We start from the raw sequence: 57671 nt of genomic DNA, 5'->3' as shown, positions 1-57671 counted from the left end.
TTTCTCGCGAATACTTCGTTAAGGATGTGTCAGGTCGCCCCAGCATCAAGGAAGTGCTGAGAGAAGGTCAGGAAGTCATCGTTCAGGTCGACAAAGAAGAACGTGGCAATAAAGGCGCTGCGCTGACCACCTTTATCAGCCTGGCTGGCCGCTTTCTGGTATTGATGCCTAATAACCCACGTGCGGGCGGTATTTCCCGACGCATTGAAGGGGAAGAGCGCAGTCAGCTGAAAGAAGCCATGAACCAGATGACAGTGCCCAACAAGATGGGGCTGATCGTCCGCACTGCAGGGATTGGCCGCTCCCCTGAAGAGCTGCAATGGGATCTCGATTATCTGGTGCAGGTGTGGGAATCCATCACCTCGGAAGCTGCCAAGCGCCCGGCTCCCTTCCTGATCTACCGGGAATCCAACGTCATTATCCGCGCAATGCGCGATTACCTGCGCCAGGATATTGGCGAAGTCCTGATTGATAGCCCTGACATCTATAATGATGCGCTTAACTTCATTCGTCAGGTCATGCCTTCGTACCAGCAGAAAATCAAACTGTACGAAGATGAAGTACCGCTGTTTTCACGCTTCCAGATCGAATCCCAGATCGAGACGGCCTATCAGCGGGAAGTCAAACTGCCCTCCGGCGGTTCCATTGTGATTGATCACACTGAAGCGCTGGTATCCATCGATATCAACTCGGCCCGCGCCACCCGCGGCAGCGATATCGAAGAGACCGCCCTGCAGACCAACTCGGAAGCTGCCGATGAAATTGCCCGTCAGCTGCGCCTGCGCGATATTGGCGGCCTGGTAGTTATTGACTTTATCGATATGGGGCCGGCACGCAACCAGCGTGAAGTTGAAAACCGCATGCGCGATGCCTTGAAACTTGACCGCGCACGGGTGCAGATCGGGCGTATTTCGCGCTTTGGCCTGATGGAGATGTCGCGCCAACGCCTGCGCCCTTCTCTTGGCGAGACCAGCGGCGTGGTCTGCCCGCGCTGTAACGGTCAGGGCACCATTCGCGATGTTCGCTCGCTATCGCTTTCCATCATGCGCCTGATCGAAGAAGAGGCCATGAAGGAGCGCAGCGCCCAGATCCGCGCCATTCTACCGGTACCTGTCGCTACGTATCTGCTCAACGAAAAGCGCAGCGTACTGGCGGATATTGAAACTCGCCAGGAAGTGAGGGTCGTCCTGCTGCCTAATCCGGAAATGGATACACCGCATTACGATGTTCAGCGCCTGCGTGATGATCATCTTGATGAAGAAGATTTCCAGTCAGTTTCCAGCTTTGAAATTTCGACTGATAGCGATATCGGCAAAGAGCCCGAGCACAGCTTCAAGCCACCTGCCCAGCGCGCTGAAGCAGCGGTCAAGAGCGTTGTCCACAACGCCCCGGCACCTGCATCGCTGCAGAATGATAGCCAGTCTGACCCCTTGGCAACGGCGCCCGCCTCTTCGACCCTGGTGGGTCGTTTGATCCGCAGTGTGGCTAAACTGCTTGGCGGTGAAGACGAGCAGCCTGCCGAGACCAGCGCAACACGCCCAGCGGCTGCGCGTAAGCCCGTCAGCCAGCGTTCGAGTAACAATGCCAAGCCGTCAGCGCGCAGCAATGCCGCTAAAGATACGGGTGGCAAAGACAGCAGCGTCAAGAAGGGTGCAAGTCGCGATAGTGCGAATAAAGAAAGCGCAAATAGAGATATCTCAACCAGAGATAGCGCAAACAAGGACAGCGGCAACAAGGAAAACCGCGCTCAGCAGGACAAGAGCAACGCCGCGAAATCTCGCCGCCAGGAAAACAGCCCCCAGCGTGACGTAGCGCCCGCCAAGGATGACAGCAGCAAGGACGATAACGCCGAGAAGCGCAGCGGCCCCAGCCGTACGCGCAACCGCCGCAAGCACCCTCAGCAGGATAAGAACGGCGGCCAGGGTCGTCAGCAAAACGCAGCTGACAAGCCAGCAGAAGCCAGCACTTACGCTGACACAGGCGCCAAATCGCCTGCCAAGGAAGCTGCCAAGCAGGCTCCCCAGGAGAGTAAGGCAACGCCGGAGACGGCTCAGGATGACGGCAAGCCCAAGCGCACCCGCAATAATCCGCGACAGCGTTCACGCCAGCATGCGTTGAGACCAGACGCGCTGGCCGAGCAGGAAAAACTGCAAAAAGAAGCCGAGGAAACTGCGGCAGAAAGGCAGGCAGCGCTTGCTGAAGCGCCCGCGGCCGATGCGTCAGACAATGATACTGCGGCTGTTGAAAAACCCGCTGCGGATCAAAACGCTGCTAACACAGCTGACAATCACCAGCCGACAGCTGAAGAAAGCTCAGAGGTTGAAAAACCAGTTGCTGACCAAACGTCTGACGCTGACAGTGACACAGCTGAACAATCAGTATCTGAACAAGCGGCTGCTGAGCAAGCAACCACTGAACAGCCAGTGCCTGAACAGGCTGATACTGATCAGCACATGCCCAGCGAGCCAAACGCTGAAACGGCCACTGCTGAGCCTGAGATGACTCAAGCTGATGCTGCTACCACTGAGGAATCGGCGCCATTTACGCCTGAAACAGTGCCAGCAACTGACGTTGAATTAAAGCAGGAAGCGGCTGAGGAAAAAGCCCCTGAAACAGAGGCCACAACTGATGTCGAAATAGCGCAGGAAGCGGCTGAAGTGCCCGAGGAAAAAGCGCCTGAAACAGCGCCAGCAACTGACGTTGACGCTGAATCAGACACTCAGCCAGACACAGATGAAGCAGCTTCTGAGCAGCTAACGTCAGTTGACAACGCTTCTGTTGACGCAGCGACAGCGACTCCTGCAGCGGCAAATGAAGAATCTGAGGTTACTGATTCACAGCCGACCGTCACCGATGAAGCGTCCAAGCCTGATGAAACGGCTTCTACATCTGATGATCAAGTGTCTAAGGCTAATGAGGCAGAGTCCACAGCAGCTGCTGATGTGTCGCCGGATGATAACCACCAGGCGTCAGCGGATACGGATAGCGCTGAGCAAGCTGAGCAGGCTCAGGAACCTCGCGCCCCACGGCGTCGCCGCCGCGCTCACAACGACCCCCGCGAGCTGCGCAAACGCCAGCAGCAGGACGCTAGCGGCGAGTAACTGCAAACCGTCATATCGCTGCTCAAGGATGAGCGGCTGGCATGAACCAAAAGCCCGAGGCGTTTGCCTCGGGCTTTTTATATCTGGCACTCACACTCACTAAAGGGTCAGAGCAGACGCGGCTCAATCTCCAGTAACACGCCAAAACGCGCCTTTACTTCAGCGGCTATCTGCTCGGCGGCGGCCAGCAGTTCTGGCCTGTTACCGCCGCCAAAGTGTACCAGCACCAATGCCTGACGGTGATGCACACCAAAGGCACCAAAACGGGCGCCTTTCAGGCCACATTGATCGATCAGCCATCCAGCCGCCAGCTTGACGGTACCGTTTTGCTGAGCGAAATGCGGCATGGCCGGATATGCTTCCAGCAACGTCTTGGCCTGTTCAGCGCTAACCAGGGGTTTTTTGAAAAAACTGCCCGCGTTGGCCAGCTGGGCTGGGTCCGGGAGTTTTTCACTGCGCACCTGACACACTGCGTCCGCAACGTCCAGGCTGCTCGGATTTTCTCCCAGCCGCTGAGCCAGATCGCCATAGCCAAGTACTGGTGCAGCATGACGTTTAAGGCGCAACACAAGCCGAGTAATCACCACTTTACCCAGCAGTTCAGCCTTGAAAATACTCTCACGGTAGCCAAAGGCGCACTCTTTAGCGGTGAGCCAGGCCAGATGACCATCCGCAAGGTGCATCACCTGTACGGCTTCGAGTACGTCAGCCAGTTCAACCCCATAGGCGCCGATATTCTGCACTGGCGCTGCACCGCAATCGCCGGGAATCAAGGCCAGATTTTCAATGCCCCATAGACCTTTCTCCACCGTCGCCATCACCAGAGAGTGCCAGTTTACCCCGGCGCCTACATGGGCCAGCAGAGTATCGCCCTGATCTTCCAGCCACCACTGTTTCAGCGCCGGATGCACGACCAGCCCCTCCAGATACTCAGGCAGCAACACATTACTGCCTCCACCCAAAAGCTGAATTGCCAGCGCTTCCTGATGCGCCTGGCGAAGACAGTCCTGCAGTGAGTTAAGAGTGGCAGGCGCGCAAAAGTATGCCGCCCGAGCAGGCAGTTGCAGAGTATTTGCAAGGCTCAAGTCCACCTCGGACAGCCAATCACAAGGCTTCATAGGGATAGCCGCAGATGCTGCACCAGGCCGTTTGAGGCAACTTCAATCATATCCAGAACGTTTTCAAAGCCTTGCTCGCCCCCATAGTAGGGGTCAGGCACGGCGCTATCCGGCTGGCCTGCAAAACTCAAAAATAGACAGCTCATGCCCTGATAACCTTCAGGCTGCATAGCGTGAATGGCGTTCAGGTTGTCGTGATCCATCGCCACAATGACATCAAACACGGCAAAATCGTCTTCACTCAGCTGACGGGCACGCAGGCCGCTGATATCAATGCCCCTGCGCTGCGCGGCCTGTTGAGCGCGTGGGTCCGGCGCCTTACCTATATGCCAGTCGCCAATACCGCAGGAATCCACCTCTACCCTGTCCTGCAAGCCCTGAGCTTCCAGCACCTTTCTGAACACGCCTTCTGCGCTGGGTGAGCGGCAGATATTGCCCAGACAGACAAATAGTACCTTCATTTTTCCTCCTGATCGTCAGCGCTTATCAACTGACGCACCCGCTCCAGATCCTCAGCCGTATCAACCCCAGGTGGATTGACCGCGCAGGCAAGCGCCACCTGAATCACATGGCCCTGCTGCAGCGCGCGCAGCTGTTCAAGTTGCTCCAGCTGCTCCAGCATCGCCGGTGGATAATCACGGTAATCCTTCAGAAAGCCTGCACGGTAAGCATAGATTCCAATATGCCTGAGCCAGGCATCGGTCTCCAGCAGCTCAGGGCGGCTAGCAAAATGCTCACGATCCCAGGGAATTGGCGCTCGGGAAAAGTACAGCGCCCGACCTTGCAGGCTGCGCACGACCTTGACCACATTAGGATTGAACAAAGCCTCAATATCGGTGATGGATTCTGCCAACGTGGCGATAGATGCTTCGGGGTCATCCGCCAGCCGCTGGGCAACCTGATTGATCAAGGCCGGTGGGATCAAGGGCTCATCCCCCTGCACATTGACGACCAGGGCATCATCGCCAAGCGCCAGCGTATCAGCGACTTCGGCCAGGCGATCAGTACCGGACGGGTGCTCGGCCGCGGTCATGACCACCTCGGCGCCATAGGGCAATAGCGCTTCACGGATACGCGTATCGTCAGTGGCGACCACGACCCGATTGGCCTGACTTTGACAGGCGCGACGCCAGACGTGAACCACCATGGGTTCCCCGGCAATCTCCAGCAGCGGTTTACCCGGCAAGCGACTGGAACCAAAACGGGCGGGCACGACGGCAATAAATTCAGGCATGGAAGCGATGTCCTCAGCCGCCGATGCCGTTGCTTGTGAGCCGGCCATTCAGATTTCCCCGGTTCGGCCAGGAGAAGTCGGCAGCTTTTCGTCGGCGTCCATTGCCCGGGCTTCTTCGGGTAGCATCACCGGAATATCGTCCTTGATCGGGTAGGCCAGGCCATCATAAAGGCACTGCAGCTCCCCGGATTCACGTACATACTTGAGCTTACCCTTGCATAGCGGGCAAACCAGCATCGCTAACAGTTGCTTATCCATCAGTACGTCTCCTCGCAGAAAGCGTGGCCAGCCGCTCGGCCAACCAGCGCTCGAATTCAGGTGGAAGTCTGGCTTCCACATCCAGGGCCCAGCTGTCAGGCGGGGCAATATGTCGACATTTAACGGCGTCTTTTGCCGTCATCAATAACGGACGAGCGGCTTCTTGGCCAGTGAACTGCAGTGATGACGCCTCAAAAGGATAGTGATCATCAAAAGGATACCAGCATCCGTTAACCCCCAAGGAGCCAAGCGTCTCAAAAAAACGCTCAGGCCGCCCAATGCCGGCAATGGCGTTGACAGGCAAGTTGAACGGCAACGGCGTCAGTGGCTTCTGTTCGCCACTGACCAGGTGACGCCAGGCAGTGGGCACCAGTTGCATGAGCGTGGCGTTTTCCGGCGTCTGGTGTGACGGCGCCCCATTCACCAGAACGGCATCCACCTGCTCCAGACGGCTGGCCGGTTCACGCAGTGGCCCGGCTGGCAGACAGCGCCGATTGCCCAGCCCCCAGTGGCCATCCACCAGAGCCAGTTCAATATCCCGCCCCAGGGCCAGGTGCTGCAGGCCATCGTCGCTGACAATAACATCACAGCCGAGCGCTATCAGCTGCCTCGCCCCTCTGGCCCGTTGCGGGTCGGCAACTACGGTAACGCCTGTCTGTTGGGCCAGCATCAAGGGTTCATCGCCGCTTTGGGTGACGTCGGTATCTGCATTCACAATGAGCGGATACTGCGCAGCCTCTCCCCCATAGCCACGGGCCACAATCCCGGGCGTATAGCCTTGGTCTTTCAGCCAGCGCACCAGCCAGGCCACCAGGGGGATTTGCCCGTACCACCTAGGGTGATATTACCCACCACAATAACGGGCACCGGCGCTTGCCATACGTCACGCTTACCGCCCGCGTAGGCCTGATAGCGGCGCTTCATCACCCAGCCATACAGGGCGCCCAGCGGACGTAGCGGCGTCAGCCAAAGGCTGCCTTGATAAGCGGCTTGCAGCCAGCGCTGTGAAAGGCTCATTAAACCACGTTCCCTGTTGGCGGTTCGCCACCCGCGTCCTGAAACTGCAGGCGATAAAGTGCCGAATAGGCGCCTTTCTGTGCCAGCAGTTCAAGGTGCGTGCCTTCTTCGATGATCCGGCCCTGTTCCATCACCACAATCCGGTCAGCCCGCTCAATGGTAGACAGGCGATGGGCAATTACCAGGGTGGTTCTGCCCTGGCAGACGTGCTCCAGCGCCTGCTGGATATAGCGCTCGGACTCGGTATCCAGCGCCGAAGTAGCTTCATCCAGAATCAGTATGGGTGCGTCCTTGTAAATCGCCCGGGCAATCGCCAGGCGCTGGCGTTGGCCACCTGACAGCATGACGCCGTTATCTCCCACCCGGGTTTGGTAGCCCTCAGGGAGCTGTTCGATAAACTCATGGGCATGGGCCGCTTTTGCAGCGGCTTCAATGGCCGCAGGGTCGGCATTATCCACGCCGTAGGCAATATTATCGGCAATACTGGTATTGAACAGGGTGATCTGCTGGGACACGATAGCGATATTATGGCGCAACGGGCTCAGTTGATAATCACCAATATCAACGCCGTCAATGGCAATCCGCCCGCCGGTAGGGGTGTAAAAACGCGGCAGCAGGTTGACCAGCGTCGACTTGCCGCTGCCTGAACGCCCGACCAGAGCCACCAGTTCCCCAGGGGCAATATGCAGGTCAATGCCATACAGTACCTCGGGCTGTTCAGGCGCATAGCGAAAACGCACCCCTTCAAGAGCTAGCTCGCCACGCAAGCGCTTCGGCAGCAATTTGCCTTCGTCCACTTCGGCCGGCTCATCGAGCAGAGCAAACAGCTCGCTGGCTGCTGCTATACCTTTCTGTATCTCGCCGTTGATTTCCGTCAATTGCCTGACCGGCTTGACCATCAGCGCCGCAGCGGTAATAAAAGCGACAAACTCGCCCGGCGTCATGTTGTCGAGCAGTGCTGGCGCCATGGCCAACCAGACCAGCAAGGCCATCGAAATGGCCACCAGCATCAGGATCACCGGTGAACTGGCGGCCTTGGTCATGGCTTCTTTCATGCTCTGGCGACGGTTCTCTTCACTGACCCGGGTAAAACGCTGCTTCTCATAGTTTTCAGCACCGTGGGTGCGCACCACTCGGTGCCCGGAGATGGCCTCAGAGGCCACATGAGTAACATCGCCCATAGAATGCTGGATGCGCCTGGAGATACGCCTGAAGCGCTTGCTGACATAATTGACCACCACGCCAATCAGCGGCGTCACCGCCATAAACAGCAGGGTCAACAGCCAGTTGGTCCATAACAGGTAGCCCAGAAGCCCAATCACAAAGAGCCCTTCACGCAGCAGAATGGTGACTGATTTAGTGGCCGCCCCTGCCACCTGCTCAACGTGATAGGTGACCCGCGACACCAGGTGACCGCTTGAATGATGATCAAAGAAAACGCCGGGCAGGTGCAGCATGTGAGCAAACACATCACAACGCAGGGTATGGATGATATAGCGCCCCACATACGCCATGAAATAGGTGCTCAGAAAGGTGCCCAGACCACGGGCCGAAAACATGATGATCACAAACATGGGCAGAAAAAGGCGAAAGGCGGCATCCGGGTTCTGAATCCCGTCAATCAGGCGTTTCATCAACTCAGCCAGTGCCGTGCTTGATGCGGCATAGATGACAAAACCGACGATGGCCAGGCTGAAGGCTCGCCAATGCGGTTTTACATAGCTTAGCAAGCGTTTATAGATGGATAACCCAGATTCAGTCACATGCTCTCCTGACCGTTATATATAGCGAAATTCTACCTGATCCGGGCGGACTTCAACACCGCTGGCGTTTGCCACTCAACGCGCGCTGGGGTGTGACCTTAAGCGTTTCACCCGGGATCAACCAAAAGTGAGAGCACCGTCATGAGCGGTATTCCACAGACAGCTACCCGTACGGCGAAAACGCCTGACCACCGCCTGAGTAGGATGCCCAAAGGCGTTATCCCGACCGGCGCTGAACACCACATGACGCGGCCGAGTGCGGCGCACAAACTGCTCACCGGAGCTGGTATTACTACCATGATGACCCGCCACCAGCACCGAAACGGGAGTATCCAGTAGCGTCAGCAGGCGCCGTTCGACGTCAACCCCCACATCGCCGGTCAGCAACAGTGAATGCTCCCCCACGGTAACACGCAGCACACAGGAGCGGTCGTTGGCAGACAGCTCATTCTTGCCTGGTGGCGGCCAGAGATAATCATAGCCGATGCCATCCATCGACCATCCCCGCCCGGTATGACAGGTTCGGGGGCAGGCATGCCCGACACATCCGGTGCTTCTCCCTGAGGCAGCCACCAGGCCATTACCTTATGCCCATCGAGCAGTGCGCTAATGCCGCCTGCATGATCGTTGTCAGCATGGCTAATCACTACCTGATCAAAGCGCTGGCCATCAGGCCATAGGGTATCCAACGGCATAAAGCCGGAGCGAAACCGCGGGCCAGTATCATACAGCATGCGCTGGTGTTGACTGCGTAATTCCACCAGCTGACCCTGGCCGACGTCCATTACTCTGACTCTTAGCCCGCCTTCTGGCCAGCTTCCTTCATGCGGCCATACTGCCAGCAGGCTGACGGACACTACAGCGAAGGCGCGCAGCGTCCAGGAAGTGGCTGGCAACCCCCAACACAGCGCCAACCATATAAACCCTACCCCCAGGGTTTTATAATGGCTGGGGAAGGCTCCCACAGCGGCAGATACGCCACGTTGAGCGTTAGTAGCCCATGAAACAGATTCAGAGCTTGCTCAAACACCCACCAACTCAACTCGGCCAAGGGGGCAACCGGCATCAGCAACCAACCCAGCATGGCGCTAGGCACCATCACCAAGCTCACCCAGGGAACCGCCAGCAGATTGATCAAGGGGGCAAGCGGCGCCAGGCGGCCAAAAGCAAGCAAAACCGCTCCCGCCGTCAGGGGAGCCAACAGAAGCTGGGTACGCACCAACCCCACGTGCAATCCTGAAATCACCACCAGATGAGTCGTACCGCTATGGTTGAGCAGATCCCAGTCCTGACGTTCCAGCTGATCGCTATCCCCCAGCGTCAGCGCCGCCAGCCAGCGTCGAGAGCGCTCCGCTAAAGGTTTTTCGGCCAGGTAGTCAAGCCCCAGACGGCGCAGCGAAAACGTCGATTCAGCCAGCCTGATGGCAGATGGTAACTGACGCACATAGCCGGTGGCATGCAAACGCTCACGCCACAGCCAGGCCTGATAATCAAAGGTATCGGGATTGCTGAAACCTCGCGGTGGACGCAACCGCAGGGTCATCTCCCAGCGCTCGCCAGGCTGAAAGTGGGTATCCTGATAAGCACTGACGCGCACTTTGCCAAGCGCCTTACAGCTTGGCTGCCCCGGCGGCGAAACACAGTGAAGTAGCCGCAGGGTCAGGCGCGCCACACCGTTATCATTACTCACGTTGAGCACCCGGGCCTCGACGCTTAGGTCACTGCCGCTCAGGCCAGCCGGTAAGGCACGGCCTTGCTCAATCGTCAACAGGGCGACCAGGATGCCCCAGAGCAGCCAAAACAGGAGGCCTGAAAAGTACCGGTTGGCGATCCACAGCCCTGCGAGCAGATACACCGCCAGGAAGAGCCCTGGAAATTGCTGCACGAGCCCGGATGAAACACTTAGCACGCCCCCTAGCAGGGCCAGTGCCGCTGGAAGCGCTATGCCTGTGCGCATGTCGCCCTCCCTGGCGAGCCTTAGCCAACACCTTCAATGTATTGATATTTCTTTGCGTTTATCTAACCTACTGCGTTTACATAGCCGAAGGCTGATACTATATGGATAATAGCCTTTTACCTGGCAAGAGTATCAACTATGCCGCGTCGGTTTTTACATCGCTATATACCAAAACCCGACACCCTTCGGCGGCAGCGTTCCTTACGGCTGGTGGCCCCTTTACTGGCTGATACTCGGCTATGGCTACTGACCCGCCGCAGCGTTGCCAATGCCTTTAGCGTTGGCCTGTTCTGCGCCATGCTGCCGATTCCCTTTCAGATGGTCATTGCCGCTCTTGGAGCACGCCTGACCCGCTGCAACCTGGCACTTTCCATCGGCCTGGTATGGGTAACCAACCCATTAACCATGCCGCTGATTTTCTACATCAATTACGTGATTGGTGCCTTCTTCCTCGACACCCCGGTGCGCGAGGCGCCGTCGCGCATCTCAACCCGCTGGATCGCCGAGCAGATGCAGGACATCATGCCTGCCCTGTTTCTCGGCTCTCTGATCAGTGCAGTCACACTTGCCATTGTTGCCAATATCGCCATTCGCCTGATCTGGCGCTGGAATGTGTCGTGCGTAACTGGCGCCAGAGACGTGTCAAGCGCCAGTTGCGTCGAGCCAGGATAGAATCCCAGTTTGATGATGAGCGCTGATACCGCTAGCTGCTTACTAGCAGTTGGCCGTTATCCAACTGTAGAACCCGATCCTGATGGGCGGCCAGGTCGCGGTCGTGGGTGACAATCACAAAGGCGCAGGCGCTTTCCCTGGCCAGCTCATCCATTAGTTCCAGAATGGTCGAGGCAGTCTGCTGATCAAGGTTACCGGTTGGCTCATCCATTAACACCAGACTCGGGTCAGTGACCAGCGCTCTGGCAATCGCCACCCGCTGACGCTCCCCCTGACAGCTCGCCCGGTTTATGGTCGCCACGCTCGGCCATACCCACTCTGGTGAGCAGCGCCAGCGCGCGTTTTTCAGCATCACGCTTGCGCTGACCGCGAATAATCAACGGCAAGGCGGCGTTTTCCACGGCGGTAAATTCCGCCAGCAAATGGTGAAACTGATAGACAAAGCCGATATAGCGGTTGCGAAAGCGCCCCATGGCGGCCTCTCCCAAGCCAGCCAGCGACTCACCGGCAATGGTGATGCTGCCTCCAGTAGGACGATCCAGCCCCCCATCAGGTTCAACAGGGTGGTTTTGCCTGAGCCAGAGCTGCCCACAATAGCCACACGCTCGCCTGCATGCACGCTAAGCGACAGCTTGTTCAACACGGTCAGGTCACGCGGGCCTTCGCTATACACCCGGGAAATACCTTCACATACCAACATTACAGGCGCAGACGACTGACTTGGCGTAGATTCGTTCGACATAGCGGTATCCTTACTCATAGCGCAATACATCTGCGGGCTGCACGCGGGCAGCGCGCCAGGCGGGATAAAGGGTCGACAGAAAGGTCAGCCCGAAAGCAGCGGCAACGATATTACCTACATCGCTCCACAAAAGCCGTGAGGGCAGATCGCTGATGAAATAGACGCCCGCATCCAGGAACTGGATACCCAAGACTGATTCGGCCCAACCAATCAGGTCTGCTATGGTCAATGCCAACAAGACACCGACACCAACGCCGACGGCAATCCCGATGATCCCGATCGCCAGCCCCTGAACAATAAAGATGCCCATGATAGAGCCTGGGGTAGCGCCTATGGTGCGCAGGATGGCAATGTCAGCACGTTTGTCGGTCACAACCATGACCAGGGTCGATACAATATTGAACGCCGCCACCGCGACGATCACGGTCAGCAGCAGGGCAATCATGCGTTTTTCCATCTGAATAGCCTGGAACAGGTTACCGTGTGAAAACGTCCAGTCGCGGCCCCGATATTCAGGCCCCAGGGTATTGAGTATCGCCTGGGTTTCCTGCCCAGAGACAAACAGGTCATCAAGCTCGAGGCGCAGGCCACCCACAGCGTTCCCCATACGGGCAAGCGTCTGCATGTCGTCAATGTGGGCATAAGCCAGGCTGGCATCCAACTCGGCGCCGACGCTGAAAATGCCGCTGACAGTAAAGCGCTTCAGACGTGGAAAAACACCCGCCGGCGTAATAGAAGCTTCCGGCACCAGCAGGGTCACACGATCACCCACGCCGACCCCCAGCTGACGCGCCAGCATGGAGCCCAGCACAATATGCCACTCACCTGCTTCAAGGTCGCCAAGGCTGCCTTGCTGCATATGATCCCCGATGATCGACACCCGATCTTCCCATTCGGGATGAATACCGTTGATCATGGCCCCCTGATTGCGACCACCCACCGAGAACATGCCCTGCTGCTCTACATAGGGGGCAGCCCCTATTACCCGCTCGCGCTCAATCAACTGATTGGCCAGGGCTTCCCACTCCACCAGGCCATTGCGGGCCTCTATCTTGGTGTGAGGCACCATGCCCAGAATGCGTGTACGCAGCTCATGATCAAAACCATTCATCACCGACAGCACCAGGATGAGCACGGCAACACCCAGCATCAAGCCAAGCATGGAGGTCATTGAGATAAATGAAATAAAATGATTTCGGCGTTTTGCGCGGACATAGCGCAAGCCCACCAGAAAAGGCAAACGATCAAGCATGGCATGATTCCTTATTAGCGAGCGATCATGGTACGGTTTTTCATTCTGACTGCACAGAGTTGGCGGCTTGTTTGGAACGCCAAACAGGCGCGATGTTCCCTTGCCTTGGTTTTCACGCGGAGGATGCTGCAAAAGGCTTGCAACTTGCCCATCCCCACCCTACATTGCGCGGCGCAAATAGACGCTGTTCTTTACACTACCTACCCAAAAGGCCCCAGGTTGTCGAACACACTTTTTCACATGCTGCCCGAATGGGCGCCTCAGGACGCCATTCAACTTACCTGGCCGCGCAAGGACGGCGACTGGGCGCCGCTACTGGAACGCATCGAGGCAACGCTGGAGCGCATTGTATTGGCAACCGCCCGTTATCAGCGGGTACTGATCTGCGTGCCTGATGAGACAACCCGCCTGCGCCTCACCCAGCTATTCAGCGGCTACGCGGTCGCCAGCCAGCAGATTCAGCTGCTGGTCAGTGCCAGCAATGACACCTGGGCACGTGACCATGGCCCCATCAGCGTTGCCAATTCAGCGGGGGAACTGAAGCTGCTCGACTATACCTTTACCGGCTGGGGCGGCAAGTTTCCGGCATCTTTGGATAACCAGCTAACCCGCCAGCTGGATGCGGCGCAGTGCTGGGCATGCCCGATTGAAACCCGCGACCTGGTGCTGGAAGGCGGCGGGATTGAAACCGATGGGGAAGGCACCTTACTGACCACCGAAGCCTGCTTACTCAACCCCAACCGCAATCCGAATCTTTCCCGCACGGACATTGAAACACAGCTTGCCCAGGATCTGGGCATAGAGCGGTTCCTGTGGCTCAAAAACGGCTACCTGGACGGTGATGATACCGACAGTCATATCGATACCCTGGCGCGTTTCTGTTCGCCCGACACGATCGCTTACGTGCAATGCGATGATCCCGATGACCCACATTATCCGGCGTTAGCTGCCATGCAAGCCGAGCTGCAGGCTTTCCGCCAGCGTGACGGCCAGCCTTACCGTCTGATTCCGCTGCCCTGGCCTGCCCCCTGCTACGCACCGGACGATGGACGTCGCCTGCCAGCTACCTATGCCAACTTCCTGATCATCAATCAGGCTGTCCTGGTGCCGATCTATGGCGACTCGGCTGATAGGCGCGCACTGGAAGCGCTGGGCCGCGCCTTTCCAAGCCGCCAACTCATTCCGATTGACTGCACCAGCGTGATCCGCCAACACGGCAGCCTGCATTGCCTGACCATGCAGCTACCCAAGGGAACGCTTCGACGCTGAGATGGCATCAAGTGACCCCTCGATTGCCAAACTATCCAGACATGATTTTACTCAAGGCGGGAGACCGTATGCTGAACAAAACACTGACAGTGGGCATCGTTCAACAACATGCCTGGCCCGACAAAGCCCGCAGCCTGGCGGCGAGCGAAGCCGCTATTCGCAACCTCGCCCAGCAAGGCGCTGAATTGGTGGTATTGCAGGAACTGCATGCCACGCACTATTTCTGCCAGTACGAAGACCCGGCTCTGTTTGACCTTGCCGAACCCCTGGATGGCCCGACGGGCGAGCACCTGGCACACCTGGCCCGCACCTTGGATATCGTTCTGGTCGGCTCGATTTTTGAACGTCGCGCGGCTGGGCTCTACCACAATACGGCGGTGGTATATGACCGCTCTGAGGGTCGAGTGGGCCATTATCGCAAGATGCACATTCCTGACGACCCAGGCTTCTATGAGAAGTTTTACTTCACTCCCGGAGATCACGACCCGGCACGCACCAGTGGCTTCAGCCCGATTGACACCTCAGTGGGCCGCCTAGGCGTGTTGGTATGCTGGGATCAATGGTACCCGGAAGCCGCACGATTGATGGCGCTGGCAGGTGCGGAAATACTCCTTTACCCGACAGCTATCGGCTGGGACCCAAACGATGATGGCGCTGAACAGGCTCGTCAGAAAGATGCCTGGACCCTGATCCAACGCGCCCATGGCGTAGCTAACGGTGTGCCAGTGCTGGTCGCCAATCGCGTCGGTTTTGAAGCGGACCTTTCTAACGTCGGCAGCGGCATTCAGTTCTGGGGCGGCAGCTTTGCCTGCGGGCCTCAGGGCGAGCTGTTAGTCCACGGCAGCGAAGACGCCGAAAACTTGCTGGTCACTCTGGATATGACGCGCGGCGAAAATACCCGGCGTATCTGGCCTTACCTGCGCGATCGGCGCGTCGAGGCCTATGCTGACCTGACGCGCCGCTACCGGGATTGATCAAGCGCTGTACAAGGCAGCGCTGATCTACTTCCAGAAATCGCGAATAGACGCAATGCCCTGGGCACCCACCGCACGGGCGTGATGCGCATCAAAGCGGGTCATGCCACCCAGGGCAAATACCGGCATAGCGGCGCGCTCCACCAGCTGCTGGAAATCATGCCAGCCCATGGGCGGCACTTCCGGATGTGACGGTGTGGTGCGCAGTGGCGACAGGGTAACAAAATCACAGCCCAGTACAGCGGCCTGGCTAAGCTGCGCCTGATCATGGGTCGAGGCCGATAGCCACTGGTTTTCCGCAATCGGGCGGCGTTCAAGCTTCATCAAGCGCGCGCTGGTCAGATGAATGCCGTCTGCATCCACTTCCTGCAGCAGGTCAGGCTCACCGTTCAAAAGAAGGCGCGCCCCATGGCGCTTGCACAGCGCCAAAGCGCGCTGGGCACGTGCCACATAGGCCGATCTATCCAGCTGTTTGGCACGCAGCTGCACCAAGCGGATGCTATCTTCGCGCAGAGCACGTTCCAGGCGGGCATCAAAGCGCGCCTCATCGTCTTCCTCAGCGGTAATCAGATACTCGGTGGGCAGCATGACAGCGCGCAGGATCGGTAGATTCGCGGCCGGAAAGGGGTAGTTTGCCAGTTCGTTCATCGGCACCCAGCGCACTGCCTGACCTTCGCGGCCAAAGGGTTCGCCGGAAAACTCATGAACCTGCCAGACATCCAGCAGGATATGCTTGTCGGGGTATTCGTGATGAACACGAATCAGGGGCTGGGCGTTTCTGATTTCCACCCCCAGCTCTTCGTGCAATTCACGCTTGAGCCCTTCCAGACCTGTCTCGTAGGGTGCCAGCTTGCCACCGGGAAACTCCCAGAGCCCCCTTGATCCACGTTGGAGGGCCGACGCGCAATCAGCACCTGTTGTTGGTCAGCGCTGATAATTGCTGCCGCAGCGACATGCACCCGTCTTTTTACCATTACACTCATTGCGTCAGTACCCACTGTTTTGCGCACCTGCCAGCGTCAAGGCTAGCTGCGATAATCGGCGTTAATCGATACATAATCATGCGAGAGGTCTGTCGTCCAGACAGTGGCGCTCTCTCCTCCGCGATCAAGATCAATCCTTATCGTGATTTCCTCGCGAGCCATCACCGCACTCCCTGCTTCTTCGGTGTAGCTTGCCGCACGGCCACCCTGCTCCACCAGCCTGACTTCATCCAGCTCAATAACAACACGATTCACGTCAAATGCCTCCACCGGCGCCCGGCCAACTGCTGCCAGAATCCGTCCCCAGTTGGCATCAGACGCGTAAAGAGCCGTTTTGACCAGCGGCGAGTGGGCCACCGTAAAGGCGACATCCAGTGCCTCCTGACGTGAACGGGCACCTTCCACCTGCAAAGTAACGAATTTGGTTGCGCCTTCGCCATCACGCACAATCGCCTGGGCAAGCTCAATCATGACCCGCTGCAGGCCATTGCGGAAAATGGCAATCTCATCCTGGCTTGCCACTACGGCACCCTCCCCGGTCGCCGCCAGCATGCAGGCGTCATTGGTCGAGGTATCGCTATCGATGGTAATGCAATTAAACGAGCGGTCGGTGGTCTCGCGCAGCAACTGCGCCAGAAGTGGCTGCTCAATGCGCGCATCGGTCACCACAAACCCCAGCATGGTGGCCATATTGGGGCGAATCATCCCGGAACCTTTGGCAATGCCGTTGATAGTCACTTGCTGATCGCCTATATCCACGACGATACTGGCACCTTTGGGGCGCGTATCCGTGGTCAGGATACCTTCACCGGCCTGCTCCCAGGCATCTGCGTGATCATGGCGCGCCGAGAAAGCCGCAGGAATGCCGTCAAGCAGCTTGTCCATTGGCAGGGGTTCACCGATCACTCCCGTCGAAAAAGGCAGGACGCTTTCCACCGGCACCCCGGCGGCGTCAGCCAGGGCAGCACAGCAGCGTTTGGCATCCTCCATCCCCTGCTCACCCGTCCCGGCATTGGCATTACCGGTATTGATCAGCCAGTAACGCGGTGCCTGATGCTTTTCAAGGCACTGGCCAAGGTGCGCCTTGGCCACATGCACCGGTGCCGCACAGAAGGCGTTAAGCGTAAACACCCCTGCCATCGTCGCGGTTTCTGGCAATTCAATCACCACCAGATCGCGACGATCGGCTTTTTTAATGCCTGCCATGGCACTACCCAGGCTTACCCCTTCAATCCGGGGCATGGCCGGAAAAGGCACGTTTCCTACTGCCATGCTGATTATCCTCCACCTTTGATGGTCTCAACGCTGACTAATCGAGTTTTCCGCAGCACTGCTTGTATTTTTTCCAGACCCACATGGGCAGGGGTCATTACGCCCGACCTTGGGACCTTCACGGCGTACCGGGCGGCCATCAGCACCTGGCGGCACAGGTGCTGCATTTTCTTCGGCCTCTGGCGCCTGAGCCTCTGTGGGCTCATCGTGACGGCTGGCGGCTGAGGCCTGTTCACGGGCCAGCACATCACGCCGCTGCTGCTCTAGTGCATCGACTTCTTCTGGCTGGCGCACCTGCACATGACTGAGGATACGGGTGACATCCGCCTTGATATTGGTCAGTAGATTTTGGAACAGCTCGAAGGATTCACGCTTGTATTCCTGCTTGGGGTTCTTTTGCGCATAGCCGCGCAGGTGGATACCGCGACGCAGATGATCCATGGACTGCAGGTGTTCTTTCCAACGAGTATCCAGCACTTGCAACATGACCTGCTTTTCAAAGCGCCGGATCAGACTTTCACCTGCGGCTTCCACCTTGGCAGCGTAGGCTTCCTGATGCATGGTCTGCAGACGCTCGCGGAGCTTTTCTTCACTGAAGCGTTGGTCTTCCTTGGCCCACGTCACGACGGGTGCGTCAAGGTTGAATTCGGTCTTAAGGTGCACCTCAAGACTCGGCAGATCCCACTGTTCCGCCAGACTCTGAGGCGGCACGAACTGGCTGACCGCCTCGTCCATCACCTCTTCACGAATGCCGGCGACCGCCTCGGCCACTTCGTCAGCAGCGAGAATCTCGTTGCGCTGCTCGTAGATAACGCGACGCTGGTCATTGGCTACATCGTCATACTCAAGCAGCTGCTTGCGAATATCAAAGTTGCGCCCTTCGACCTTTTTCTGCGCCCGTTCGACGGCGTTGGAAACCATTTTATGCTCAATGGCCTCGCCGCGCTCAAGACCCAATGCCTGCATCAGGCGCTTGACCCGATCAGAGCCGAACAGGCGCATCAGGCTGTCTTCCAGCGACAGGAAAAAGCGCGTTGAACCAGGGTCACCCTGACGCCCTGCGCGGCCGCGCAGCTGGTTATCGATACGCCGCGACTCGTGGCGCTCAGAACCGACAACGTGCAAGCCACCGGCATCCAGCACGGCATCGTGGCGCTTCTGCCATTCAGCCTTTAGCGCTACTATCTCAGCCTCAGAGGGGTTTTCAAGCCTGGCGGCTTCGGCTTCCCAGTTACCGCCCAGCATGATGTCGGTGCCGCGTCCGGCCATATTGGTGGCAATTGTAATTGCCCCCGGGCGGCCCGCCTGGGAGATAATCTCGGCTTCACTCTGGTGCTGTTTGGCGTTAAGCACGTTGAAGTCAAGCTTTGCTTCACGCATCAGGCCTGCAAGGTATTCCGATGTTTCAATCGAAGCGGTACCCACCAGCACAGGACGGCCGGCTTCGGTTTCTGCCTTGACGTCCTTGATGATGGCTTCAAACTTTTCTTCGGCGCTCAAGAACACCAGATCGTTGAGATCTTTACGTACCAGCGGGCGGTTAGTCGGGATCACGATCACGTCCAGACCGTAAATCTGACGGAACTCAAAGGCTTCGGTATCGGCCGTACCCGTCATCCCTGCCAGTTTTTCATACAGGCGGAAATAGTTCTGGAAGGTGGTGGATGCCAGCGTCTGGCTTTCACGCTGGACAGTGACGCCTTCCTTGGCCTCAACGGCCTGGTGTAAGCCCTCGGACCAACGGCGCCCGGGCATGGAGCGGCCCGTGTGTTCATCAACGATAACCACCTGCCCTTCGTTGACGATATAATCCACATCACGGTGATAAAGATGCCTTGCCCGCAGTGCAGAATGCATATGTTGTAGCAGGTTAAGGTTCTGGGCCGCATACAGGGATTCATCTTCCCCAAGCAGCCCTTCCGAGCGCATCAGCTCCTCAACCTTGTTATGCCCCTGCTCGGTCAGCTCAACCTGCTTCTGTTTTTCATCCAGAAGAAAATCACCTGTTACCGTCGCCTCTTCGTCTTCCATCTCCTCACCAGCTTCCAAATGCTGAGCGAGGCGGTTGACAACGCCATACAGGTCGGTGTTTTCATCCACGGCACCGGAAATAATCAGCGGTGTGCGCGCTTCGTCAATCAGGATGGAGTCAACTTCATCGACAATCGCGTAATGCAAACCACGTTGAACCTTGTCATCCAGTGAAAAGGCCATATTGTCGCGCAAGTAGTCAAAGCCAAATTCGTTGTTGGTGCCATAGGTAATATCGCACTGATAGGCATAGCGCTTTTCGGTGCTGGTCTGGCCAGCAAAGATCACCCCGACAGAAAGCCCTAAAAATTCATACAAGGGCCGCATCCACTCGGCATCGCGGCGGGCCAGGTAATCATTCACAGTGACGACGTGAACGCCCTTGGCAGGCAAGGCATTGAGATACACTGCCAGGGTAGCCACCAGGGTTTTACCTTCGCCGGTCTTCATTTCCGCGATGCGCCCACGGTGCAGCGTCATGCCGCCCACCATCTGCACATCAAAATGGCGCATTCCCATGACGCGCTTACTGGCTTCACGAACCACGGCAAATGCGGTGGGTAGTAAACTATCCAGCGGTTCGCCGTCATTCAGGCGCTGGCGTAGCTGGGGCGTTTTTTCCTGCAGTTGCGCATCATTCAACCCTTCAAGCTCGGCTTCGAAGGCATTGATATGCTTAACGCTTTTATGCATTCGTTTAACTTCACGGTCGTTCTTCGAACCAACCACCTTGCGCAATAAATTATTAATCATGAACAGTCCAATTGACGTAGCTTAGCTCAAGGAGCCTAATAAAAATGAGGTTACCAGGGTCATGTTTTCCGACGCCAACCGGACGGTGGGCCACGACGGGTAAAAACATCTTGAGCCGCCACCAGCCACACAATGACTGCACCTGGCCTCTTTACACGCGCCTGTTGAATATCCCCGCTAGGTGGCGAACTTCCCAACCAACGCTGGTAAACCCGCCGCACCCAGGCAATATGGCGCGACTGGGCTCTCAGCACGGCAGGCACAAAAAACACCACACAGGCGCTGCGCTCACTATTGCGCATGACGTCGACTGAAGACAAAGTGGCAGGCAACAGGCAACCCACCAAGAGACCTGCCCACCACCATCGCGTAACCCCATAACGACGTAAACGGCGCACGGGCAAAGGTCGCGATGAAGATGGCAAAGACATACTGTGGCTACACTCCTGAGCGTGTTAGGCTTTATTTTTAAGCGGCAAACATCATCCTTTCTCCCCAAACGCCCACTTGAGGGTTCGCCGAAGAGCTAAGCGCATGAGTATAAAGGTTAAGCGTTCGCGAGCACAGCCCATCGGGAAACTCCTCGAACAGCGCAGCGGTGCCAGCCTGCTGATTCGTCAGTCTCGCCTGATTGATCAGGCACAGCGCCACCTAAGGGCTCATCTGCCAGAAGAGATGCGCGCTCATGTTTTCGTGGGCGGATTTCGCCAGGGAAAATTGACCATCATCAGCAGCCAAGCCAGTTGGGTAACCTGGTTGCGCTTTGAACAACAGCGTCTGTTAACGCTTCTACACCAGCTACCAGGGTTTGAAGGCGTCACCGCCTTGACCTTCAAGGTAAGGCCGGTTCATCCTGTCAAGGTACCGGAACGCAATACCCGCGAGCTTTCAATAAATGCCGCCGAAACCTTGACAGCCTGCGCAGAGGAAACCAGCGACCCTGCGTTGAAAGGTGCCTTGAGCAGGCTGGCATCGCATGCCAGAAAACGCTAAAAGCACCGCATTAGCGGTGCTTCAGAAAATAATCAGCCACAATCTCTTACATCAACTCACCCGCATACTACTTGCTACGCCATCGCTGGGGCCGAATAGGAAATTGGCGCCACTGACGATGCTTCTTCAAAAGTGATGATTTCGTAGGCATCGGGCTGGGCCAGCAATTCACGACATAGCTGATTATTCAGCGCATGGCCCGATTTAACCCCACGAAACTCACCAATCAGGCTATAGCCCAACTGGTAAAGGTCGCCGATGGCATCCAGTACCTTGTGTTTGACGAACTCATCGTCGTAGCGCAGACCGCCCTCGTTAACAATGCGGTAGTCATCAACAACAATGGCGTTTTCAAGACTTCCACCCAGCGCCAGATTGTTGGAACGCAGGAATTCAATATCACGCATGAAGCCGAAAGTACGCGCTCGGGACACCTCTTTGACAAAAGACGTGGTAGAGAAATCAATCCGTGTTGTCTGATTCTGCTGATCAAAGACGGGATGATCAAAATCGATGGAAAACGACACCTTAAAGCCCTGGTGAGGCAGGAAGTGAGCTTCTTTGTCACCTTCAACCACAGATACTGGGCGCTTGATGCGCATGAATTTTTTGGCAGCTGGCTGCTCCATGATGCCTGCAGACTGAATAAGAAATACAAAGGGGCTGGCACTGCCATCCATGATCGGCACTTCGGGCGCACTGACATCAATGTATGCATTATCGATACCCAGGCCTGCCAGGGCAGACATCAGGTGCTCAACGGTCGCTACCTTGACGCCTTTGAAGGATAGCGCCGTACACAGCATGGTGTCTTCCACAAGATCAGCACGTGCAGGAACCTCAACAACAGGATCAAGATCCGTTCTGACAAAGATAATTCCCGTGTTAACGGGGGCAGGACGCAACGCCATGTTGACTTTTTTACCGGAGTGCAGACCAACTCCAGTGGCACGAATAACGTTTTGCAGGGTGCGTTGTTTGATCATGGGCAGTGGTCATACTCTAATTATTTATGAAAGACAGATGATTGATGAAGGACTGCTGCGGTATGAAAGGTTGATCATGAAGACCAGATGACGAGGAATATAGCTTAGGCAACAGTAATCGAACAGCGTTCATTTTAGCAGCAAACGTACGTTTTAACTAATTGAAAACGACGTTTGCTGCCTCCGTGACACTAATGTTAAAGCTTAATCGGCCTGACGGCGCAGGAAAGCGGGGATATCCAGATAGTCATCAGCCTCAGGCGCACGGCGCTTTTCAGCACGCGGCCTTTGCTCTGGCGCTTCAGCCCGCGCTGCCTGCTGTTGACGCATCACAGTCGGCTGCTGAAGCTTGCGATAATCTGCCGCATCTGCGGCCGTGCGCCGAACGGCTTCCCGCGCGGGCGGCGCCTTGGCTTTACTGTTATCCAGACCAGCAGCAACAACCGTCACCCGCAACTCGTCGGTCATTTCCATATCAATCGACGTGCCTACAACAATAGTGGCTTCCTGAGAAGCAAACTCCTGAACAGTCGCGCCCACATCATTGAACTCACCGATGGAAAGGTCAGGACCTGCGGTAATATTAACCAGGATACCGCGAGCACCGTGCAGGTCGATATCTTCCAGCAGCGGGCTGCGAATAGCTTTCTCAGCGGCTTCCCTGGCGCGGTTTTCGCCGGTTGCCCCACCGGTGCCCATCATTGCCATACCCATTTCAGACATGACGGTGCGTACGTCTGCAAAGTCGACGTTGATAATACCCGGGCTAGTAATCAGTTCGGCAATCCCTTGAACGGCGCCTAGCAGAACATCGTTGGCAGCACTGAAGGCCGTTAGCAAGGTGGCATTCTTGCCCAGCACCGACAGCAGCTTTTCATTGGGAATGGTGATCAGTGAGTCAACGTGCTCGGAAAGTTCTTTCATGCCCTCTTCCGCAGCACGCATTCGCTTGGGGCCTTCAAACGGGAACGGACGAGTAACCACAGCAACGGTAAGAATTCCCAGTTCCTTGGCCACCTGAGCCACCACAGGCGCTCCACCCGTCCCGGTTCCACCGCCCATCCCGGCGGTAATAAAGACCATATCGGCCCCATCAAGCAGCTCAGCGATGCGGTCACGGTCTTCCATAGCTGCCTGACGACCTACGTCAGGATTGGCACCAGCACCCAGCCCCTTGGTGATCTCACTGCCCAACTGCAGGACTGTTTTAGCGGAGACGCGTTTCAACGCTTGGGCATCCGTGTTGGCACAAATGAATTCTACGCCTTCAATGCTGCTTTCCACCATGTGGTTAACCGCATTGCCGCCGCCACCACCAACACCAACAACTTTTATGACCGCACTGCTCGAGGGTGCGCTATCTACCAATTCGAACATAAGCCCCGTCTCCTGAACCGTATATACGGTCCTGTCAGAAATTTCCTTTGAACCAGCCCTTGATTTTTGCCAGCGGTGATACATCGATTGTCAGTTCGTGCCGCGAGCTACTCTGGCGCCGTGCTGTCGGTATGCCACCGCTTGCGCCGCCATGGCGTTGGCCATGACGCGCTTCTTGCAAAGCATAGTGCAGTAAACCGACTCCTGTTGCATAAATCGGGTTACGCACTACGTCAGATAAACCTTTAACGTTTTGCGGGGAAGCAATTCTCACCGGCATATGAAAAATTTCTTCGGCAAGCTCGCTTACCCCTTCCATTCGTGAAGTGCCACCTGTCAGCACAATTCCTGCGGCTACCATATCCTCGTAACCACTGCGACGCAGCTCGTCACGCACCAGTGTAAACAGCTCTTCGTAACGCGGCTCGACAACTTCAGCCAAGGATTGACGAGACAGATCACGCGCTGGCCGGTCGCCCACACTCGGCACCTTGATCATTTCATCGCAGGACGCCAACTGCGTGAGCGCGCAGGCATACTTGACCTTGATTTCTTCTGCATGCTGGGTCGGTGTACGCAACGCCATGGCAATATCGTTAGTCACCTGATCCCCGGCAATGGGTATGACCGCCGTATGGCGGATGGCGCCTTCAGTAAAAATGGCCATGTCAGTGGTACCACCACCGATATCCACCATACACACACCCAGCTCTCGTTCGTCTTCTGTCAACACTGACATGCTTGAGGCAAGCTGTTCAAGGATGATGGCATCCACTTCAAGGCCACAGCGTCGCACGCATTTCTCGATATTCTGAACCGCATTGAGGGCGGCTGTGACCAGATGAACCTGCGCCTCCAACCTGACACCGGACATGCCCAATGGTTCACGAATACCGCCCTGATTATCAATGGCAAATTCCTGTGGCAGAACATGCAGCACCCGCTGACCTTCCGATACGGCCCGGGCACGCGCTGAGTCAATCACCCGATCAATATCGGAAGAGGTAACTTCGCGCTCCTTGATGGCGACCACACCATCTGAGTTCATTGAGCTTATATGGCTTCCTGCAACCCCGACATAAACAGAATGAATTTCACAGCCGGCCATTAACTCGGCTTCTTCCACTGCGCGCTGAATGGATTGCACCGTAGACTCGATGTTAATCACCACACCGCGCTTCATACCACGTGATGGGTGAGCCCCAATACCTACGATTTCAATACTGCCATCATCGGTAGGCTGACCAACAATAGCCACCACTTTGGACGTACCAATGTCCAACCCGACCACCATATCTGTTGCGTTAGGTGTATCTGCCATGAGTCGGGGAATCTCCTTAGTAGTGGCTAGATGGAAAAATTAAGCTAACAGTGCCTGTCTAAAAAATGCTTAAAAATAATGTGTGACAGAAACGCTATCACTAGTTGCTGCTGGATCGCATTGATAAAAAAACAAAAGCTGCCACGGTCAACATCCAACGACCATAGCACTATTCTCTAACCATCTATACTATAAGATCAATGGATCAATACAAGAAAACTAAAGTAAAGAAGTGATTTTTTTGTATGTTTGACGCTTTTTTACGATATGTCTCTGGACAAATAATTTAAAGCCCCAATCGCTTTATTGCTAATCCCCATATAGTGAATGCTCATCCATCGGCTCGACACTAATCGCTGAGTAACCTTACTGCGCCAATCGCTCGTAATCTTCATCACCATGCCAGGAGACAGCCACGCCATTGGGGTAACGCAGATCAATATAACGGATATCTCCCTTAAAGCGCTTTAATTCGCGCTGCCACGACGACATCAGCCGGGCAAGACGGAGCTCATGCTGCTGACGCCCCAACATTACCCACATATCATTATCAAACTGCAGGCGCCAGGCGCCACGCGGTTCCAGCCTTAACTGATTCAGCGAAAGCGCCAGTGAGGCAAATTCCGGCAGGAGGTTATGGTAATAACTCAGCACCTCCTGACTACTGCCTTCTGGGCCACTCAGGTCAGGCAACCCATCTGGCGCCGCCATAGGCGCAAAAACAAAGGGAACACCCTGATCATTGAGCAAATAGCGATCATTCCAACGAGCCACAGGACGCTGTTCGACCAGTTCAAACACCAGGGTATCAGGCCACTCTCTGGAGAGTCGAACTTCATGCAGCCAGCCAATATCCAGTGCATCATCGCGCAATTTGCCAAGGTCCGCAGACAGCCAGGTCGTGTTACTCACTAAAGGGGACAGCTGGGTGCGCAGGTAATCAGCGTTGACATAATCCCAGTCGCCGCGGATGGAGACGCGCTCAATTGGCCGATCAAGCCATAGCCATAGCGCTCGCCCGCCCGCAACCAGTAGCAGCACCAATAAAGCCAGGCCGAGCCAACTGCTACGCCGCTTCATGGTCACCCTGCCAACCAGCCGTGGCGAGAATTTCCACTACCAGCTGATCAAACCCGATACCTGCATGGGCAGCTGCCTGAGGAACCAGGCTATGATCGGTCATGCCGGGGACGGTGTTGACTTCCAGCAGCCAGAACTGGCCATCAGCATCGCGCATCACGTCAACGCGCCCCCAACCGCTGCCGCCAATAGCGGCAAACGCCTGTTGGCAAAGCTCAGCCAAGGCTTGTTCGTCTTCGCCTGAAAGACCACAGGGCAGATGGTACTGTGTAGTATTGGAGAGGTACTTGGCCTCGTAATCATAGAAGCCCCCAGGCACCTCAACGAGAATGGCTGGCAATACCTGTTCACCTAACAGCGCCACCGTATATTCATCACCGACAACAAACCGCTCAGCCATGACCTGGGCATCAAAACGTGCCGCTTCATGGTAGGCAGATACCAGCTCATCGCGGGAATTTACGATGGTAATCCCCAGGGTAGAACCTTCATGTACAGGCTTGACGATCAGCGGCAACCCTAGCTGTTCGACGACACTCTGCCAGTCACTTGATCCACTGAGAATAACGCTTTCCGGAGTGGGCAACCCCAGAGCCTGCCAGACCTGCTTGGTGCGCTGCTTGTCCATTCCAAGTGCAGACGCCAGGACGCCGCTGCCGGTATAACGGATACCCAGCAGCTCAAGCGCTCCCTGCAAGCAGCCATCTTCTCCACCGCGCCCATGCAGGGCGATGAATACCTGCTCAGGAGCCAGTTGCTCAAGGCCTGTCAGCCCAGCTTCATAAGGGTCGTAGCCCACGGCGTCAATTCCCTGACGCAGCAGTGCTGCAAGAACCGCCTGGCCGCTTTTCAGCGAGACATCCCGCTCTGCGGATGTGCCACCATAGACAACAACAACACGGTTTCCCTGTGCATCTGCTGCTGACGCACTGGCTTTTTGCATAGCTGAACGACTGCTCAAAATGACACCTCATCAAGCATTAACTGTGCCTGAGCAAGCGACTGGGCAATACCGCCTATGTCCCCCGCTCCCTGGGTTATCAGAATATCACCCGGGCGTAATACATTCTGCAGGATACCCGGCAGCTCCTGCTTGCTTTCGACAAAGAGCGGATCAACTTCACCGCGCTGACGAATTGACCCCGCCAGTGAACGCCCTTCAGCGCCGGAAATAACGTTTTCTCCTGCACTATAGACATCCAGCAGCACCAGGGTATCGACCTTCGACAGAACGCGTACAAAGTCTTCATAGAGATCCCGCGTACGCGTGTAGCGGTGGGGCTGGTAGAGCATCACCAGACGTCGGTCAGGCCAACCGGCCCTGACGGCCTGAATGACCATATCAACTTCACGGGGATGGTGACCATAGTCATCCACCAGCATGACGTCGCCGCCCTGTCCGGGTAGAGCAAAATGACCGTGCACCTGAAAGCGCCGCCCGACCCCGGCAAAATTTTCCAGCCCACGTAAAATCGCTGCATCACTCACGCCAGCATCGGTGGCAACCACGATGGCCGCCATGGCATTCAAGGCGTTGTGCTTACCCGGCATGGCCAGGCGTACCTTCAGGGGAGAAGCATTACCGGGGCGTAACGCCGTAAAGGTGACGTCACCCTGATGCTGGGTAAAATCAGTGATGCGATAGTCAGCGTCAGCAGCAAACCCATAGGTAACAAACTGGCGTTTAACCTGATCACACAGCTCACGCACATGACTATCATCCAGACACAACACCGCCAGGCCATAAAACGGCAGGTTGTGCAGAAATTCGATAAAGGTCGTTTTCAGGCGCTCGAAATCACCTCCATAGGTCGCCATATGGTCAGCATCAATATTGGTGACAATCGATACCAAAGGCTGCAGATGCAGAAATGAAGCATCCGACTCATCGGCTTCTGCCACCAGATAATCACCTCGCCCAACCGGGCATTGGTGCCTGCGCTAGTTAACTTGCCGCCAATCACAAAGGTCGGGTCAAGCCCACCTTCAGCCAGCAGGGTCGCGGTTATACTGGTGGTAGTGGTTTTGCCGTGGGTACCTGCTACAGCAATACCATGGCGAAAACGCATCAGCTCTGCCAGCATTTCTGCCCGCCTGACGACGGGTACGCGGTGCTCGTAGGCCCAGTGGATTTCCGGGTTGGTGGCATCAATGGCGCTTGATACCACCACAACGTCAGCCCCCACCACGTTATCCTGCGCATGGCCAATCGCCACCGTTACTCCGCAGTCACGCAGACGCTCCACAACGGGGAGACTTTCAGATCGCTACCGCTGACCTGATAGCCCTGATTGGCCAGCACCTCGGCAATGCCACACATCCCTGCACCGCCAATTCCGACGAAATGGATTCGCCGGATACGTCGCATGCCAGGGCCACTGATACGGCCTGACGGGGAAGCTTCCGATAGTTTCTCTTCAGTCACGCATATGCTCCTTGTCAGCAAGCATTAAACAGCCTTGCATCAGCCGCTCTGTCGCATCCAGATAAGCCGCCCGACGTGCATTGGCCGCTTTGGCTGCCAGCACATCAGGGGATAACAGTTGTTTAAGTTCACTCAGCAAACGTTCCTGGGTCAATTCAGACTGTATCACGCAGACCGCTGCTGATTCGCTGACCAGCGCCTGGGCGTTGACCGTCTGATGATCATCGACCGCATGGGGAAAAGGCACAAACAAGGCTGGTTTAGCGGCGGCGGCCAACTCGGCAACGGTCAAAGCGCCCGAGCGGCAGACCACTAGGTCGGCCCATTGGTAGGCCGCCGCCATATCATCGATAAAGGCACTTACCCGGGCTTCCACGGCGTATTCGGCATAGCGCTCACGGACAGCCTCTTCACGATTCTTACCCGCCTGATGCCAGACCTCAGGGCGAATGACTGCTTCAAGTTCAGCCAGCGCCGGGGGCAGACGTTCATTTAGCGCGACAGCCCCCAGGGAGCCACCCACGACCAGAAGGCGCAGAGGCCGGCCGCGCATGTCCTCCGCCTGACGGGGATGCTCGCCGAGTACGCCAATCTCATCGCGTACCGGATTGCCGATCACTTCTGCCCGCGACCCGAACGCCTGAGGGAAGGCTGCGTAGGTTTTTTTAGCCAGATAGCTCAAGACCCGATTGGTAAGCCCTGCTACTGCATTCTGTTCGTGGATGACCAGAGGAGTGCGGGTCAGCCAGGCGGCGATGCCCCCGGCCCGCTGGCAAAACCTCCCAGACCAACCACCACATCCGGGTTGAAGTGGCGAATAATGCGCCGCGCCTCACCCACTGCTCGATAGATGTTCACCGGTGCCTTAAACCAGCCCGCCAGACCATTGCCACGCAGGCCACTGATTTTCAGCTGATGCAGTGTAATTCCCGCGGCTGGGACCAGCTGGTTTTCAATGCCTCGCGGGCTTCCCAGCCACTCCACTTCCACACCCTGCTGGCGCAGCGCCTTGGCAAGCGACAGCGCGGGAATGACATGCCCGCCCGTTCCCCTGCCATAATCAATACGCGCTGTCCTGCCATCATCATCAGTCTCCATCATCGTTGGGGCATTATCGTTGAAAGCGTCATCAAAGCCGTGGCTGGCGACGCATCGGCCTGGCGATGGGAGCACGCTTCGGGCGCTGGCGTGTTTCCACATCGATACGTAATAAAAGCCCGATCATCACGCCCGTTACCAGAAGGCTTGACCCACCATAACTGATCAAGGGCAGGGTCAAGCCCTTGGTCGGCAGCAGGCCGGAGCTGACGGCCATATTGATAAAAGCCTGGGCAGCAATCACGAAAGCAATGCCGTAAGCCACATAAGCGCCGAACAGATGTCCGGCAAGCTCTGCGCGCCGGGCAATCAGCAAAGCGCGCAAAACAAACAGGGTGAACAGAATGATCAGGCTGATCGCTCCCAACATGCCCATCTCTTCCGCTAGTACAGCGAAGATAAAATCGGTATGCGCCTCAGGCAGATAGTGGAGCTTTTGCACGCTGTTCCCCAGCCCGGTGCCGGTCACCTGACCACGCCCAAAGGCAATCAACGCCTGAGTCAACTGATAACCGGTGGCAAACTGATCAGCCCAGGGGTCAAGAAAGCTCGTCCAGCGCGCCAGGCGATAAGGCTCCATAACCACCAAAAGTGCAAAGGCGGCGCCCAACAGAATAGTAATGCCGAAAATAATCACGAGAGACGCTCCCGCCATGACCAGCATCCCGATCACACAGACGGTATAAACCACTAGCCCTCCGAAATCCGGCGCCTTGAGCAGCAACACGCCTGGAACTGCCAGAATCATTAACGGGCGCATGATACTCAAGTGATGCTGGCGTAACTCAAGCGCAAATCGGCTCATGAACGCTGCCATATAAACGATCAACCCCACCTTGCCAAACTCGGACACTTGGATACTAGGTAGCGGCCCTGGAAGAGCAATCCAGCGGGTACTGCCGTTCACTTCCTGACCAATAAACAGCACCAGCAGCAACATCACGATGGTGATCAACATCAACAAGCCAGCATTCTGGCGCCAGGCCTCTGTTGGCAGGCTGACCACCAGCACAGTGGCCATTAGCGATATTGCCAGGTACAAACCGTGTTGACGGGCATAGTGGTAGCTGTTCTCAAGCAGGCCAATCGAGGCTGAGCTGACCATTACCCAGCCGATGGCCGCCAGGGCCGCTGCCGTCATGACCAGCCAGATATCGCAGCTAAGATGACGGGTGGTGACCTTGGCATGCAGCTGCTTGAACATTGTCTTCATGAAGGCCCTCCGGCCAGGCGCTGCCTGTTTTCAATCCATTGACAAAACACATCGCCACGCTGCTGATAATCAACAAATTGATCAAGGCTTGCACAGGCCGGAGACAGCAGCACACAGTCACCCGGCTGGACAAGCTCATAGGCAGCTTGCATGGCGCTTGGCAAATCATCCATACGGCGGGTTTCGATATGCTCACCCAAAGCTTTTTCAAGCTGCTCGGCATCTCTTCCAAACAGCAGCACCTGACGGGCGTAAGCGGCCAAGGGGGCAGCCAAGGGCGAAAAATCCGCGCCCTTGCCGACTCCGCCTGCCAGCAAAATCAGCTTGCCGTTAAGCTGCGGGCCGATACCTTGGATGGCGGCCAGAGTGGCTCCTACATTGGTACCTTTAGAATCATTAATCCAGGCCGCGCCATTGACCTTTGCCACGTGCTGGCTACGATGACGCAAACCTTTGAAATCACGCAGCACCTGCAGCATGGCATCGCGCTTGAAACCGCAGTGTTCACCAACGGCCAGTGCTGCCAGTGCATTGAGGAGGTTGTGCTCACCGCTCATGCCCAGCTCACTGGCCCTGATCCATGGTTGCTGGCCCTGCATCAACAGTACCTCACCATCTTGCTTGCCCAGCCCCCACTGATTGCCTTGCCCAGGGGTGCCGCGGGTAAACCGGCTGATGTTTGGCGGCGCATGCCCTGCTTCAGGCCAGGTCGCCGGATCATCACCGTTGACGACAGCGCTGGATGCGTCAATAAAAATGCGCCGCTTGGCAGCACCATAAGCATTCATTCCAGCATGGCGATCAAGATGGTCTTCACTCAGGTTAAGGAACACGCTGCATAATGCGCCAAGCGCGGGTGTGGTTTCCAACTGGAAGCTGGAAAGCTCCAGAATATAAAGCTCCGCCTGGGGGCAATCTGCCAATAAATCCAGAGCCGCCGTTCCCAAATTGCCACCTACCGCCGCCTTGGTACCCGAGGCCTGTGCCATTTCTCCCACCAGAGTGGTGACGGTAGATTTGGCATTGGAACCGGTAATCGCCACAATCGGCGCTTTGGCAGCGCGTTTGAACAGGGCGATTTCACCCACAAGGCGAGGCTCACCCGTGTGTGGATTAATCGTCTCCTGCAAGCCTTCAAGGCCTGGCGTTCCTGGGTCAACGCCTGGGCTAAGCACCACCTCCTCAGCTTCCTGAAGATCCAGCCCAGTCAGCGGCCCACAGTAAACTTCAACCTCAGGATAACGCTGTTTTATGGCTTCAAGCCCGGGTGGGTTGCTGCGGGTATCGGCAATCATGAAAGGCCTGCCCAACCGGGCCAGATGGCGGCAAATCGCCTGACCGGACACCCCTAGCCCTACCACCAGCGTTGTTCCTTGGGGAATACGCAGCATCTGGGTCTCCTAGCGGATCTTCAGGGTGGCCAGCCCCAACAGCACCAGCACGACAGTGATGATCCAGAAGCGCACGATAACCCGCGGTTCAGGCCAGCCTTTCAGCTCATAATGATGATGCAGCGGTGCCATACGGAAGATGCGCCGACCAGTCAGCTTGTAAGAGCCTACCTGAAGAATGACGGAGATGGTTTCCAGCACGAAAATGCCGCCCATGATGAACAGGACAATTTCCTGGCGTACGATAACCGCGACCACCCCCAGGGCAGCCCCCAGCGCCAGCGCCCCACATCGCCCATAAACACCTGGGCCGGATAGGTGTTGAACCATAGAAACCCTAGCCCCGCACCGGCAATGGTGGCACAGAAAACCGCCAGCTCACCGGTGCCGACAATAAAGGGAATGTGCAGATAGTCAGCAAAGACAGCGTTACCACTTGCGTAGGCAAAGATCGACAACCCCATCGCGACCAACACTGTCGGCATGATAGCCAGCCCGTCCAGACCATCGGTCAGGTTGACCGCATTGGAGCTGCCGACAATCACAAAGTAGGTCAGTACGATGTAAAAAACGCCTAACGGCAGCACAAAATCCTTGAACATTGGCACCAGCAGACTGGTTTCAACTGGCGTGCTGGCTGTCCAGTACAGAATGACCGCCGCCCCAAGCCCGACCACCGATTGCCAGAAATATTTCCAGCGTGCCGGCAGGCCCCGTGGATTCTTTTCAACCACCTTACGGTAGTCATCCACCCAGCCAACGGCGCCGAAACCGAGCGTAACGCCCAACACAATCCACACATACAAATTGGTCAGGTCGCCCCATAAAAGGGTACTGGCTGCCATGGCAATCAAGATCATAGCACCGCCCATGGTAGGCGTTCCTGCCTTGGAAAGATGTGATTGCGGGCCATCGTCACGAATAGCTTGGCCAATCTGCCCTTCCACCAGACGACGAATGACCCAGGGTCCAAGCCATAGACACAGCAAGAGTGCGGTTAACGCTGCGAGAATGACCCGCAGTGTCAAATAGTTAAAGACCTGAAATGCGCTTTGGAACTGACTTAGAAAATTCGCCAAATGAAATAACATGAGCGGCGGTTACCTTATTTTTTATCTACGCGCAGGGCAGCGACCAGTCGCTCCATCCCCACACTACGCGAGCCTTTGATCAACAGATTGGCATCTGATGGCAGGTGTTCAACGAGATATGTCTGTAAATCAGCATAGTCATCGAAATGTTTACCACTGCCGAATGCCTGACTAGCAGCCTGCGCTGCATCCCCCAGCGTTACCAACATATCTACTCCGGCTGCGGCGGCATAAGCCCCCACTTCAGCATGCAGCGCGGCAGATTCCGTGCCTAACTCCCCCATGGCGCCTAACGCGCACCAGCGCGGCCCGGAAAAACTCATCAGCGTATCCAGCGCTGCTTTGGCGGCTCCGGGATTAGCATTGTAGGAGTCGTCCAGCAAACGACTTCCTCTTACTCCTGCCACCAGGTTCAAGCGCCCCGGCAGCGACTGCAAATTACTTAACCGTTTGACCACATCGTCTGGCGCAATCTCCAGACTCAGCGCAACAGCAGCCGATGCCAGCGCATTGAGCACATTATGACGGCCGATCAATGCCAGCGAGACCCTACCCAAGACCTTGCCTTGCCAGCGAAGTTCAAAACCATAACGCCCTTCAGGGTCACAGGTCATTGAAGTAGCGGTGACATCAGCCGCTGGATGAAAACCAAAACTGATAATTTGACGCGGCAATGCACACTGCTGCCAAAATGGAAAGTAATGGTCATCGTGGTTCAGAACCGCCACACCATCGGCGGGCAGTCCATTGAGGATTTCGCCTTTCGCCTGGGCAATCATGCCCATACCGCCAAATTCACCCACATGAGCACCGGTGACATTAGTGATGACAGCCACCTGAGGCTCGGTCAGCAGGGTCGTCCAGGCAATTTCACCAATATGGTTGGCACCCAGCTCCACCACCGCCGCACGATGTTGCTCACTCAACCCAAGCAAGGTCAAGGGAGCTCCAAAATCGTTGTTAAGATTGCCACGTGTCGCGTGTACCGGCCCCAGTGCCTTCAGCAGCGCTGCACTCACTTCCTTGACGGTTGTCTTGCCACTGTTACCGGTTATCGCCACCAGTGGCCCAGATGACCACTGCTGACGCCAGTAGCGTGCCAGCAGCCCCAGCGCCAGGCGGGTGTCTGCACATACCAGCTGAGGATTTTCAAGACTGTCCACATGCGCTGAGACCAGCGCCGCGCCAGCTCCCTGTCTGAACGCCTCGTCTATGTAGGCATGGCCGTCAAAGCGTTCGCCCTTGAGTGCCACGAACAGGCAGCCTGGCACAATATGGCGGGAATCGGTGACCACCGAGGCTATCTTTTGCCCTGCAGCGCCTGGAGGGCATTCTCCTCCCACTGCCTTGGCAATTTCTCCCAGCGTCAATTGCATGCGTCATTCCGCCTTGCCAGTGCCTTACGCACCTCGTCGCTGTCCAGGTAGGGATGCCGCATGTCATTGATTTCCTGATACGCTTCATGCCCTTTACCGGCCACCAGAATGACGTCGTCACTAGCTGCTTGAGCCACCGCATAGGCAATGGCCTGACGGCGATCAGCAATCTCCACCACCTTCTCGTCAGCAATACTGGCATCACTGAAGCCTGCCATAATCATGGCACGAATTGTCTCAGGGGCTTCCTTGCGCGGGTTATCATCTGTCACCACAACGATATCTGCATATTTCTCGGCTTCTTTGGCCATTTCAGACCGCTTACCAACATCACGGTCTCCTCCGCAGCCGAACACGCACCACAGTCTGGCCTTGTTACCCAGATGGGCATTCAATGCCGCCAGGGCATTATGCAGGGCGTCGGACGTATGTGCATAGTCAACAACCACGCTCGGGGCACCCGCTTGACTATAGAGCTCCATACGACCTGGCACAGGCTTGAGTGTTTTGGCTGCGGCTACCAGATCATCGATTGTTTCCCCCAGACCATAAAGCGTTGCCATGGCCAGTAAGACGTTATCCAGGTTGAAGCGCCCCATCAGCGCAAGATCCAGCACTTTCTCTTCATCCGGTGTGGCAATAACCGCCTGTTGGCCGTCGGCATGAGGATGCCATTCCAACACTCTTAGGGTCACCGCCTCATCCTGGCCGCTGGCCAGGACACGCACCTTTTCAGCGCAGCCGGAAAGCATCAGGCGGGCCAGCGGATCATCACCATTCACTACCGCCAGCGACAACTCTGCCCGACGGAACAGCTTGGCCTTAGCCGCCGCATAGGCCGCCATGCTGCCGTGGTAGTCCAGGTGGTCGCGGCTCAGGTTGGTAAACACCCCAACCCTGACATTAACGGCATCAAGCCGATTCTGGTCAAGCGCATGGGAAGATGCCTCCAGCGCCACACGCTTGGCCCCTTGTGCAGCCAGGCTACCCAGGGTTGCCTGCAGTGCCAGCGGGCCAGGGGTTGTCAGGCCACTCTCTGCAAGCGCGCCACTGCGCCCAACCCCCAGGGTTCCAATCACACCGGCCGGCGTCCCCAAACGCTCGCTCAGCTCGGCGATGTAATGGGTCACCGAGCTTTTGCCGTTGGTGCCGGTCACCGCAATCACATCGAGTCCTTCAGGCACATCAAACAAGGTACGCCCCAGTTCACCTAAGCGCAGGGAAAGATGCGGTAGGGTCAAAACCGCGCCTTCACAGGTGACCTCACTATGACGTGTGTGGCTCAGTATCAGCGCAGCCCCTGCTGCAAGAGCAGCATCAATGAAATCACGCCCATCCTGCTGGCTTCCGGGTATGGCTACAAAAACATCGCCTGACTGCACCCTGCGCGAATCGGTTGTCAGGCGCACATGATCAGGCAAATCGGGCAACATTTCAGACAGTTGTGAACCGGGCCAGACCTGCTGCAATGCCTGTATGAGATCGCGAGAGGGTATTGTCATAGCATTTCCTTGTTAAATTGATTCATCATCGGGTGGCACGTCCAGCAGGCGGAGTGCGTTGCCAGTGATGCTCGAAAACACCGGGGCCGCGACGGCGCCGCCGTAAATATCACCAGCTTTGGGATGATCAATCATGATAACCGTGACCACTCTAGGGTCGGAAACCGGCGCAATGCCCGCAAAAACACTCCGATATGCGGTTTGTGAATAGCCTGACGCGTCTGTTTTGCGCACCGTCCCAGTTTTGCCAGCAACGCGATAACCTTCCACTCTGGCGCGCCGCCCGCCCGTATTGGGACCTACCGAGGTCTCCAGAAGCCCGAGAAGCTGTTCTGCCACACCGGGCGCCACCGCTTGAGTTCCTTGCGGAGTATCGTTCAAGCGCAGCAAGGAAGGCGACATACGTATGCCCTTATTGGCAATGGCCGTGTAGGCACTCGCCAACTGCAAAGGCGATACAGATAGCCCGTACCCGTAAGAAAGTGCTGCTCGCTCACTGCGCGACCAGCGAACCGGCGCAGGCAAGCTGCCTGCAGATTCACCGGGGAAGCCGGTGCCAGGCGCCTGCCCTAAGCCCAGTTGATTATATTTTTCCCAGATAGCCGTGTCAGGCATCTGCAGCGCCAGTTTTGACATACCAATATTGGACGATTTTTCCAGAATACCGGAAAAATCCAGCTTGCCGTAGTTACGAATATCACGAATGGTAAACCGGTCAATACGCATCCAGCCTGGCGATGTATCAATCACCTCATTAGGCGAAAACTCACCGCTTTCCAGCACGGCCATCATCGCCAATGGTTTCATGACCGAACCTGGTTCAAACACATCCACAACCGCTTGGTTGCGTAACCCTTGAGGGTCAAGTCCAGCGCGATTATTGGGGTTATAGGACGGATAATTGGCCATGGCCAGCACTTCGCCATTGCGCACGTCCATCATGATGGCAACACCACCGTCAGCCTCGTTCTTCAGCACCGCGCTGCGCAATTCCCGGTACGCCATATACTGCAGGCGCTGGTCAATCGATAACACCAGTTCGCCGCCAGGCTGGGCTTCCTTAACCACCCCTAGTTCCCTGACCAGACGACCACGACGATCCTGAATGATCCGCCGTTGGCCGGTATGTCCAGCGAGGTAAGGCTGGTAGGCAAGCTCCATGCCCTCCTGCCCCTGATCATCCACATTGGTGACTCCTAATATCTGCGCTGCCACCTCACCGGCTGGATAATAACGCTTGTACTCTGGCCGGGAATAAACGCCGGGCATGCGCAGGTCAAGTACGCGCTGTGCATCGTCAGGCGTCATATGGCGGCGCAGATACATGAATTCGTGTTCACTAAAACGCTCAATACGTGACTGAAGCGCGTCCAGGCTGATACCTAACTCACGGGCCAGTACGACTTGCTGGATGCCATCCTCAGGCAATTCCTGAGGGTTTGCCCATAGAGTCACCACGGGTGTGGAAATAGCCAGCGGCTCACCGTTACGATCCGTGATCATTCCGCGATGGGCAGGAATAGTCTCGTGACGCAAAGTTCGGGCATCGCCCTGGCTTTGCAAAAAGGCCGATCAACCAACTGCAACAAAGTGACACGCCCGATCAATACAGCCGCTACTAGCAGGATTGCCACAATCACCAGGAAAAACCGCCCTCCGCGCAATGGCGAAGCTACTGGAGCGTGGCGCCTGACATCGCGGTTAGATTGCACTGTCACGGCTGAATCACCTCAACATCATGTACATCGGGAATACGCATATCTAAACGCTCAGCAGCAATACGCTCAATGCGCACCGGAGACGACCAAGTGCTTTCCTCAAGCAACAACTGCCCCCACTCCGTATTAAGCTGATTTTTTTCCTGATTCAGGCGCTGCCATTCAGCAAACTGCATGCGTGTCTGATGGGTGGTGGCGACAATAGCTAACCCTGTCGTTAGACAGGCCGCAAAAAGCAGGCACGTCAAAATGGGCCACAGCCCCAGGCGCAGGCGGAAAGGCCACTCTGCACGCATCGACATAATCCATTGTCTAAGGCCAGCTTTCTCCATGTCCTAAGCTCGTTTTCTGGCGACTCGCATCACAGCACTGCGGGCACGCGGGTTATCGGCGACTTCCGCTGCACTGGATCGCTGGCTTTTACCAACGGCTTCCAGGCGACGGTTCAGCTGATTGTCTCGGATCGGCACACCGCGGGGCAGATGCGTATCCCCGCGGACGTGATAGCGAATAAAACGTTTTACACGGCGATCTTCCAGAGAGTGGAAGCTGATCACTACAAGAAGCCCGCCGGGTGCCAATGCTTCAAGCGCCTCGTCAAGAGCGGCGTCCAGTTGCTCCAGTTCACCATTAAGAAAAATTCTCAACCCTTGAAACGCTTTGGTGGCAGGGTGGCGGCCCTTTTCCCAAGCTGGGTGTGCGGTTTTCAGAACCTCGGCCAGATCCAGCGTATGCGTGAAAGGCCGCTGTGAACGCCGATCAACCACCGCACGGGCCAGCCGCTTGGCAAAACGCTCTTCGCCGTAGGTTTTGAACACTCGGGCAATTTCCGTCTCACTGGCATGGGCCAGAAATTCGGCAGCGCTTTCACCCTGGGTAGGATCCATACGCATATCCAGAGGGCCGTCGCGCATGAAACTGAATCCACGTGAAGGATCATCAAGCTGTGGTGAAGAAACACCAATATCCAGCAAGACGCCGGATAGCTGGCCGTGAACGCCCTGTTCTCTCGCCACTTCACCTAAACGGGCAAAATCACGCTGTACCAGCAAAAAACGTTGATCAGTAATCTGTAGTCCAGCTTTGATGGCTTCGGGGTCTCGATCGAGGGCTATAAGACGCCCGTCAGGGTTCAAATGTTCCAGAATCAGCCGCGAGTGCCCCCGCGACCAAAGGTGCCATCAAGATAGACGCCATTTGCATCCTGCACCAGGGCATCAATAGCACCGTGCAGCAATACACTGGTATGACGAAAGGGGTCAGCGGTAGTTCCCGCTTCGGGTGATGACATCTGGTTCTCACACTTAAAATAAACACGATACCCGTCAGCAAGGACAAGCGTGACATATGCAAACATTGTTTACATATTAATATGTTATTGATCAATAAAAGAGGGGAGTCGGCCGATAAGCCGGGTTCTGTCTAAGACAGCCATTCCTCTAGGCGCTACGTCACCGCAGCGCTCAAGCAACCTACCCGGACCCAGCGCGGGCCACGCCATTGGGTCCCTATTTGGTCTTGCTCCGAGTGGGGTTTACCTTGCCACGCACTGTTACCAGCCGTGCGGTGCGCTCTTACCGCACCCTTTCACCCTTACCGGCCTCGAAAGGCTTAGGCGGTCTACTCTCTGCTGCACTTTCCGTCGGCTCACGCCGCCCAGGCGTTACCTGGCACTCTGCCCTATGGAGCCCGGACTTTCCTCCCCCGCACACAAGGCGCGGCGGCGACTGTCTGGCCAACTCCGAGCGCAAGCATACCAGCGCCCCCGCCCTGCCTCAATCACCGCTTTTGATTGCCTGCAATTTTGTATACCAGTTTTGCTTGCGCCCACCGAGCAAACGCGCGGCCACTGCAGCTCCCTGCTTGACGCCAACACCCTCACCAAGCAGGGCTTCCAGCAACGCATCCTCAGAAAAAGCCAGCGCTGTTTGCGGTTCACTGGTCGGCGCTCCTTCAATCATGATGACAAATTCACCTCGCGCCTGATTGGGGTCGCTGTGCATTTCTGCCAGCAAAGCGGCTGGCGAACCTGACAGAAACGTTTCAAAGGTTTTAGTCAGCTCTCGGGCCACCACAACACGGCGCTGGTCAAGCACCTCGGCCATTGCCGCCAGGGTGTGCATGATGCGGTGAGGTGATTCATAGAACACCTGGGTTTCTTCACGGGACTTGATCGCTTCCAATGCCTGAAGGCGCGACTTGGGCTTGGCAGGCAAAAAGCCGCCAAAAGTGAAGCAATCCGTTGCTATACCGGCAGCACTCAGTGCCGTTATCAAAGCCGATGCGCCCGGTACAGGCACAATGGCGCGCCCACGCGCGCGCAATTCGTGAACAAGAGTAAAACCCGGGTCGCTAATCAATGGCGTTCCGGCATCGCTCACCAGTGCAATACTCTGGCCTGCCAGCAAGTAGGCATCAAGCTGCTCAAGGCGCTGTTTTTCATTATGATCATGCAAGGACAACATGGCGACATTGATACCCAGATGCGTCAGTAACCGGCCGGTATGACGGGTATCTTCTGCCGCAATCAAGGACACGCTACCCAATACTCTGACTGCCCGTGCGGAAAGGTCTTCCAAATTCCCAATTGGTGTTGCAACCACGTACAATGTACCTTGAGATGCTGCGTTCAGCTTTACCTTCGTCATCATCACTCCTGAGCAGACTTATTTAAGACAAATGACGTCATAAACGGATTTGTTGATGGCAGCCTCTGACAGCGCGACGCATGTATTAAAAACCGGTTAGCCCTTGCGTCGTCACCTGTTGTATACCATTAATTTATGTACCACCCATAAAGCGGTAGCGCCATTGAAAACTAAGGAAGGATACATGAAACAGTTATATCGTGGCTTATTTAGCATTGTATTAACGGCGCTTTTTCTCGCCGGTTGCGCCAGCCAACCGTCACCGCCTGATGTGGTTGACCGCGCGCCTCCCAATGCCGAGCAACTGCTGCGCGAAGCGGAGCAGCAAGCCCCGAACAGGCTGTCAGAACACGCTTAGAGGCAGCTTTCACTTTTGCCCGTCAAGGCCAGCAATCATTAGCTTTTGAAACAGCAGGCAACATCGATGAAAGCCTGTTGTCGATGGAAGACCGAGTTCGCTGGGCACTATTCTATTCCTCCATGGCACAGACTGCTGATCAGCCTGAAGAAGTACTACGCGCAACTGACATCCTTGATGATGAACCCAGTATTGCAGCAGACCAACTGCAGACACTTCAGGAGCGCAGGCGTTGGGCATTGACCACCGCCAATCAGTTCAACGCCAAACAACTTGGCCTGAGTGATTTGGGTGAGATAGGTCATATAGGCGTTTTTCTGCCTGAATCTGGCGCGCTGAGCAACATTGCCTCAACTATTGAAGACGTTATCAGAACACATCATAACCTCCAGAATAACGCCATCCGGCTGAGCTTTTTGATACCAGTGACTCCTCACTCGATGAGCTTTATGCAAGAGCCCGCCAGCAAGGGGTTGAATTTGTAATTGGCCCTTTAAGCAAACAGGACGTAACAGCGCTGGAAACACAGGAGAGCGTTCTCCTGCCCACTCTGGCGCTTAACTATGGCCGCAGTGAGCGCAACCAGGCACAAAACTAATTCAGTTTGGGCTTTCCGCAGAAGATGAAGCACGCCAGGTAGCCCAACGTGCCTGGTCAGACGGCCACCGCCAGATAGCTATCATGGTACCGGATAACGACTGGGGTCGCCGGGTGGGGGAAGCGTTCTGGGATACCTGGAGCAATGCAGGCGGCAGCGTTACCAATGCGGTCAGCTACGCTCCAGACGATGCCGTTGCCAACGCCGTCAAGTCAGCGCTTAACGTCCGGGGTGAGCGGGCGCAACTGGAAGATATTGGTGCGCTTTTCTTGCTTGCACTTCCCGAATATGCACGCCAGGTTCCACCCACGCTGGATTATTACTACGCATCCGATTTGCCTATTTATGCCACTTCTCACCTTCATGAAGGCACACTGCAACCGCGTCTGAATCAGGATCTTGACGATGTGTTTTTTGTCGACATTCCCTGGCAGATTCCTGATGCGGCGGTGGGCGGAGAAGAAGTCCTACCGCATTACGAGTCCTATCGCAGTTTTCGTGAAGAAGGCGAAATGTCGATGTTCCGCCTAATGGCCATGGGCGTTGATGCTTACGAAATTGCTGCCAACATTCAGAACTTTACCGAAAATGGGCGTATGTCCGGCGCTACCGGGCAGCTAACCCTGACAAGCGACGGCAGGATTTATCGTGAGCTGCCATGGGCAAAATTCCAGAACGGCATTCCCACCCCGATTCTGACGCCGAGCTTCCTGTCTGATGGTGAATCGTAACGCCCAAACGGCACGGGCACGCGGCGCACTGATTGAGCAGTGCGCTGCAAACTGGTTGCAGCAGCAGGGTCTGGTGCTGATAGGCCGCAATCAGTTTGTAAAAGGTGGCGAGCTGGATCTGATCATGAAGGACGGCGACACTCTGGTCTTTGTCGAAGTCAAACATCGCGAAAATTGGCGTTATGGGCACCCGTTAGAAAGCGTAACTCCAACAAAGCAGCGCCGTCTTGTTCATGCAGCTACGATCTACCTTGCACGACATGCGCTGTCTTGTCCTTGCCGATTTGATATCCTTGCCGCCACGGGCACACCTCCCAATATTTCCTTTGAATGGGTCAAAGCTGCTTTTGACGCATTTTGATGCTAAAACACAGGAAGGCCAGATGGACTTTCAGTCTCGGATACTCAGTCATTTCAACGCCAGTATTGATACTCAAACCTACGCTAGTGAGGTCTTGCCTCCTTTTATAGAAGTCGCAAGCCAGATGATGGTGCAGTGCCTGGTAAGCGAAGGTAAGATTCTTACCTGCGGTAACGGGGGAAGCGCTGGTGATAGCCAGCATTTTTCCTCGGAGTTACTGAACCGCTTTGAACGTGAACGGCCCAGCCTGCCCGCCCTGGCGCTGACAACCGACACGTCCACACTGACCTCGATTGCCAATGACTACAGTTACAACGAAGTATTTTCCAAGCAGATTCGCGCTTTGGGTCAACCTGGCGATATTTTGTTGGCGATTTCAACCAGCGGTAACTCAGCCAATATTGTCCAGGCCATCCAGGCCGCCCATGACAGGGACATGACCGTCGTAGCTCTTACGGGAAGAGACGGCGGTGATATGGCATCACTGTTAGTTCAGGATGACTGTGAGATTCGCGTACCGGCAACCTCGACAGCACGCATTCAGGAAGTCCACTTGTTGGTTATCCACTGCCTGTGCGACTTGATTGATGAACAACTGTTTGGTGAAACCGTCTAACCACTTCAGTTCTTTTGCGGACTCGGTTATTTTAAAGACTAAATTTACGTTGCAGCGCTCACCGTTAGCTGCTGTCGTGTAGAATGTTAACTATTAAGAAACTTTATTCACGTCAACAATGCCTGAAAGCAATCTTGGCATGAGTTTTTATTTACAGGGATTTCAATATGTTACAAAAGCTCTCATCACGTCTTTATCTAGCCTTAGCCATTATCGCCGTATTATTATTAACTGGCTGCGCCACACAAACGGCACACAACCCAAATAATTACGGTACACGCTCAAATGACGTTAAGGCGATTGATAATACAATTGCTAGCGAAGTGGAACGTGCGCTTAAACGTGCCGACAGACGCCTTGCCCAGGCCAGGATCAAGGCGCATGCATTTAACGGTGAAGTGCTACTGGTTGGCCAGGTACCCAGCGAAGAGCTTAAATCAACCGCCACACAAATAACCCAAGACATTCGCGGCGTCAGCAAGGTACATAACGAACTTGCCATTGCAGCCACCTTACCTGCCGCCCAACGCCTGACTGATAGCTGGATAACCACCAACGTAGTGAGTCAGTTGGCAACCAATAACCGCATCGACTCTTCCAAGATCGAGGTAACGACAGAAAATGCTAGTGTGTACCTTATGGGCATCGTCGCTCGCTCAGAAGCCGATATGATTGTTAATGAAGTATCCACTGTTCGTGGCGTTCAGCGTATTGTCAAGGTATTTGACTATTTGGATTAACCTGATTCAGCCGATCCCTAAAATCATTACCTAGTTGCCAATAAAAAGCCTCAGTTAACTGAGGCTTTTTTATGAATGACTGAATACAGGAAACCCATTACTTGATGACACGTAATGTCGGCTTTTTACTGCCTTTCTTGGTGTCTTTAGTCTCAGCCTGCTTATTTTCCCGAGACTTAACGCCTTGCTCTTTACCGTCATCAAGCCCAGAAGATGATTCAGCAATTGACAGCGCGGGTTTATGCTCTTGGTCAGCATCCTTTGCTTTTTCCGTGTCCGCAGGCTCACTGGGCGCAGCTTCTGGTGCATCAAGTTCAGGCTCATGGCCAAAAACCATACCTGCCCCGTTTTCTCTTGCATAGATGGCAATCAAAGCCGGGACAGGAATCATCACTTGCATGGGATGGCCACCAAAACGGGCATTAAAGCCTATGGCATCATTTTCAATCATAAGGTCACGCACAGCGTTCGGCGCAACATTCAGCACAATCTGGCCGTTCTGGACGAACTGACGGGGCACCTCAACGTCAGGCAAAGTAGCATCGACGACTAAATAAGGCGTTAATTCGTTATCTACCAGCCACTCATAGAGTGCTCTTGCCAGATAGGGACGACTAGAGTGCATCTTGCTCCCCTGTTTTAATGCCCGCACCCCCGAACTCTCCAGGACGGCGCGGTTAATGTGTGTTAAGCGCGCATCTCTTTTTCAAACTCGTTCAATGCTGCCTGAAAGGTTTCACGCTCAAAAACCCGCGTCATGTAATCAATCAACGGCTGCACCTGCTTCTCAGGTAGCTCAATATTAAGCTCAGGCAATCGCCAAAGAATCGGCGCCAGGCAACAGTCAACCAAGGTAAATTCATCACTCATGAAGAAAGGCATGTCTTCAAAGATAGGTGAAATACCCACCAGGCTTTCACGTAATTCCTTCCGGGCCTTATCCGCTTCTTTCTTACTCCCCGTGCGAATCGTATCCACCAGTGGGCACCATTCACGTTCTACGCGATGCATCCATAGACGGCTTTGCGCCCGCGCCACAGGATAAACAGGCAACAGTGGAGGATGTGGAAAGCGTTCGTCCAGATACTCCATCATCACCTTGGATTCATACAGTACCAAATCGCGATCCAGCAATGTCGGCACGCTGTTATAAGGGTTAAGCTCAGCAAGTTCCTGCGGTGGCTGTTCGTCGTTAACATCGACGATATCCACCGTCACCCCTTTTTCAGCTAATACAATACGCACACGATGACTGAAATGGTCATCATTGCCCGAATAGAAGATCATCGACGACCGTTTGGCCACAACACCCATGAAATCATCCTCACATCAAATCAACTTGACATCATAACACGCAACCAAGGCGAGCGGGTAAAAGCGGGAACAGACTTTGCCTCAACACGCGAAAGGCGCACAGCAAATGCCATGCGCCTTTCGGTTACATCTTACTTATATCTGACAACGATCAATTAGTGAACATCGCGCCAATACTCACGCTTCAGGAAGTAAGCAATCACACCAAAGATAATGATAAAGATCAGAACTTTGGGCGCTAATGCTTGAGCCTGCAGTTTGGAAGGCTCACCCGCATAGGCCAGGAAGTTGGTGAGGTCATAAATGGCCTCTTCGAACTCATCTGGCTCCATGGCTCCTGGCTGAGTGACCTTCAGGACATCACAGGACTGATACTTACCAGACAATGGGTCAGGCGACTGCCCTGCCACCGGCTGATCTGTCTCGGCACACACCATTTCCTGAACCCCTTGCAATGGCTCAAGCACATTAGGCATGGCTGAGGCCGCAAGCACCGTATTGTTAACGCCAAGCGGCTGACTCGGATCGCGATAGAAGCCCAGCAGATACGAATAAATGTAGTCTGTGCCACGCAGGCGACTCATAAGCGACAGATCAGGCGGTGCTACACCAAACCAGGACTCACCGTCTCCACCATGCATGGCGATCTGCATTTGATCATTAAAAGCCAGATCCGGCGAAAAGATCAGGTTTTCTTCGACAAGATCCTGCGGGATTCCAATGTCCTCTGCTGAGCGCGCAAAACGCTGATGCTCCATTGAATGACAACCCATGCAGTAGTTGACATATAACTTCATGCCATTTTGCAGCGATTCCTTGTTGGATAAGTCAGGATCCATGGAATGCGGGACGCTGGCGCCACCCGCAGCGAACGCCGTTATTGGAAGCAGTGCAAACAGCAGTGCAAATAGTTGCTTTTTCATTAGCCAGTCACCCTTTCCGGAACGGGTTTAGTCTTCTCCAGCCTGGTATAGATCGGCATCAGCAGGAAGAAAGCGAAATACATGGCCGTACATGCCTGGGCTAACAGAGTGCGGCCTTCAGTGGAAGGTAAAACCCCCAACACCCCAAGAATAACAAAACTGATGCAGAAAAGAGCCAGCATCACCTTGGATATCCAGCCTTTATAGCGCATGGAACGCACCGGGCTACGGTCAAGCCACGGAAGTACGAACAGTATGGCAATGGCTCCACCCATAAACAGCACACCAAGAAACTTGGCATCAAGACCGAACAGCGAGAAGGTAATAGCACGCAGAATCGCGTAGAACGGCGTGAAATACCAGACAGGTGCAATATGATCAGGCGTAACAAGCGGGTTAGCCGGCTCAAAGTTGGGCTTCTCTATAAAGTAGCCGCCGCCTTCAGGGAAGTAGAAGACCACAATACAGAAGACAAACAGGAAAATGGCAATACCGACGAGGTCTTTCACCGTGTAATAAGGATGAAAAGCAATGCCATCAAGCGGCTTGCCGGTTTCATCTTTCTTCTGCTTGATGTCGACACCGTCCGGGTTGTTGGAACCTACTTCATGCAGGGCAATAATATGCAGTACAACCAGTGCCAGAATAACAATAGGCAGCGCAACCACATGCAGTGCAAAGAAGCGGTTCAGGGTAATACCTGAGATCAGGTAGTCACCACGCACCCACTGGGCAAGATCAGGGCCGATGCCTGGAATGGCAGAGAACAGTGAGATAATAACCTGGGCGCCCCAGTAAGACATCTGACCCCACGGCAGCAGATAGCCCATGAAGGCTTCGGCCATCAGTGCAAGATAGATGGTCATACCAAATATCCATACCAGTTCGCGCGGCGCTTTATAAGAGCCGTACATCAAGGCACGAAACATGTGCATATAGATAACGACAAAAAATGCCGATGCACCCGTCGTGTGCATGTAGCGTATCAACCAGCCCCATTCCACATCACGCATGATGTATTCAATAGAAGCAAAGGCACCTTCAGCAGAAGGATTGTAACTCATGGTCAGCCACACGCCGGTCAGGATCTGGTTGATCAATACCAGGAGCGCCAGCACGCCAAAGAGGTACAGGAAGTTAAAGTTCTTGGGAGCGTAATATTTGGTCAGATGATCCTGCATCATCTGGGTCGCAGGAAAGCGGTCATCCACCCAGCGCATGATACCGCTTTCTGCTTTAGCCTTGTTCGGGTTAGCCATCAGGCAGCCTCCTCATCTTCGCCAACGATAATAAAATCGTCATTCTCGAAGCGGTATGGCGGCACTTCGAGGTTGGTAGGAGCAGGCACACCGGTAAAGACGCGCCCAGCCAGGTCAAAGCGTGAACCATGGCACGGGCAAAAGAAACCACCCGGCCAATTGTCGACACCTACACCTTCAGCATCCGGTTCAGGGCGATACAATGGTGAGCACCCCAAATGCGTACAGATACCAATCAATACGCCGATCTCACGCTTGACGGAACGCAGCGTACCCGTCACGTATGCAGGCTGCTGCGGCACTGATGAATCAGGATCTGCCAGACGGCCGGTGTCCAGCGCCTCAGTCCGCTCGATCATTTCAGCAGAGCGGTTGATGATCCATACTGGCTTACCACGCCATTCCACCGTCATACGCTGCCCAACTTCAAGCTTTGAAATATCTGCTCGAACGGGTGCACCTGCCGCCTTTGCCTTGGCACTAGGCTGCCAAGAAGCCACGAAGGGAACCGCAACCCCAACAGCGCCCACCGCACCCACTACGGAGGTGGCACCAACAAGGAAGCGGCGCCGACCTTTGTTTACGCCGTTATCTGCCATTTCTGGTTTCTCCCATCAGCTTACCCGTACCGCCACCAGAGTATACCGTGACGACGAATATCAAATATTGTCTATGTTAAAAAAACAAAGCGCATTACACAAGAACAACCGCCATTGACCATGGTGGTAGATGCTATGTAACTTTATGATATTGCATAAAAAAACGCCCAGGCGCGTGACCTGAGCGTTGTACTGAATAACGCTGGAATTAACGCTTTGAGAACTGAGGACGACGACGCGCTTTGCGAAGGCCGACTTTCTTACGTTCAACCTGGCGAGCATCGCGGGTTACATAACCGGCTTCACGCAGCGCAGGACGCAGGTCTTCATTGTAGACCATCAGCGCACGGGTAATACCGTGACGAATCGCCCCAGCCTGTGAAGAACCACCACCGCCTTCAACAGTGACGTAGACGTCAAACTGGTTAAGCGTATCAGTAAGTTCCAGTGGCTGGCGAACCACCATACGACCGGTAACGCGACCAAAGTACTGATCTAGTTCGCGGTTATTCACGGTGATCTTGCCGGAACCCGGCTTCAGGAAAACACGGGCGGTGGAAGTCTTGCGGCGCCCGGTACCGTAATACTGCTGTGTCATGGCGAAGATTTCCTTAAATGTTCAGTTCAAGCGGCTGCTGTGCAGTGTGCGGATGCTCGGCGCCAGCATAGACTTTAAGTTTAGAGTACATGGCGCGACCTAGCGGCCCTTTCGGCAGCATGCCTTTGACAGCTGACTCAATGATACGCTCAGGCGCATGATCAAGCATCTTGTCAAACGTCATGGAGCGCAGGCCACCCGGGTAACCAGTGTGACGGTAGTAAGTCTTGGCCTTAGCCTTGTTACCCGTGACATGTACTTTCTCAGCGTTGATGACGACAATGTAGTCACCAGTATCAACGTGAGGTGTAAATTCGGGCTTATGCTTGCCACGCAGGCGGCGAGCAATTGGTTGCCAGACGACCGAGCGTCTTGTCCGTAGCATCGACAACATACCAGTCGCGCTGGACGGACTGCGGCTTAGCACTGAACGTCTTCATGGATGAAATCACCAATTAAAGTTGATTGGGTATCTGTGTCCCTTTATCAGGCCAGATACCATCCCTATTTTTTTGGTTGCTAAAATGTGCACTACTGCCTGCACATCACAACAACATCAAGCGAGGCGGCATATTACAGGAGTCGCCCGTACAAGTTAACCCTCAGCCCGATTTTTTTATCCAAGGTCAGCCCATGCAAGCCTTCAAGGCTTGTGCGCCAGCGCCAAATAATCATGTGACTGCATTTCCTGAAGACGTGACAGCGTTCGCTGAAACTCAAAGTTCAGCCTGCCGTCGGTATACAATTCATCAATCGGCACTTGGGCTGACATCAGCAACTTAACGCCACGGTCATAGAACTCATCCACCATATTGATAAAGCGCCTGGCCTGGTCTTCGTTACTGGCGCCCATCTGATTGACATTGGAAACCAGTACAGTGTGGAATTCCCGGGCAAGCTCAATATAGTCATTCTGGCTACGCGGGCCATCACAGAGCTCCAGAAACTCGCACCAGAGCACGTCATCATGCAGGCGCTTGGCCTTGATAGTACGATGATTCACCTCCAACGGAACGTCCACCTCCCCTTCGTGGCCGGAGATTTCGCGGAAACTGCGCAGCAATTCGACTTCCGCCGCTTCATCCAGTGGGGAATGGAATATTTCGGCGCGTTCGAGGGCTCGCAGACGGTAATCAATCCCTGAATCAACATTAACCACCTCACAGTGTCGGTTCAGAAGATCGATAGCAGGTATGAAACGCGCTCGCTGCAAGCCGTCCTTATATAGGTCATCGGGAACAATATTTGAGGTAGCCACCAACACAACCCCCTTCTCGAACAAGGCTTCAAGCAGATTGGCCAGTATCATGGCATCGGTAATGTCCTTGACAAAAAATTCGTCAAAGCAGATGACGCGCCTCGGCGGCGAACTTTCCTGCAATCAGCTGAAGAGGATTCTTTTCACCTTTATAGTGATTGAGCTCATTATGAACTCGCTGCATGAAGCGATGAAAATGGGTACGCATCTTGTCAGCAAATGGCAGAGACTCATAAAAAGTATCCACCAGATAAGTTTTCCCTCTCCCAACCCCTCCCCAAAAATAAAGCCCTTGGAAAGCGGGCTCGTTAGCCAAGGAAGAGTTACTAGCGCTCCCCTCCCGAACCAGCTTGTCAGGCGCGCCTTGACACCTTTGCCACCAGCAGGTGCCGAGGACTGTAGCCGAGCCGTCACCAAATCATCATACAGCCGTTGCAGGTGTTCAACAGCGGCTTGCTGAGCAGCATCATACTGAAAATCATCACGCTGCAGATCAGCACGATACCGTTCTATGGGGGTTGCAAATCTTGTCACAGTGTCTCCATAGGCAACAGTTCAGAGGTTGCTGGTTTGACCAGCCTTAGCAGTACCAACGGCAGTCCATTTTGTTACCAGCTATTTTAATGGCAAGAGTTTATACGCTGGCGTCTAATAACGCACATCATGGATTGACCTCAACGTCTTGATGGCGACTATAATAGCTTGGTAACCAATTGATGAGCCGTTCTAATCGGCGCATTGTATTCCCAGACGTTAGGAGATAAGTGTGCAAGCAAGTTCTGAACTGATATTTGCTCTGTCAGGCGTCGTGGTAGGCATTATTTTTGGTGTTTTCGGCTATCGTTTGCTCAGCAGAAACCATCGTGAAAGTAACCTGATGCAACAGAAGCTACTGGAAAGCGAACGCCAGGTTGAGGAGCTCAAAGCGCGCATGGGAACCCATCTGCTCGATGCCCATCAGCATATTAACACTTTGCGAACTACCGCACACCAGCTTGAACAACAGCTGGCACAGGAAGCCCGATACTGGCAGCTGGATGATGAAAAACTCCAACGTCTGAATCTGAGCAGCGCCACTCAAAAGAGCTCATCAGAGCCTTCGATTCTAAAAGCAGCGGACAGCACCCTGGAAGCCGGTGTACCCCGCGATTATGCTGACGGCAAAAGCGGCACTCTTTCAGAAGACTTCGGCCTGAAAGAGCGCGAGCAGGCGCCTCAACCACCTCGCTACTGAACCAGTATTATTTATAAATGAATCATTGATAGGTGCATCATAGCTGAACTGGCTAGCACCCTCAGCGCCAGTTCAGCTCCTGCACGTCATGCGGGATTATCAATATCCACAAAGCGATGCTCTATCGCAAACTGAGACGCCAACCATTCACCCAGCGCTTCAACCCCATAGCGCTCGGTCGCATGATGCCCAGCCGCAATGTAGTGAACACCCATTTCCCGCGCCAGATGTGTTGTACGCTCGGAAATTTCACCTGACACAAACGCCTGGGCACCTCCTTCAAATGCCTGGATAATCATGTCCTGCGCTCCCCCTGTACACCAGGCAATTCGCTCAATACGTTTGGCTCTGGCGCGGCTGATTCAATCGTTAGCGGTGCACGGTTCAACACCTTTGCCGTCTGAACTTCAAGCTCTGCCAAGGTGCATGGTTTTGCTGTATGCCCAAGCCATAGCAGGCCTTCGCCCTGCTCTCCGTCCAGGCAACGTTCAAACTGCCAGCCAAATCGCTTGGCAAGTTGAGCATTGTTACCCAGTACAGGATGCGCATCGAGAGGCAGGTGATAGGCCAACAGATTGATATCATTGGCTAACACGGTGCGAATCCGGCGCTGCTTCATACCGGTCAATGCAACGGGTTCGTTTTTCCAGAAGTAACCATGATGAACCAAAACTGCATCAGCTTGCCATTCAACGGCTTCATCCAGCAGTGCCTGACAGGCCGTCACACCGCTAAGCAATCGTCGTATCTCACCGCGCCCTTCTATCTGCAGGCCATTAAGCGTGTAATCCTTGAAGTCAGGTGCCTTAAGCTCCTGATCACAGACCGCTACCAAGCGTTCATGTTCAATCATTGCGCTATTCTCACTCCTGCTACGTTGAATCATAGGGTTTAGCCTAAACGAACATTACGTCAATCAGCATCGCTAAACTTAGTTTTTGCTATGCACAAATCACCCTTGATGTAATGTTATGATACTTACTTTAAATCGCAGCAGCTGTCGCGGTTAGTCAAAGCGAGCTGTGATTCAACACTATTTTCAACTAGGCTTTAACTGCAAGGAAGAATTCATGCACCGCTATGTAACGCTGTATATTGGCCCTGTTATCATTGGCATATTACTGGCGGTGTTACTGTTGGCGTTGTTTCCTGAGCAGATTCCTAATCCTTTTACTCCGCAGGAACGCACTACCACCACGCCGCCGTCTGAAGGCAGAGCCTTTGTCTCGACCGTCGGCTCTGACCGCAGCCCTCCAAAGCGACCCATACCAGAGATTACCCAGGCTGCACCGCTAAGCCGTGATACAGGCCCCGTCAGCTATTCCCATGCGGTCAGTACAGCCGCACCTGCTGTGGTTAATATCTATTCTTCACGGGTGGTCAACCGCGACAACCACCCCTTGCGCTCCGACCCTTTTTTCGAGCAGTTCTTTAATGGTGATGATGCCACCAGCCAGCAGCGCATGCTATCCAGTCTCGGCTCTGGCGTTATCGTCAGCCCGGATGGCTATGTGCTGACTAACCATCATGTCATCAACGGAGCTGACAAAATTCAGGTCGCGTTACGCGATGGACGCGAGTCCATTGCTGAAGTGATCGGCACTGATCCGGAAAGTGACCTGGCGGTGCTACGCATTCCTCTGGATAACCTGCCGGTGATCAAGCTTAGCAACTCAGAAAACACTGCCGTTGGGGATGTTGCCCTGGCCATCGGCAACCCCTTTGGCGTTGGTCAGACCGTGACCATGGGTATTATCAGCGCCACTGGGAGAAGTCATCTTGGCATTAACGCCTATGAAGATTTCATTCAGACCGATGCTGCTATCAACCCCGGCAATTCAGGCGGCGCTTTGGAACCCCCTAACGGCGCCCTGGTGGGTATCAATACCGCCATTTTTTCCCGCTCAGGTGGGTCACAGGGGATCGGCTTTGCCATTCCTGCCAACCTGGCCCATAGCGTGTTGAATGAACTGGTCACTCAGGGGCGGGTCATTCGTGGCTGGTTGGGTATCGAAGCGCAGACCCTGTCAAGAGAACTGGCCGCCTCCTTTGGGTTACGCAACCCCCAAGGCATGATCATTGCCGGTGCCATCAAAGGTGGCCCGGCGGACAAGGCGGGTTTGCAGCCAGGCGATGTATTGCTGGCTGTGGATGGTCAACCGGTACTTGATGCTCGCGCCACCATGAGCAATATTGCCGCCATCAAACCGGGCACTCGCCTGCCCGTCACGATTGTCAGAAATGGGGAACGCCAGGATCTGACTCTTGAGGTTGCAGAACGCCCCATTCCCAGTGTGCCGGTCGAAGAGCCAAACGCACAGAACGTAAAAGAATAAGGCTCTTTCGCCTAACCCCGAAAATAAACAGGCCACCCTAAGGTGGCCTGTGCTGTCTTGGCAGTAAGTTTGGACTGATTGCTTGTCCCCCTAGCGCTTCAGACGATACTCCGCAGAGCGAGCATGGGCCGTCAGTGACTCACCCCTGGCCAGCACTGACGCCACCTCGCCCAGGGTACTGGCGCCATCAGCCGAGCAGTGAATGATCGACGAACGTTTCTGGAAATCATACACGCCAAGCGGCGATGAAAAGCGCGCAGTGCCAGAGGTCGGCAGCACATGATTTGGGCCGGCGCAATAATCACCCAGTGCTTCTGCTGTATAACGTCCCATGAAAATCGCACCGGCGTGGCGAATCTCGGGTAGCCAGGCGTCTGGGTCGCTCACTGAAAGCTCCAGGTGTTCGGGGGCAATCCGGTTGATCAATGCCAGGGCTTCCTGCTGGTTCTCACATTGAATCAGGGCACCCCGCTTGCGCATTGAGGCACGCACAATCTCATGGCGCTCCAGCGTTGGCATCAGGCGCTCAATGGCCTCTTCGACCGCGTTCAGATGCTCCTCATCCCAGCTGACCAAAATCGCCTGAGCGTCTTCGTCGTGCTCCGCCTGGGAGAACAGATCCATGGCAATCCAGTCAGGATGGGTCTGGCCGTCACAAATCACCAGAATCTCTGACGGTCCGGCGATCATATCGATCCCAACCTGGCCAAATACCGCACGCTTGGCAGTTGCCACGTAGATATTGCCGGGGCCAACAATCTTATCGACCCGTGGAACGCTTTCGGTGCCGTAAGCCATGGCGGCAACCGCCTGGGCGCCACCAATAGTGAAGACGTGATCCACACCGGCCAAGTAAGCGGCCGCCAGCACCATATCGTTGAGAATGCCATCTGGGGTGGGTACCACCATGACGATTTCCCTGACCCCGGCCACATGCGCTGGAATCGCGTTCATCAACACTGATGACGGATAGGACGCCTTACCTCCGGGCACGTAAATTCCCGCCCGATCAAGCGGCGTCACCTGCTGACCCAAGACAGTCCCGTCGTCTTCTGTGTACTGCCAGGATGACGGTTTCTGATGCTCGTGATAGCGACGAATACGCTCGGCGGCATCCGCCAGTGCCTCGCGCTGGTCAGCCGGTAGCGCATGATAGGCGGTTTCCAGCTGCTCCTGCGACAGACACAGCTCCTGCATGGAGGATACCGATAGGCGGTCAAAGCGATTGGTCGCTTCAACAACGGCCGCGTCGCCGCGCTGCTTGACCTGGTGAAGGATATCTTCTACGCGCTGCTGGACAGCGCGATCTGAAACGCCTTCCCAGTCCAGCAAGGCGTCAAGGCGCTGATCAAAATCGGCGTCACGGGTCGCAAGACGTGCCACCGATGACATACTCATGGTTTCGCTCATGGCTACCTCACTCATGGATAACGGATTCGCTCTCGTGGATCAGTTGCTGACAGCCGTACTTTGACGATCAACGACCGCCGCTCGCAGGCGCTCAATGAGCGGCTTGATCTGGCGGTGCTTCATGGTCATGGCGGCCTTATTGACAACCAACCGGGTGCTGATAGTTGCGATCAGCTCGCGTGGCTCCATGCCGTTAGCTCGTAGGGTATTACCGGTATCCACAATATCGACAATTTCATCCGCCAGATTCATCAAGGGGGCAAGCTCCATGGCGCCGTAAAGCTTGATCACCTCGGCCTGAATACCCTGCTCGGCATAGTAGCGCCGTGCAACGTCAACAAACTTGGTGGCCACGCGGCGACGGGCATGCCCTGGCAATTCTCCCTTGATACCAGCGGTCATCAGCTTGCAGCGGGCAATTTCCAGATCCAGTGGCTCATAAAGCCCCTGCTCACCATGCTCAAGCAGGACATCCTTGCCAGCCACCCCAAGGTCCGCGGCCCCTAGCTGTACATAGGTGGGCACATCAGTCGCCCGGATAACAACCAGCTTCACCTCAGGCAGATTGGTATCAAATAACAACTTGCGACTTTTACCCAGATCTTCAAGAGGGGTAATGCCAGCGTCGGCCAATAGCGGCAAGGTTTCCTGCAGAATTCGCCCTTTGGAGAGCGCTAGAATCAATTGCTTACTCATCTTGGTTGCCAATGGTTAGTGCATGACTCAGCCCGGAATACGACGAATGCGCGCCCCTAACTGCTGAAGTTTTTCCTCGATGCATTCGTAACCACGATCAATGTGGTAAATGCGATCTACCAGCGTGTCTCCCTCTGCCATCATGGCGGCAATTACCAGCGACGCCGAGGCGCGCAGATCGGTGGCCATCACGGGCGCTCCCGAAAGCTTTTCAACGCCGTTGATCAGTGCCGTATTGCCTTCAAGTGCAATATCAGCCCCCATGCGGTTGAGCTCCTGAACGTGCATGAAACGATTTTCAAAAATGGTCTCAACTACTCTGGAACTGCCATCAGCAACCGCATTCATGGCCACAAACTGGGCCTGCATATCGGTTGGAAAAGCCGGATAGGGCGCCGTCCTCAGATTGACAGGCTTGGGGCGCTGGCCGTGCATATCCAGGGCAATCCAGTCGTCTCCGGTGGTGATTGATGCGCCGGCTTCTTCAAGCTTGGCAAGCACGGCTTCAAGAATATCCGCCCGGGTCCGAGTGACCTTGACGCGCCCACGGGTCATCGCAGCGGCGACCAGAAAGGTACCGGTTTCAATCCGGTCTGGCATCACATCGTGTTCGCAGCCGTGCAGACGCTCGACACCGTCAATCACGATGGTATCCGTACCGTGCCCGCGAATCTGCGCGCCCATCTTGATCAGGCATTCGGCCAGATCCACCACCTCAGGCTCCCGCGCGGCGTTTTCAAGTATCGTCATGCCGTCTGCCAGGGTCGCCGCCATCAACAGATTCTCAGTACCGGTAACCGTCACCGTATCAAAGAAAATCGTCGCGCCCTTAAGGCGCTTATCAACCCGGGCACGAATATAGCCATTTTCCACGCGGATCTCGGCACCCATGGCCTCAAGGCCGCGAATATGCAGATCAACCGGGCGTGACCCGATTGCACAGCCCCCGGAAGAGAAACGTCAGCATGGCCGAAATGTGCCAACAGAGGGCCAAGCACCAGAATGGACGCGCGCATCTTCTTGACCAGCTCATAGGGCGCATGACAATCGGTTACCTGAGAGCCATCAAGCTGAATGGTCATTCTATCGCCCATGACCGGTTCAACGCCCATTCTGCCCAGTAGCTCCAGGGTGGTGGTAATATCCTGCAGATGAGGCAGATTACCAATGACCACAGGACCATCGGCCAGCAGGCTGGCACATAAAATTGGCAAGGCCGCATTCTTGGCACCGCTGGCCCACACCTCACCTTCAACCACGCCATTGCCTGTAATCAGTAACTTATCCATAGAATCTGCCGTTATTGGGCGCTTTCAGGCGCGCTTTCCCACTGCGTCGGTGTAAAGGTCTTGATACTGATGGCGTGTAGCGCACCCGATGCTATCTCGTCGCTAAGAGCACCGTAAACCAGCTGCTGACGTTTGACCGGCGTCAAGCCGTCAAAAACATTCCCGACGGCCGTTACCTGAAAATTGCAGCCTTCGCCTTGAATGAAAAACTCACATCCTTCAAGACGAGACTCCAGCAAGGCCTTCACTTCACTCGGTTGCATTAGCAAACTCCTGTTGAAAACAGCATAAAATCAAGGCTTATGATAAAGAAAAGCAACCGCTTTGGCGATTGCTCCATTGCATTAGGCATTATTACTGTTAATAGGAAATCAGGCAGAGCCAGCAGGAGGCGCCGAAAATTTCAGCAAGGTTTCCAGCTCGGCCAAGTCAGCCAGTCGACGCAACGGCGCCGACAAGTCAACCGAAACAATGTTGAGGGAATATTGGCGACTGATGCGCATCCATTCCAGCAGCACGCTAAGCGCCGCACTGCTTGCCTTGTCGACCCCTTCAAAGCTGATACGCAGTTCACGGCTGCTGGTGTTGGCCAGCCACTGGCTGCCGGCCGCCGCTAGTGCGGCGGCCGTCGTTGCGTCCACACCGCCGCTCACCCACAGAGTATCGCCGCGCTGTTCCAGCTCTAAGCCCTGATGCGAGAAAAGCTTGCTCACGCGTTTCCGCCTTCTTCCAGCTC

The 57671-nt window shown here is 55.3% G+C and carries 45 protein-coding genes, 1 other RNA gene and 16 pseudogenes (2 of these 62 cut by a window edge); 14 read left to right on the top strand and 48 right to left on the bottom strand.

Going from position 1 to position 57671, the window contains the following annotated elements; translation table 11 throughout:
- Positions 1-3101 (top strand): annotated as a pseudogene (gene rne, locus HLB35_RS02770) (ribonuclease E); it begins 216 nt to the left of the window's first position.
- A gap of 107 nt (positions 3102-3208) precedes the next feature.
- Here rne and murB read toward each other — a convergent pair.
- The 9 genes and pseudogenes from murB to HLB35_RS16860 form a co-directional block, all read right to left on the bottom strand.
- Positions 3209-4219 carry a UDP-N-acetylmuramate dehydrogenase gene (gene murB, locus HLB35_RS02765; RefSeq protein WP_171701394.1) on the bottom strand — a complete coding sequence of 337 codons (1011 nt, stop codon included), beginning with the start codon at positions 4217-4219 and terminating at the stop codon, positions 3209-3211.
- Positions 4216-4680: a low molecular weight protein-tyrosine-phosphatase gene (locus HLB35_RS02760; protein ID WP_171701393.1), complete on the bottom strand. Its 465-nt coding sequence runs from the start codon at positions 4678-4680 to the stop codon at positions 4216-4218. The genes murB and HLB35_RS02760 overlap by 4 nt, the downstream gene beginning before the upstream one ends.
- Positions 4677-5501 (bottom strand): 3-deoxy-manno-octulosonate cytidylyltransferase, encoded by an 825-nt coding sequence (gene kdsB, locus HLB35_RS02755; RefSeq protein WP_422822409.1) that lies wholly within the window; start codon positions 5499-5501, stop codon positions 4677-4679. Before kdsB ends, HLB35_RS02760 begins: the two co-directional genes overlap by 4 nt.
- Positions 5502-5711, bottom strand: a complete 210-nt coding sequence (locus HLB35_RS02750; RefSeq protein ID WP_171701392.1) for a Trm112 family protein — start codon at positions 5709-5711, stop codon at positions 5502-5504.
- A pseudogene (lpxK, locus tag HLB35_RS02745) lies at positions 5704-6728 on the bottom strand (tetraacyldisaccharide 4'-kinase). Before lpxK ends, HLB35_RS02750 begins: the two are co-directional and overlap by 8 nt.
- Positions 6728-8491: a lipid A export permease/ATP-binding protein MsbA gene (gene msbA, locus HLB35_RS02740; protein WP_171701391.1), complete on the bottom strand. Its 1764-nt coding sequence runs from the start codon at positions 8489-8491 to the stop codon at positions 6728-6730. Before msbA ends, lpxK begins: the two are co-directional and overlap by 1 nt.
- 117 nt (positions 8492-8608) lie before the next feature.
- Positions 8609-8878 (bottom strand): ComEC/Rec2 family competence protein, encoded by a 270-nt coding sequence (locus tag HLB35_RS16870; RefSeq protein ID WP_235936950.1) that lies wholly within the window; start codon positions 8876-8878, stop codon positions 8609-8611.
- Entirely contained in the window at positions 8872-9456 is a 585-nt protein-coding gene (locus tag HLB35_RS16865) for an MBL fold metallo-hydrolase (RefSeq protein WP_235936949.1), read from the bottom strand. Before HLB35_RS16865 ends, HLB35_RS16870 begins: the two co-directional genes overlap by 7 nt.
- Entirely contained in the window at positions 9417-10448 is a 1032-nt protein-coding gene (locus HLB35_RS16860; protein WP_235936948.1) for a ComEC/Rec2 family competence protein, read from the bottom strand. Before HLB35_RS16860 ends, HLB35_RS16865 begins: the two co-directional genes overlap by 40 nt.
- Positions 10449-10586: 138 nt before the next feature.
- On the opposite strand from HLB35_RS16860, the pseudogene HLB35_RS02730 reads away from it, so the two are divergent.
- Positions 10587-11146 (top strand): annotated as a pseudogene (locus tag HLB35_RS02730) (DUF2062 domain-containing protein).
- 5 nt (positions 11147-11151) lie between these two features.
- On the opposite strand, the pseudogene HLB35_RS02725 reads toward HLB35_RS02730, so the two are convergent.
- Both HLB35_RS02725 and HLB35_RS02720 read right to left on the bottom strand, forming a co-directional pair.
- Positions 11152-11862: pseudogene (locus HLB35_RS02725) on the bottom strand (ABC transporter ATP-binding protein).
- A gap of 10 nt (positions 11863-11872) precedes the next feature.
- The gene (locus tag HLB35_RS02720; RefSeq protein WP_171701390.1) at positions 11873-13114 is read right to left on the bottom strand and encodes a lipoprotein-releasing ABC transporter permease subunit; all 1242 of its coding nucleotides are present in this window, start codon (positions 13112-13114) and stop codon (positions 11873-11875) included.
- A gap of 240 nt (positions 13115-13354) precedes the next feature.
- On the opposite strand from HLB35_RS02720, the gene HLB35_RS02715 reads away from it, so the two are divergent.
- Positions 13355-14383 carry an agmatine deiminase family protein gene (locus HLB35_RS02715; RefSeq protein WP_171701592.1) on the top strand — a complete coding sequence of 343 codons (1029 nt, stop codon included), beginning with the start codon at positions 13355-13357 and terminating at the stop codon, positions 14381-14383.
- Between the two features lie 71 nt (positions 14384-14454).
- Positions 14455-15357 (top strand): carbon-nitrogen hydrolase, encoded by a 903-nt coding sequence (locus HLB35_RS02710; RefSeq protein ID WP_171701591.1) that lies wholly within the window; start codon positions 14455-14457, stop codon positions 15355-15357.
- A 27-nt stretch (positions 15358-15384) separates the two neighbouring features.
- Here the strand turns inward: HLB35_RS02710 and HLB35_RS02705 are convergent.
- From HLB35_RS02705 to HLB35_RS02690, 4 genes and pseudogenes are all read right to left on the bottom strand, one after another.
- Positions 15385-16340, bottom strand: a pseudogene (locus tag HLB35_RS02705) (Nudix family hydrolase).
- 42 nt (positions 16341-16382) lie between these two features.
- Positions 16383-17612, bottom strand: a complete 1230-nt coding sequence (gene argJ, locus HLB35_RS02700) for a bifunctional glutamate N-acetyltransferase/amino-acid acetyltransferase ArgJ (protein WP_171701389.1) — start codon at positions 17610-17612, stop codon at positions 16383-16385.
- 37 nt (positions 17613-17649) lie between these two features.
- Positions 17650-20396, bottom strand: a pseudogene (secA, locus tag HLB35_RS02695) (preprotein translocase subunit SecA).
- A 59-nt stretch (positions 20397-20455) separates the two neighbouring features.
- Positions 20456-20827 (bottom strand): hypothetical protein, encoded by a 372-nt coding sequence (locus HLB35_RS02690; protein WP_171701388.1) that lies wholly within the window; start codon positions 20825-20827, stop codon positions 20456-20458.
- Positions 20828-20930: 103 nt separating this feature from the next.
- Between HLB35_RS02690 and HLB35_RS02685 the strand changes: the two genes are divergently transcribed.
- The gene (locus HLB35_RS02685; protein WP_171701387.1) at positions 20931-21389 is read left to right on the top strand and encodes a DUF721 domain-containing protein; all 459 of its coding nucleotides are present in this window, start codon (positions 20931-20933) and stop codon (positions 21387-21389) included.
- Positions 21390-21463: 74 nt separating this feature from the next.
- On the opposite strand, the gene lpxC is transcribed toward HLB35_RS02685, so the two are convergent.
- From lpxC to rsmI, 18 genes and pseudogenes are all read right to left on the bottom strand, one after another.
- Positions 21464-22375, bottom strand: coding sequence for a UDP-3-O-acyl-N-acetylglucosamine deacetylase (gene lpxC, locus HLB35_RS02680; RefSeq protein WP_171701386.1), 912 nt, complete (start codon positions 22373-22375; stop codon positions 21464-21466).
- A gap of 204 nt (positions 22376-22579) precedes the next feature.
- Positions 22580-23752: a cell division protein FtsZ gene (gene ftsZ / locus HLB35_RS02675; protein ID WP_171701385.1), complete on the bottom strand. Its 1173-nt coding sequence runs from the start codon at positions 23750-23752 to the stop codon at positions 22580-22582.
- 34 nt (positions 23753-23786) lie between these two features.
- On the bottom strand, positions 23787-25073 hold the full coding sequence (ftsA, locus tag HLB35_RS02670; RefSeq protein WP_171701384.1) for a cell division protein FtsA: 1287 nt from the start codon (positions 25071-25073) through the stop codon (positions 23787-23789).
- A 366-nt stretch (positions 25074-25439) separates the two neighbouring features.
- The gene (locus HLB35_RS02665) at positions 25440-26153 is read right to left on the bottom strand and encodes a cell division protein FtsQ/DivIB (protein ID WP_171701383.1); all 714 of its coding nucleotides are present in this window, start codon (positions 26151-26153) and stop codon (positions 25440-25442) included.
- Positions 26140-27096, bottom strand: a complete 957-nt coding sequence (locus HLB35_RS02660) for a D-alanine--D-alanine ligase (protein ID WP_171701590.1) — start codon at positions 27094-27096, stop codon at positions 26140-26142. Before HLB35_RS02660 ends, HLB35_RS02665 begins: the two co-directional genes overlap by 14 nt.
- 14 nt (positions 27097-27110) lie before the next feature.
- Positions 27111-28521 (bottom strand): annotated as a pseudogene (gene murC, locus HLB35_RS02655) (UDP-N-acetylmuramate--L-alanine ligase).
- Positions 28522-28570: 49 nt separating this feature from the next.
- Positions 28571-29260 (bottom strand): glycosyltransferase, encoded by a 690-nt coding sequence (locus HLB35_RS18125; RefSeq protein WP_328730863.1) that lies wholly within the window; start codon positions 29258-29260, stop codon positions 28571-28573.
- Between the two features lie 33 nt (positions 29261-29293).
- Positions 29294-29676 (bottom strand): annotated as a pseudogene (locus HLB35_RS18120) (glycosyltransferase); the annotation flags it as partial.
- 31 nt (positions 29677-29707) lie between these two features.
- Positions 29708-30889 (bottom strand): putative lipid II flippase FtsW, encoded by a 1182-nt coding sequence (gene ftsW, locus HLB35_RS02645; RefSeq protein WP_235936947.1) that lies wholly within the window; start codon positions 30887-30889, stop codon positions 29708-29710.
- Positions 30886-32280 carry a UDP-N-acetylmuramoyl-L-alanine--D-glutamate ligase gene (gene murD, locus HLB35_RS02640; protein ID WP_171701382.1) on the bottom strand — a complete coding sequence of 465 codons (1395 nt, stop codon included), beginning with the start codon at positions 32278-32280 and terminating at the stop codon, positions 30886-30888. Before murD ends, ftsW begins: the two co-directional genes overlap by 4 nt.
- 9 nt (positions 32281-32289) lie before the next feature.
- Positions 32290-33371 (bottom strand): annotated as a pseudogene (gene mraY, locus HLB35_RS02635) (phospho-N-acetylmuramoyl-pentapeptide-transferase).
- 14 nt (positions 33372-33385) lie between these two features.
- Positions 33386-34747 (bottom strand): UDP-N-acetylmuramoyl-tripeptide--D-alanyl-D-alanine ligase, encoded by a 1362-nt coding sequence (locus HLB35_RS02630; RefSeq protein WP_171701381.1) that lies wholly within the window; start codon positions 34745-34747, stop codon positions 33386-33388.
- Positions 34738-36249: a UDP-N-acetylmuramoyl-L-alanyl-D-glutamate--2,6-diaminopimelate ligase gene (locus tag HLB35_RS02625; RefSeq protein WP_171701380.1), complete on the bottom strand. Its 1512-nt coding sequence runs from the start codon at positions 36247-36249 to the stop codon at positions 34738-34740. Before HLB35_RS02625 ends, HLB35_RS02630 begins: the two co-directional genes overlap by 10 nt.
- Positions 36250-36261: 12 nt before the next feature.
- Positions 36262-37967: pseudogene (locus HLB35_RS02620) on the bottom strand (peptidoglycan D,D-transpeptidase FtsI family protein).
- Positions 37964-38263, bottom strand: a complete 300-nt coding sequence (gene ftsL / locus HLB35_RS02615) for a cell division protein FtsL (protein ID WP_235936946.1) — start codon at positions 38261-38263, stop codon at positions 37964-37966. Before ftsL ends, HLB35_RS02620 begins: the two are co-directional and overlap by 4 nt.
- A 39-nt stretch (positions 38264-38302) precedes the next feature.
- Positions 38303-39258 (bottom strand): annotated as a pseudogene (gene rsmH / locus HLB35_RS02610) (16S rRNA (cytosine(1402)-N(4))-methyltransferase RsmH).
- A 100-nt stretch (positions 39259-39358) separates the two neighbouring features.
- Positions 39359-39710, bottom strand: an RNA gene (gene rnpB, locus HLB35_RS02605) — RNase P RNA component class A.
- 32 nt (positions 39711-39742) lie between these two features.
- Positions 39743-40615 carry a 16S rRNA (cytidine(1402)-2'-O)-methyltransferase gene (rsmI, locus tag HLB35_RS02600; RefSeq protein ID WP_171701378.1) on the bottom strand — a complete coding sequence of 291 codons (873 nt, stop codon included), beginning with the start codon at positions 40613-40615 and terminating at the stop codon, positions 39743-39745.
- Positions 40616-40799: 184 nt separating this feature from the next.
- Between rsmI and HLB35_RS18115 the strand changes: the two genes are divergently transcribed.
- The 7 genes and pseudogenes from HLB35_RS18115 to HLB35_RS02580 all read left to right on the top strand — a co-directional run bounded on the left by HLB35_RS18115 (position 40800) and on the right by HLB35_RS02580 (position 44019).
- Positions 40800-40973, top strand: coding sequence for a hypothetical protein (locus HLB35_RS18115; protein ID WP_328730859.1), 174 nt, complete (start codon positions 40800-40802; stop codon positions 40971-40973).
- Between the two features lie 77 nt (positions 40974-41050).
- A complete protein-coding gene (locus tag HLB35_RS18110) occupies positions 41051-41458 on the top strand; it encodes a hypothetical protein (protein WP_328730857.1) in 408 nt (135 codons plus the stop codon).
- A pseudogene (locus tag HLB35_RS18105) lies at positions 41443-41571 on the top strand (hypothetical protein); the annotation flags it as partial. The gene HLB35_RS18110 and the pseudogene HLB35_RS18105, both read left to right, overlap by 16 nt.
- Positions 41571-42302, top strand: a complete 732-nt coding sequence (locus HLB35_RS18100; RefSeq protein WP_328730978.1) for a penicillin-binding protein activator — start codon at positions 41571-41573, stop codon at positions 42300-42302. The pseudogene HLB35_RS18105 and the gene HLB35_RS18100, both read left to right, overlap by 1 nt.
- On the top strand, positions 42289-42663 hold the full coding sequence (locus HLB35_RS02590) for a YraN family protein (RefSeq protein ID WP_171701377.1): 375 nt from the start codon (positions 42289-42291) through the stop codon (positions 42661-42663). The genes HLB35_RS18100 and HLB35_RS02590 overlap by 14 nt, the downstream gene beginning before the upstream one ends.
- Before the next feature lie 22 nt (positions 42664-42685).
- Positions 42686-43279: a phosphoheptose isomerase gene (locus HLB35_RS02585; protein WP_171701376.1), complete on the top strand. Its 594-nt coding sequence runs from the start codon at positions 42686-42688 to the stop codon at positions 43277-43279.
- 167 nt (positions 43280-43446) lie between these two features.
- Positions 43447-44019, top strand: a complete 573-nt coding sequence (locus tag HLB35_RS02580) for a BON domain-containing protein (protein WP_171701375.1) — start codon at positions 43447-43449, stop codon at positions 44017-44019.
- Between the two features lie 97 nt (positions 44020-44116).
- Here HLB35_RS02580 and HLB35_RS02575 read toward each other — a convergent pair whose 3' ends face one another.
- The 8 genes and pseudogenes from HLB35_RS02575 to zapE all read right to left on the bottom strand — a co-directional run bounded on the left by HLB35_RS02575 (position 44117) and on the right by zapE (position 50504).
- Complete coding sequence (locus HLB35_RS02575) at positions 44117-44644, bottom strand: ClpXP protease specificity-enhancing factor (protein ID WP_171701588.1); 528 nt, start codon at positions 44642-44644, stop codon at positions 44117-44119.
- Between the two features lie 62 nt (positions 44645-44706).
- Positions 44707-45333, bottom strand: coding sequence for a stringent starvation protein SspA (gene sspA / locus HLB35_RS02570; protein WP_171701374.1), 627 nt, complete (start codon positions 45331-45333; stop codon positions 44707-44709).
- Between the two features lie 155 nt (positions 45334-45488).
- On the bottom strand, positions 45489-46256 hold the full coding sequence (locus tag HLB35_RS02565; protein ID WP_171701373.1) for a cytochrome c1: 768 nt from the start codon (positions 46254-46256) through the stop codon (positions 45489-45491).
- Positions 46256-47515 carry a cytochrome b gene (locus tag HLB35_RS02560; RefSeq protein WP_171701372.1) on the bottom strand — a complete coding sequence of 420 codons (1260 nt, stop codon included), beginning with the start codon at positions 47513-47515 and terminating at the stop codon, positions 46256-46258. The genes HLB35_RS02565 and HLB35_RS02560 overlap by 1 nt, the downstream gene beginning before the upstream one ends.
- Entirely contained in the window at positions 47515-48114 is a 600-nt protein-coding gene (gene petA / locus HLB35_RS02555) for a ubiquinol-cytochrome c reductase iron-sulfur subunit (RefSeq protein ID WP_171701371.1), read from the bottom strand. The genes HLB35_RS02560 and petA overlap by 1 nt, the downstream gene beginning before the upstream one ends.
- A 208-nt stretch (positions 48115-48322) precedes the next feature.
- Complete coding sequence (gene rpsI / locus HLB35_RS02550; RefSeq protein ID WP_171701370.1) at positions 48323-48712, bottom strand: 30S ribosomal protein S9; 390 nt, start codon at positions 48710-48712, stop codon at positions 48323-48325.
- A 13-nt stretch (positions 48713-48725) separates the two neighbouring features.
- Positions 48726-49152: pseudogene (gene rplM, locus HLB35_RS02545) on the bottom strand (50S ribosomal protein L13).
- Between the two features lie 203 nt (positions 49153-49355).
- Positions 49356-50504 (bottom strand): annotated as a pseudogene (gene zapE / locus HLB35_RS02540) (cell division protein ZapE).
- 232 nt (positions 50505-50736) lie between these two features.
- Here zapE and HLB35_RS02535 point away from each other — a divergent pair.
- A complete protein-coding gene (locus HLB35_RS02535) occupies positions 50737-51204 on the top strand; it encodes a ZapG family protein (RefSeq protein ID WP_171701369.1) in 468 nt (155 codons plus the stop codon).
- 86 nt (positions 51205-51290) lie between these two features.
- On the opposite strand, the pseudogene HLB35_RS02530 reads toward HLB35_RS02535, so the two are convergent.
- Positions 51291-52057 (bottom strand): annotated as a pseudogene (locus HLB35_RS02530) (Nif3-like dinuclear metal center hexameric protein).
- Positions 52058-52274: 217 nt separating this feature from the next.
- Here HLB35_RS02530 and HLB35_RS02525 point away from each other — a divergent pair.
- On the top strand, positions 52275-53540 hold the full coding sequence (locus tag HLB35_RS02525) for a trypsin-like peptidase domain-containing protein (RefSeq protein ID WP_171701368.1): 1266 nt from the start codon (positions 52275-52277) through the stop codon (positions 53538-53540).
- 90 nt (positions 53541-53630) lie between these two features.
- Here the strand turns inward: HLB35_RS02525 and hisD are convergent, their stop codons facing one another.
- The 6 genes and pseudogenes from hisD to HLB35_RS02495 form a co-directional block, all read right to left on the bottom strand.
- On the bottom strand, positions 53631-54950 hold the full coding sequence (hisD, locus tag HLB35_RS02520) for a histidinol dehydrogenase (RefSeq protein ID WP_171701367.1): 1320 nt from the start codon (positions 54948-54950) through the stop codon (positions 53631-53633).
- A gap of 39 nt (positions 54951-54989) precedes the next feature.
- Positions 54990-55646, bottom strand: coding sequence for an ATP phosphoribosyltransferase (gene hisG, locus HLB35_RS02515; RefSeq protein ID WP_171701366.1), 657 nt, complete (start codon positions 55644-55646; stop codon positions 54990-54992).
- A 27-nt stretch (positions 55647-55673) separates the two neighbouring features.
- A pseudogene (gene murA / locus HLB35_RS02510) lies at positions 55674-56935 on the bottom strand (UDP-N-acetylglucosamine 1-carboxyvinyltransferase).
- Positions 56936-56946: 11 nt separating this feature from the next.
- Positions 56947-57198 carry a BolA family protein gene (locus HLB35_RS02505; RefSeq protein WP_171701365.1) on the bottom strand — a complete coding sequence of 84 codons (252 nt, stop codon included), beginning with the start codon at positions 57196-57198 and terminating at the stop codon, positions 56947-56949.
- Between the two features lie 108 nt (positions 57199-57306).
- A complete protein-coding gene (locus HLB35_RS02500; RefSeq protein ID WP_171701364.1) occupies positions 57307-57648 on the bottom strand; it encodes an STAS domain-containing protein in 342 nt (113 codons plus the stop codon).
- Positions 57645-57671: the 3' portion of an MlaC/ttg2D family ABC transporter substrate-binding protein gene (locus HLB35_RS02495; RefSeq protein ID WP_235936945.1), read on the bottom strand. The gene runs 639 nt beyond the window's last position; 27 of the gene's 666 nt are visible here — the last part of the coding sequence; the start codon falls outside the window, past its right edge; its stop codon occupies positions 57645-57647. The genes HLB35_RS02500 and HLB35_RS02495 overlap by 4 nt, the downstream gene beginning before the upstream one ends.

The organism is Vreelandella azerica (genome assembly GCF_013112225.1).
GTDB classification, from domain to species: Bacteria; Pseudomonadota; Gammaproteobacteria; order Pseudomonadales; family Halomonadaceae; genus Vreelandella; species Vreelandella azerica.
This window is presented reverse-complemented; position numbering and strand designations above follow the sequence as displayed.

Excerpts from the sequence above, each read along its gene's own strand:
- murB (WP_171701394.1), bottom strand. The coding sequence starts at position 4,219 with ATGAAGCCTTGTGATTGGCTGTCCGAGGTGGACTTGAGCCTTGCAAAT.
- HLB35_RS02760 (WP_171701393.1), bottom strand. The coding sequence starts at position 4,680 with ATGAAGGTACTATTTGTCTGTCTGGGCAATATCTGCCGCTCACCCAGC.
- kdsB (WP_422822409.1), bottom strand. The coding sequence starts at position 5,501 with ATGGCCGGCTCACAAGCAACGGCATCGGCGGCTGAGGACATCGCTTCC.
- HLB35_RS02750 (WP_171701392.1), bottom strand. The coding sequence starts at position 5,711 with ATGGATAAGCAACTGTTAGCGATGCTGGTTTGCCCGCTATGCAAGGGT.
- HLB35_RS16860 (WP_235936948.1), bottom strand. The coding sequence starts at position 10,448 with ATGCGCACAGGCATAGCGCTTCCAGCGGCACTGGCCCTGCTAGGGGGC.
- HLB35_RS02720 (WP_171701390.1), bottom strand. The coding sequence starts at position 13,114 with ATGCTTGATCGTTTGCCTTTTCTGGTGGGCTTGCGCTATGTCCGCGCA.
- HLB35_RS02715 (WP_171701592.1), top strand. The coding sequence starts at position 13,355 with ATGCTGCCCGAATGGGCGCCTCAGGACGCCATTCAACTTACCTGGCCG.
- argJ (WP_171701389.1), bottom strand. The coding sequence starts at position 17,612 with ATGGCAGTAGGAAACGTGCCTTTTCCGGCCATGCCCCGGATTGAAGGG.
- HLB35_RS02690 (WP_171701388.1), bottom strand. The coding sequence starts at position 20,827 with ATGTCTTTGCCATCTTCATCGCGACCTTTGCCCGTGCGCCGTTTACGT.
- HLB35_RS02685 (WP_171701387.1), top strand. The coding sequence starts at position 20,931 with ATGAGTATAAAGGTTAAGCGTTCGCGAGCACAGCCCATCGGGAAACTC.
- lpxC (WP_171701386.1), bottom strand. The coding sequence starts at position 22,375 with ATGATCAAACAACGCACCCTGCAAAACGTTATTCGTGCCACTGGAGTT.
- ftsZ (WP_171701385.1), bottom strand. The coding sequence starts at position 23,752 with ATGTTCGAATTGGTAGATAGCGCACCCTCGAGCAGTGCGGTCATAAAA.
- ftsA (WP_171701384.1), bottom strand. The coding sequence starts at position 25,073 with ATGGCAGATACACCTAACGCAACAGATATGGTGGTCGGGTTGGACATT.
- HLB35_RS02665 (WP_171701383.1), bottom strand. The coding sequence starts at position 26,153 with ATGAAGCGGCGTAGCAGTTGGCTCGGCCTGGCTTTATTGGTGCTGCTA.
- HLB35_RS02660 (WP_171701590.1), bottom strand. The coding sequence starts at position 27,096 with ATGCAAAAAGCCAGTGCGTCAGCAGCAGATGCACAGGGAAACCGTGTT.
- ftsW (WP_235936947.1), bottom strand. The coding sequence starts at position 30,889 with ATGAAGACAATGTTCAAGCAGCTGCATGCCAAGGTCACCACCCGTCAT.
- murD (WP_171701382.1), bottom strand. The coding sequence starts at position 32,280 with ATGCTGCGTATTCCCCAAGGAACAACGCTGGTGGTAGGGCTAGGGGTG.
- HLB35_RS02630 (WP_171701381.1), bottom strand. The coding sequence starts at position 34,747 with ATGCAATTGACGCTGGGAGAAATTGCCAAGGCAGTGGGAGGAGAATGC.
- HLB35_RS02625 (WP_171701380.1), bottom strand. The coding sequence starts at position 36,249 with ATGACAATACCCTCTCGCGATCTCATACAGGCATTGCAGCAGGTCTGG.
- ftsL (WP_235936946.1), bottom strand. The coding sequence starts at position 38,263 with ATGCGTGCAGAGTGGCCTTTCCGCCTGCGCCTGGGGCTGTGGCCCATT.
- rsmI (WP_171701378.1), bottom strand. The coding sequence starts at position 40,615 with ATGACGAAGGTAAAGCTGAACGCAGCATCTCAAGGTACATTGTACGTG.
- HLB35_RS18115 (WP_328730859.1), top strand. The coding sequence starts at position 40,800 with ATGAAACAGTTATATCGTGGCTTATTTAGCATTGTATTAACGGCGCTT.
- HLB35_RS02590 (WP_171701377.1), top strand. The coding sequence starts at position 42,289 with ATGGTGAATCGTAACGCCCAAACGGCACGGGCACGCGGCGCACTGATT.
- HLB35_RS02585 (WP_171701376.1), top strand. The coding sequence starts at position 42,686 with ATGGACTTTCAGTCTCGGATACTCAGTCATTTCAACGCCAGTATTGAT.
- HLB35_RS02580 (WP_171701375.1), top strand. The coding sequence starts at position 43,447 with ATGTTACAAAAGCTCTCATCACGTCTTTATCTAGCCTTAGCCATTATC.
- HLB35_RS02575 (WP_171701588.1), bottom strand. The coding sequence starts at position 44,644 with ATGCACTCTAGTCGTCCCTATCTGGCAAGAGCACTCTATGAGTGGCTG.
- sspA (WP_171701374.1), bottom strand. The coding sequence starts at position 45,333 with ATGGGTGTTGTGGCCAAACGGTCGTCGATGATCTTCTATTCGGGCAAT.
- HLB35_RS02565 (WP_171701373.1), bottom strand. The coding sequence starts at position 46,256 with ATGAAAAAGCAACTATTTGCACTGCTGTTTGCACTGCTTCCAATAACG.
- HLB35_RS02560 (WP_171701372.1), bottom strand. The coding sequence starts at position 47,515 with ATGGCTAACCCGAACAAGGCTAAAGCAGAAAGCGGTATCATGCGCTGG.
- petA (WP_171701371.1), bottom strand. The coding sequence starts at position 48,114 with ATGGCAGATAACGGCGTAAACAAAGGTCGGCGCCGCTTCCTTGTTGGT.
- rpsI (WP_171701370.1), bottom strand. The coding sequence starts at position 48,712 with ATGACACAGCAGTATTACGGTACCGGGCGCCGCAAGACTTCCACCGCC.
- HLB35_RS02525 (WP_171701368.1), top strand. The coding sequence starts at position 52,275 with ATGCACCGCTATGTAACGCTGTATATTGGCCCTGTTATCATTGGCATA.
- hisD (WP_171701367.1), bottom strand. The coding sequence starts at position 54,950 with ATGAGCGAAACCATGAGTATGTCATCGGTGGCACGTCTTGCGACCCGT.
- hisG (WP_171701366.1), bottom strand. The coding sequence starts at position 55,646 with ATGAGTAAGCAATTGATTCTAGCGCTCTCCAAAGGGCGAATTCTGCAG.
- HLB35_RS02505 (WP_171701365.1), bottom strand. The coding sequence starts at position 57,198 with ATGCAACCGAGTGAAGTGAAGGCCTTGCTGGAGTCTCGTCTTGAAGGA.